Consider the following 45,922-nt stretch of genomic DNA (forward strand, 5'->3'; position numbering starts at 1 on the left):
ATCAGCTCTTGGGCGTCTTTCACGCTCAGAGCGGCTTGGGTGTTGTTGGCGGACTCGTTTAAAGCGGCTTTGGTGGCGCTCAGGTTCAGTTCAACCATTTTTTCAACGCCTTCGAAGGCTTTGGCGGTCAGGCCAAACAGGGTTTCCACGTTGGCTTTGTGCGCGGCAGCGATTTGTTCGGGTGTCATCATGAGGGGCTCCAGATAAAAGTTTGGTTGCAAGAAGACTGCGCCGTAACTGGCCGGGGCCGTACAACTTTGTTGCAGTGCAGCATGGGTTGAAGTATAGGGTTTCCATGGGGTGTTGCAAGGGGATGCGCCCACTCGCGGCTCAGTTTAGAGAGGGTTTTCTAGAATCAGGGCCCCACCAGAGCATCCCATGCACGCTTACTACGCCGACCACTTTGTATTGCCCTTGCCCGAAGGCCACCGCTTTCCGATGCGCAAATACAGCCGTCTGCGCGATCGCCTGACGCAAGAGCTGCCCGCCGTGGTCCTGCGCGAGGCCCCGGCAGCCAGCGACGGCGAGCTGGCGCTGGTGCACACCCCCGCTTATATCCAGGGTGTGGCCACCGGCAGTCTCGATGCTGCGGTGCAGCGCGAGATCGGTTTCCCTTGGAGTTTGGCCATGGCCGAGCGGGCCCGCCGCTCGGTCGGGGCCACGGTGGCCGCCGCCCGGGATGCCTTGGCCCACGGGGTGGCGGGTAATTTGGCGGGCGGCACGCACCACGCTTATGCGCACAAGGGCGGGGGCTTTTGTGTGTTCAACGACATCGCGGTGACGGCCCGTCTGATGCAGGCCGAGGCCTGGCGGCACCAGCGCCAGACCTTGAAGGTGGCGGTGATCGACCTGGATGTGCACCAGGGCAACGGCACGGCGCATGTATTTGCAAACGACCCCAGCGTGTTCACGCTGTCGCTGCACGGCGAAAAGAACTTCCCGTTCCGCAAGGAGCCCAGTGACCTGGACGTGGGCCTGCCCGACGGCTGCACCGACGAGCCCTACTTGGCCGCCTTGCACCAGGCCTTGCAAACCCTGCAAGACCGCTTTGATCCGCAACTGGTGATTTACCTGGCCGGGGCTGACCCGCACGAGGGCGACCGCCTGGGACGCCTCAAATTGACGATGGACGGCATGCAGGCGCGCGACCGGGTGGTGTTGGACTGGGCCTGGCAGCGCCGCCTGCCGGTGGTGCTGTGCATGGGCGGTGGCTATGGTCACGACATCGAGACCACGGTGCAGGTGCAAATGCAGACCTGGGACGTGGCCTTGGGCTATTGGCAACGCTGGCACAATCTCGGGCGATGAACACCCCAGTTTCTTCCACAGCCAAACCCCAGCCGGACGCCCGCAGCAGCTACAAAGCGTTTCGCGCCATCAGCACCCGCTGGATGGACAACGATGTGTATGGCCATGTGAACAACGTGGTGTACTACAGCTGGTTCGACACCGCCGTGAATGCCACGCTGATTGAGCGTGGCGTGCTCGACATCCATGGGGGCAGCACCATTGGCTTGGTGGTGGAAACCCAGTGTTTTTACTTCGCGCCGCTGGCCTTTCCGCAAAGCGTTGACGCAGGCATCCGTGTGGCCAAGCTGGGCACATCCAGCGTGCGCTACGAGGTGGGTCTGTTTGCCCAAGGCGAAGACCTGACCGCAGCCCGAGGCCACTTTGTGCATGTGTACGTGGACCGCGAAACCCGCCGCCCTGTGCCCCTGCCGCCCGCACTCAAAACATTTTTGGAGACATTGACATGATGAACACCGGACCCCAAGTCAGCACCCGGGTGAACGACCCGGCCAGCGTGGAGGCCGCCATCCTGAGCCGCTTCTCGGCCCGCGCTTATTTGCCAAAGCCGGTGGACCGCGCTGTGCTGCAAGAGGTGCTGGACATCGCCGCCCGCGCGCCCAGTGGCACCAACACCCAGCCCTGGAAGGTGTATGTGCTGCAAGGCGCCAAACGCGACGAGTTGGTGGCCAAAACCTGCGCCGCGCACGATGCCATCAGCGCCAACCCGGCGCTGGCCGCGGACTCCGCCGAGTCGTATGACTACTACCCCGAAAAATGGGTCAGCCCCTACATCGACCGACGCCGCGAATGCGGCTTTGGCTTGTACGGCGTACTGGGCATCGGCAAGGGCGACAAGGCCTTGATGCATGCCCAGCACCAGAAAAATTTCCGTTTTTTCGATGCTCCCGTGGGTCTGATGTTCACCATTGACAAAGTGATGGGTCGGGGCAGTTTGCTCGACTACGGCATGTTCTTGCAAAGCCTCATGGTGGCCGCCCGATCGCGTGGACTGCACACCTGCCCGCAAGCGGCCTGGAATGGCTTTTCCAAAATCATCTTGCCGTTCGTGGGCGCAGGTGACAACGAAATGCTCGTTTGCGGCATGTCGCTGGGTTATGCCGATGAGACGGCCCTGGTCAATACTTTCCAGACCACACGGGTGCCTTCGCAAGACTTCACGCATTGGGTCGATTGAGCCGTTTCCATTGATCAAAGCGCAACAGCGGGCGAATGTGGATGTGCCCGCTGGGATGACCGAGTTGCTTGATCTGGAGGCCAACAAAAATGGGTCTGACCCGGCCATCGGTCTCAAAGGGGGGTTGGCCTCAGGCCTGTAAACCAGCGCAGGCGTGACGGCTCAGGCCAATCCGATCGGGGCGGTGAACGCGTAGCCAATTTTGTGCACGGTTTCCAAGGGCAAGTCACTGCCCAGCAACTCTTTGGCTTTGTTGCGCAGTCTGCGGACCAGAATTTCCAGACGTCTGAAGTCATAGGTTTGCGGGTCATGACCCAAGCGGGTCACCAAGGCTTGGCGTGCCACCGCTTGGCCACTTTGTTCGGCCATGACCTGCATGAACATGAATTCAGAGTGGGTGAGTTTGAGGGGCATGCCAGAAGGATGGTGCAGCATCCAGTTCATGCGGTGCAAGACCCAGCTGGGTGAAGCTTGAGCCCGTATCCGCCGCATCAGGTTGTGGACTAAAGAGGCCAGCTCCTCCAACTGAATGGGTTTGACCAAGTACACATCTGCGCCGGCTTTGATGCCCTCAATGCGTTGGCTGCTCTCGCCCCGCGCCGTGGTGATGATCACACCTTTGTTTTGCAGCAGGGGGTTTTCCTTGAACCAGACCATCCCATCGCCATCGGGCAAACCCAGGTCGATCACTGCCACATCGAACTGGTGGGTGCGCATCCATTGGGTGGCCATGTTCAGGCTGCTCACACCATCGGCTGCGAAGCCTTCCATGTTCAGGTAAGTGACCATGGCATCCATCAAATCGACCTCGTCTTCGATCACCAGAATGCGTCCGTGCAAAGGATTGGAATTGCTCATGGGGCCCGATTGTCACTGGTTTTGATGGGGCAACCAAAGGCAAAAACGACTGCCTTGACCCACAGCGCTTTGCAGCTCCAGTTTTCCGTGGTGCATTTGGACAATGCGCCGGACAAAAGCCAGACCCAGTCCCATGCCGGAGATGGTGCTTTCAGAGGCCACGCGAAAGTAGTCTTCAAAAACTGCTTCATGGTGCACGGTGTCAATCCCTTGCCCCTCGTCGCTCACGCAAATGCCAACCCATCCTGGTTTTTGCAGGGTTTCCACCAGCACCTTGGTGCCCGCATTTGAGTATTTGCACGCGTTGTCAATCAGGTTCAAAACGGCCACTTCCAACAAGTTTTCATCTGCCCAGAGATCACCCACAACGCGGTTGATTTTCAACTCCAAGCGGTGGTTGGCGTGGTAACTGGTTTGGTCGTCGATCAACTCGCGAAGCCATGCCGCCAGTGGCAGGTGTTGCGGCTTCATGTCTTGCATGGCTTGTTGCAAACGATCACCACGCAGCCAGGTTTCAAACAGGGAAAGCAACCGTCGGGTGGCGCTGTCGATGGTTTGCAGTCGTTTGTCCAAATTCAATTGCCCCAGTTCATGCTCTTTGCGAATCAGGCTGATTTGGCTGTTGACGATGCCCAAGGGATTGCGAAATTCGTGAGAAATCAAAGCCCCAAAACGCATGTATTGACTGAGCAATTGGGTTTCCGAGCTCAGAGCGAGCTTGAGTTGCTCGGTCCGTTCTTGCACAGCGCCTTCAAGGCGCTCCTCGGCCAGGCGTGCACTCTCTAAAAGACGCTGGTTGGCTTCGATGGCTTGTTGTTGTGCCGCTTCGCGGTTTTTGCGTTCGACGTGCACCATGTCGGCCAAGGCCAAGGCCAAGAGCAGCATCTCAATGGCTGAAGAAATTTGCAGGCTGTAGGATGTGAATGTGTTGGTGGGCAGCAGGTCAAAAGATCGCAAGGCGGCGATGCTGGCCCCCGACCAAAGAACCAGCCAAGCCAGCAAGAAAAAGCGGGCTCCTTTTTCGCCCCGACGCACGATCATGGTCCCCGCGACCGCCACCCAGCCTCCGGTGGGCAGCACGACCATAAACAAGCCCATCAACAACCATTCTTTGAACTGCCCGTGCCACAGTGTGCTGAGCAAGGCCATGGCCATCAGCAAGTAAAAACTGGCAAAGAGCATCAAACCCCGTGAGGCCCAGGGCAGGTGTTGACGCGCTTGCAAAAAACGGTCGGCAAACAGCATGGAAAAACACCCCACCAAACTCAAAAAAACCGATTGCGCAATGCCATCAAACGCGGTTTTACCGGGCCACAGGAACAACTGTCCCAAGCCATTGCCCGCCAGCATGGCCAAACCAAAATGACCCACAAACAGGGAGTAAAGCAAAAACCGCAGGTCCTTGAGCGATAGCCACAAGAAAAGGTTGTAGATGAGCAAAGCGATCAATCCACCGAAATACAGGGCTTGAAGAATGAACTTGTTTTGAATGTGGTGACGAAACGGCTGCTCTTGCCACAGGCTCAAAGGCACCGTCAGGCTGTGATCGCTGGTCACACGCAGATAAAAGGCTTCTGAGTCGGTACTGATCTGCACGGGGAATGCATAAAAACTGTACAAAAAAGGCCTTGTCGAAATGTCCAAGGCGTTGCCAGTGCGCACGGGCGGTTGGTTGGGGGCAAAAAAATCGACGGTTCTCAATTGGAAAAAAGGCAACTCCAAAACCCAGTTGGCGGGTGCATCGCTGGTTCTTTGCAAGGGGATGCGGATCCACACCGCCGATTGGCTAAATCCCAAATTGATCTCCCCGCGTTCGGCTTCCCAAGTTTGAAAACGGCTTGCCAGTGCTGGACTGCGCACATCTTCCAGCGTCAACTGGCCTGTTGTGTCTTCCAACACGGCCGCATTTTGCAAACGTTGTTGATCTGGTGTGTCCCTGTCCAGCACATGGGTTTGGGCCTGCGACAGCAAGCTGAACACCATGGCCAGGACGATAAGCAGTGAACGGGTGAATTTCATACGCTGTAAAAATTGTCTTTTTTTGACTGTATTTGAATCAATTTTTTAAAAAATGTCGGATTGTGATGTTATTTGTCGAATTTGACGACTTCAACGCCATAAAAATCAAAATTAACATCTCCAAACCTAAGCCCCTAGTGGGGTTTTTTGCCATTTCCGAGCCATGTGCAAGGGGGGGAATGTCAGGTGGGTCCCCGAACGAGGAGCCGCAGGTGCATTTTGATGAATTTTTCTTGGAGAAAAAATATGTTTGAACAAGTCGTTCCCGTGAACAAAGACCGTCACGCCAGCAAAAAAGTTCGCACCAGCAACGATTTCCGTTTTGCGTCCAAATTCCATGTGGCCTATGTGACTGTGCACGAATTTGCCCGCGCTGCGGCCATCTACCCCTTGGTTTTCCTTGAAGACAAAGCCAATGACGATTTCCGTCCTGTGGCGCTGATGGGTTTGGATGCCGGTGAAAACCTGTTCGTGGACAGCCAGGGCCAATGGGCTGGATCGTACATCCCCGCCATCATCCGCCGCTACCCTTTTGCCCTGACCAAGGCCCCAGAAGCTGACCGCTTCATTGTCTGTGTGGACGAAGCCAGCGAACTGCTCAGTGACACCGAGGGCGCCCCCATGTTTGATGCCCAAGGCAATCCCACGCAGGTGATTGAAAACGTCAAGCGTTACCTGGGTGAATTGCAGCAAATGGACGGCATGACGCATGAATTCAGCAAATTTCTGGTGCAAAACAACCTGTTGACCCCCTTGAACATGCGTGTCAACGCGGCCAACCAGGTGCGCAACATCACCGGCTGCTACGTCATCAACGAAGAGCGCCTGAACAATTTCAGCGATGCCAAATTCGCTGAAATTCGTCAAAAAGGCTATCTGCCCGCCATTTACGCACACCTGATTTCCTTGTCGCAGATCGAGCGACTGGCCTCCATGAAAAAACCAGCCGCAACGGCCAGCGAAAAGGCTGCCGCTCTGAGTGGTACCGATACCCTGCAATAAGCAGCCACCACCGCCCGGATGGCTGCTTAGCAACAAGCGGTCTCAGGGGCATTTCATGGTGGATCTTGAATGGAATTGAGCGAAGAGGTCAGAGCATGGTCAATTTTTCTGAGGCACGGGGGAGGCGAACACTGCCATGGTGTTTGTTCGCTGTGTTGGCGGCGGCATCCACTGGGGTTCAGGCCCAAGACAAGCCCTCAACGCTGAGTTTGCAAGCACTGGTCTCACAAGTGCGTGAACTGAACAAAGACATTCTCACCAAGCGCGCTGAAAAGGGCATTGCGGCGACGGCGATTGACCGCGCAGCAGCCGCTTTCCAGCCCGTTGCCAGTGTCACTGCCACCGATGGTCGTAACCGCCAACCGAGCACCTACGAAGAAAGGTTGTCCAGACCCGGTGCCGTCGATTCTTTTTACCAGCGCGATGGCCAGGATTTCACGGCTGGCGTGAGTCAGTTGCTGCCGACGGGCGCCAAACTCGAAGCCAAAAGCAGTCTGTCCCGCTTCATCACCAACGTCAATCAAGCCCAACCGGATCGCCCTGCAGGGGCCAAAGACAACCGCACTTTTTGGGGCCTGACGGTGACGCAACCCTTGGCCAAAGACGGGGGTGTCGAGGTCACCCAAGCGCGTGGTTTGGTGGCTCAACTCGATCTGGCTGTGGCCCAGCACACCCAGACCGATACCGAATCCAGTGTGGTGGCCGATGCCACATTGGCCTACTACGAACTGGTCTTGGCCCAGCACCGGGTGAGCGCAGCCCATGAAAAAATCCGCACGGGTCAGGGTTTGCTCAGCCAAGCGCGAGATTTATCACGCCAGGGTCGCTTGCCTGAAACCGAAGTCTGGGAAGTCGAAAACTCTTTGTCGCGTTTTCAGGCCGGACTCAGTGAAGCCATGCAAGCCGAGCGCGAGCGCTTGAATCGACTGAACACCTTGCTCATGCGAGCGGCCGGTGCCGGAGCACCGGTTTGGCGTGCCGCCGACCCTTTGCCAGAGGTGACCATCCGCGATGCAGTGGCTTCTGAGTCACTGAGTCTGGCCATGGAAAATCGGCCAGACTTTTTGATGCAGAAAAAACTGCTCGAACGGGAGGGTGTGCAGTTGGTGTATGCCCATAACCAAGCCTTGCCTCGCCTTGATCTGGTGGCCAGTTATGGTCAAAACGGACTGGCCTACGCCGCCAGAACAGCCCTGAACGCCAGCGCCATGGCTGACAACCCAACCTGGACCGTGGGGTTGCAACTGCAGATGCCTTTGGGCGAAAACCGCCAAGGCCGAGCAGATGTGATGGCTGCGCAGTTGCGCCGTGAAAACGCGATGCTCGCGCTCAAAGCCCTAGAAGTTCAAATTGCCAACGACATCGACACCAGCCTGAGCATGCGCGCCAGTGCCATTGAGCGATGGACGCACTGGCAATCGGTGGCAAAACGTGAACAGCAGCAATTGGAATTGGAGCGCAAACGATTTACCGCAGGACGCAGTGAAATGCGCGAAATCCTGATGCGTGAAGAGCGTGCTGTGAACGCGCGACTGATGCTGCTGGAGCAGCAACTGGCCTTTGCCAAGGCGCAGGTTGTGCTGGAGTCGGCCCAGGGCACATTGCTCCAGCGATGGCCATCATGAGGCGTTTGAACAGCATGGACGCATGCTTGTCCATATTTAGGGTCACGGTGTTGGCCCTTTTGCCCTGGGGGGTGGCGGTCGCACAACCTGCCGCTCCCCTGAACCAGGGCGCCATGAAAACGCAGAGTGCCGCGGTGGGCGTCACACAAGCCTTGCGCGATGTCAAGCTCAGCATGACCGTGGCCGGTCGCATTGATGGGGTTTACGTCCGCGAAGGCTCTCGGGTGCGACAAGGCCAATTGTTGATGCATCTGGACCGAACACTGGAAGAGCTGGAGGTGCAGCGCCGACGTCTTTTGGTGGAAGACAAGGCCCGGCTGCAAGAGCTTCAGCAAAAAGAAAAAATACTGATCGAGCAAGTCAACGCTTTGCAGCCCTTATTGGCCAATGGCGGCGTTTCCCGCAAGCAAGTGGAGGACGAGGTGATGGCGCTGGGCTCTGTGAGTGCAGAGCGCAAAGCCATAGAAGCGACGAAGGACCGTGAGCGTGTTGAATTGGCCTTGGCGCAAGAGGCCTTTGAGCGGCGTCATCTGCGTTCGCCCATCGACGGCGTCATCACCAAGGTGGCCCTGCGTGCAGGTGAAAGTGTGGGGGCGCATGAGCCCGTGATCGCCGTGGTGGACATCAGCCGGGTGCGCTTCATGGGCACCGTCCCCGCGCGTGCAGGTCTCTCATTGAAGCTGGGCAGTACCGTCAAGATTGAATTGGGGCAAGACACGCAATCCCAAACGCGCTCAGCCAAGGTGGTGTTTGTCTCGCCCATCACCGACCCCTCCAGTGGCTTGATTGAAGTGATTGCAGAGTTTGACAACGCCGACGGTTCCATCCGACCCGGCATCAGTGGCCGACTGTTGTTCTGATCGTCTGCCCATGAACGCGTCTTCTCAAAGATTGAACCCAGCAGTCCAAGATGCGGCGTCTGTCAGTTCGGTGTGGGCCGAGCTGGTGGCATTGCAAGGCACAGCGCAGGTGTTTTGGGAGCAGTACCTCCAAGCCGTGGGGCAGCAATTGGGTGCGCGGCGCGTCTTGTTGTTGTCCTCGGGTGTGGGACAGCCTTGGCAAGCCCTGGCCCAATGGCCAGCGCAGGCGCCCGAACTGCCCAGTGATGCCGATGAGGCTTTGCAGCTGTTGCAGCACGCGCAACCGGGTGAACCCGTCTTGAACCACAAGGCGCAAGGCGCATCCGTGTTGGCCATGCCGCTGCCGAACGCACCCGTGGGTGCCAGCCGTGTCGCTGCTTTGGTGGCCTGGTTGACGGTGAGCCAAGAGCAGTCCTCAAACCCATGGCAGGCTTGGGCTCAGTCCGTGGCGCAAGTGCCTGCTGCTTATGCCAGGCAATCGGCCGAGACCTCTGCACTGCAGACCGCCCAAGTGCTGGGCGACGCGAACGACCCGCTTTCGGCCGAACCCCATGCGCAGCGGCTCTACCAAATCTTGCGTCTCTCCATCGACTTGTCCCAGCAGGACCGGTTTCTGCACCGTGCCTACGAGCTGTGCAACGCTCTGGCCGTGCGTTTTGACACCGACCGTGTCTCTTTGGGCTGGATGCACCCGCCTTATGTCCGCCTGACCGCCATCAGTCACATTGAAAAATTCGATCCGCAATCCAACCTGACACGGGCGTTGGAAAGTGCCATGGAAGAGGCGGCAGACCAATCGGGCGATTTGGTCTACCCCGTGCCACAGGCGTCACGCCAAGTGCACCGCGCGCACGAGTCCTACGCCTTGATGCAAGGCGTGGCGGCCTTGGCCAGCGTGCCGCTGCGTGAGGGCACTGAGGTCAAGGGCGTTTTGTGCCTGGAAAGGCGTCAGGGCGTGTGGACCCCCGAGGAGTTGTGGGAGCTGCACCTGATGGGACAGACGGTGGTGCGTCCTTTGGCGCAACTTCAGCAAAGCGACCGATGGTGGGGCGCACGCGCCAAATCCAGGCTGCAAAAATGGCTGTCACAAAGCCTGCAACCCAAGCAAAGCGCCTGGAAATTGGCGGGGCTGCTGTCTTTGGTGACCTTGCTGGTCTTGATCTTCTTGCCCTGGTCATTCCGAGTCGACGCCACTTTGACTTTGCGCAGCAAGGATTTGCTCTTCATGCCCGCGCCTTTTGATGGCTATTTGCAGCACGTGAACGTCGAGGTGGGTGACAAAGTTGAAGCCGGTCAAGTCTTGGTGCAACTGGACACGCGCGACCTGGTGCTTGAAGAATCCATGGCACAAGCCGATGTCATGCGTTACAGCCGAGAAGCCGAAAAAGCCCAAGCCAGCCGACAACTGGCCGAGATGCAGATCAACCTGGCGCGTCAGGACCAATCGGCTTCGCGCTTGGCCCTGGTGCGCCACCAACTGGCGCACGCCAAAGTGACCGCGCCCCGTGCCGGCGTGGTGGTGGAGGGCGAGCTCAAGAAAAACCTGGGTGCACCTTTGCGCAAGGGCGACTTGTTGCTCAAACTGGCCCAAACCGACGACACCTATTTGGAGTTGGAAATTGACCAGGTCGATGTCCACGAGGTCAAGCCCGGCACACGTGGCGAGTTCGCCTTGGTCGGACGGCCCGACCTGCGCTTTGACATCGAGTTGGAACGCATCGATCCGGCCTCCACCTTGCGCGAAGGCCGCAGTGTGTACCTGGCGCGGGCCAAAGTCTTGTCTCCCATTCCGGCCTGGTGGCGTCCTGGCATGGGGGGCAGCGCCAAGTTGTCAGCCGGTGACCGCCCATTGATCTGGGTCTTGACGCACCGCACCGTCAGGTTTTTGCGGGAGTTTTTCTGGCTATGAGCATGGACAGCGCCAGCGGACGAACCTACAGCGACACCTGGCATCGCGTGGCCGGCGTTCGTGCGTGTTTGCGCAGCAGCGTGCGTGCGCACCGCCAAACATTCCGGGGCGAAGACTGGGTCGTGCTGCGCGACAGCTTGGGCAGCGATTTTTTCCGTGTCACGGCCGATGCCTATGCTTTTTTGAGCCGACTGAGCGCCCAGCGCACCATCGATGAAGTCTGGGGCGACTTGATGGAGACACAACCCGATGTGGCGCTGACTCAAGAAGAAGTGGTGCAGCTGCTGGGTCAGTTGCACCTGTCCAATTTGCTCCAGTTCGACCGTGGTGCCGCAGCGGCCAGTTTGTTTGAACGTCACCAACAACGCCGTGGTCGCGAGATCAAGGCCTTGTTGATGGGATTTTTGTCCATCAAGATTCCCTTGATCGATCCCGACCGCTGGCTGGACCGTGCCTTGCCTGGGATCCGATGGCTGCTCGGCCCCATGGGTGTGGGTTTGTACCTGCTGTTGTTGGTGTGGGGCGGCAAAGCACTGTTGGACAACTCGGACCGAGTGTTTGAGCAGTCTGCGGGCTTGCTGGCACCGGCCAATTTGGGCTTGCTTTACATCGGCCTGGTGCTGGCGAAGCTGGTGCATGAATTTGGCCACGCCGCTGTGTGCAAACGCTATGGCGGTGAAGTCCACAAAATGGGCGTGATGCTGCTCATGTTTGCACCGCTGCCTTACATGGATGCCACGGCCAGCTGGGGGTTTCGCAGCCGTTACGAGCGCCTGTTGGTGGGGGCCTCGGGTGTGCTCAGCGAGTTGGCTGTGGCCGCCGTGGCGGCCTTGGTCTGGGCCCATACCGCGCCCGGCGTGGTCAATGCATTGGCTTACAACGTGATCTTTGTGGCCAGCGTGTCCACCATCTTGTTCAACCTCAATCCGTTGATGCGTTTTGACGGTTATCACATGCTGGTGGATTTCTTGGATGTGCCCAATTTGTTCCAACGCTCGCGAGACCAACTCAAGTACTTGGGCGAATACTGGATTTTGGGCCTGAAAACCGCGCAACCGGCTGCCCGCACCGCCAACGAGGCGCTGTTGCTGCCGCTGTATGGCGTCATCAGTCTGGTGTATTGGGTGGTCTTGATGGCCACCATCATTTTTTTCATCGCCGAACAATATCTGGACTTGGGCGTGGCCTTGGCCTGGTTTTTGTTTTTCACCATTGTGGTGTTGCCGCTTTACAAGTTCGTGAAATACCTGGCCTCCAGCCCCAAGCTGCAGCATCAGCGCGCCCGCGCCTTGCTGACGGCCATGGGCCTGACCGGTCTGAGTTTGGGTCTGTTGGCGGCCGTGCCCTTGCCCGACCGAGTGAGGGTCAAGGGGGTGCTGCAAGCCACGCAGTCCAGGGCCCTGTACAGCGACAGTGGTGGCGCCCTGGTGGCTTTGAAAGTGCGCCCGGGCAGTTGGGTGGAGCCGGGTCAAGCGCTGCTCACCCTGAGCAATCCCGAACTGGTTTTTGAAATCGAATCGGCCCGGCAGCAGCGTGAACAACTGATCTCGCAAGAGCTGCAAGCCATCAGCCAGGCGGTGGCCAATTGGGAGCCCCTGCGGCGTCAGCGTCAAGCGGTGGAACAAAAGCTGCTTGAACTGCGCAGGCAACAAGCGGCCCTGACGGTGCTGGCGCCGGTGGCGGGCATTTGGAGCGCCAGCGAGCTCGAATCCAGCCAAGGCCAGTGGTTGGCGCGAGGCGCCAGCCTGGGCACGGTGGTCGATGAGCGTGCTTGGCGGTTTGTGGCCGTGCTGCCCCAAGTGGGCACGCATCTGTTTGAAGCCGGGGTTTTGCAAACCGAAATTCGTTTGGCCGGTCAGCAAGAATTCAATGTGTTGGCCCGTCAAACCGAAGTGATGCCCTTTGAGCAGGGCCAACTGCCCTCGCCAGCCTTGGGCATGGCCGGTGGCGGCGACATTGCTGTGCAAAGTTCTGACCCCAACGGTCTGACAGCGGCGGAACCCTTTTTCAGGGTCCAGGCCGAGATGCCCGACCTGCACGGACAGGAGGCCCAGGCCCTGCGTTTGTTGCACGGACGGGTCGGCACCATGCGCATCAGCTTGCCCCATTCGCCTTTGTTGTTCCAATGGGAGCGTGGCTTGCGGCAGTTCCTGCAAAGGAAGTTCAGGGTATGAGCGCCACCATGAGCCCCGCGCACCACAGCACCCAGCGACCCTTGCACCAGCGCAGTGCGGTGCTGGAGAAACTGCGCCCTCTGGAAAAGCTGCCTGAAGGCCTGGACTCTTGGGTGGACCGCGGCCAAGGCTGGCTCAAGCGCCGCCCCAGCCAGGCCGCAGGGCTGTCCCACGACGCCCAAGCTTGTGCGCGCTTGTGCACCGAGATGCGCCAGCTCGATGAGTCGGCCCTCACTCAAGCCCTGGGTTTGGCCAAAGAAAATTTGCGCCGTGACCCGGTGCACGCCAAAGGCCAACTCGTCGAGGCCCTGGCCCTGGTGGGCCAAATGGCCTTTCGGGTGTTGGGCATGCAGCCCTATCCGGTTCAGTTCATGGGGGCTTTGGCCATGCACCGAGGCTGGTTGGCCGAGATGGCCACCGGCGAGGGCAAAACACTGACGGTGGCGGTGGCGGCCGTCTTGGCTGGCTGGAGCGGCCGTCCCTGCCATGTCATCACCGCCAACGATTACTTGGCTGAGCGCGATGCAGACACCATGCGCCCGCTGTTCGACGCCTGCGGTGTGAGCCTGGCATCCGTCTATGCCGAGGTGCCTGCCGAGCAACGCCCAACGCGTTATGCCGCCGATGTGGTGTATGTCACCCCCAAAGATTTGTTGGCCGACCATTTGCGCGACCAACTGGCCGCAGGTCAGGGACAAGATGCCAATTGGCAGCAGTTTCAGCAATGGATGGGCCAGCCGCCCAGCGCCCAGCCTTCCCAATTGTTGCTGGTGCGGGGTTTGCACACCGCCATCGTGGACGAGGCCGACAGTGTCTTGATCGACGAAGCCGTGACCCCGCTGATTTTGTCGGCACGCCGCCCCAGTCGGGGCTTGAGCGAAGCCGTGGTTTTGTTGGCCCAATTGGCCCCCCAATTGGTCCCGCAACAAGACTATGAACGCCTCTCACGCACGCGCACGGTGGTCCTCAAACAAGGGGCCATCCAAGCGCTGGCGGCGTTGGCCGATCGGTTGCCGCCCGTGTGGCGGCCCGCCCCCAGGCGCGAAGAACTGTTGCGCCAGGCCTTGCAGGTCCATTGCTTCTTTCAGGCTGGACATCAATACCTCGTCGATGACGGTGAAATCGTTTTGCTCGATGAATTCACGGGCCGTATGACCCCTGGCCGCACCCTCACCGCGGGTTTGCATCAAGCTGTAGAGGCCAAGGAGGGGCTGGAGATCACCGACCCCAACGAGGCACTCAGCCAAATGAGTTTTCAGGCTTTTTTCCGCAGCTTCCCCCGCTTGTCTGGCAGTTCCGGCACCGTGTGGGAAGCCGTCCATGAGTTGTGGCAGGTCTACCGCATGCGCGTGGTGCGCGTGCCAACACACCGTCCCCGCCTGACCCGCGTGTTGCCGGCACAGTTGATGGTCAGCACGCAAGACAAGTGGCGGGCGGTGGCGCGTGAAGTGATCGCAGCGCAACAAGCCCGTCGCGCGGTTTTGGTTGGTGTGCGCAGTGTGGAGTCGAGCGAAATTTTGGCCCAGCTGTTGTTCAGCCAGGGCGTTGAAGCGACGGTGCTCAATGCCGTGCACCACGCAGAGGAAGCCGACATCGTGGCCTTAGCCGGTGAACCCGGCCGCATCACCATCGCCACCAACATGGCCGGTCGTGGCACCGACATTCGCTTGCACCCCGACGTTGAAGCCCAGGGTGGCTTGCATGTGGTCATTGCCGAAGTGAATGAATCGGCGCGCATTGACCGTCAACTCGCGGGCCGCTGTGGTCGCCAGGGTGATCCGGGCAGTGTGTCGGTCTACCTGTGCCTGGAAGACAACTTGGCCAGCCGTTACATGCCCGTAGCCGTTCGTTCGGGCCTGCGTTGGCTGCATGGCTGCTCAGTGGAGTGGGCTTCAGGGCTTGGCTTGAGGGCCTTTCAGTGGGCCCAGCGGCGCGCAGAGTCCGATGCCTTTGAGCGGCGCTTTTCGGTGCTGCGCCACGACGACTGGCTGGCCTCGGCCCTGCCATTTGAACAGCGGGGTGCGGCATGAGCACGCTGCCACCTTGGCCGCAGTGGCGCGAAAGCGCCGCCAAAGCGCTTGCGGCCATGCTCGGCGAGCTGGATGGCCTGCCGATCACCGGGGCCGAATTTTCGGTGCGGCTGTCGCCTGCGGGCATTGAATGCGGGCGCTGGCTGGCCGGATTTTCGCCGGTGGGCGTGGCCCCGGCACGCTTGCAGGGCCTGCCCGCGCGGCTGGGCCTGCCGGCGGCCGACGCCCAGTGGTTCACCGACGGTGTGGCGCGCGCTCGCCAGATCGGCCTGGCGCTTGAGCAAACGGCGGCGCAGGCGGTGGCCAAGGTCTACCTGGAGTGGCCTTTGCCCGCGCCCGACATGCGGCCGCTTGCGCCCGAACAGCGCCAGGTGGCGCTGCAAATTGCCTCGTGCAAATGGACCATCGAGGGCGATGCCGCAGCGCAGGGTGCGCCGCGGCAGACCGATTACTGGCGCCTGTCGGGCGTCGATGGGGCGGCCATGGTCGGACTCTTGCGCGAGCCGCAAGAGGTGCTGGACCAGGCGCAGCGCCAGGTCTATGCCGCGCTGGGTCAGGCCCTGGAATCGGCCCTGTATGCCGTGCCCGACTGGCGCGAGCCGCGTTTGCTCTTGGTGCGCGACACCGGCAGCGCCCGCCGTGGCGTGGGCCTGCGTTTTTATGGCAGCGGCCTGACGGTGGCCGCTGCGCTGGCGCCGCTCAAGCCCTTGTGGCGCGCCTGGAGCCTGCGCCTAGAGGCGCAACCCGAATTGCTTTCTTTCTGGGCCGATCAGGAGTTGGGCTGGCTGCATGCCGGGCTCGACGGTCAAGGTCAGCCTTTTGTCATTGTTTACGGGGCGATTGATCGCACCCAAGCCCGCGCCGTGCTCAAGGCCAGCGGGTCGGCTGCTCGGCAGCAAAGCACACTTGTGCAGGAAAACGTTCTATGAAAAAAACCAAACGCTGGATTCCCAACCGCATGCACCTCGCCTTTCGGCGCTCACGCAGCACGGTGGAGCGGCTCGAAGACCGCATCTTGCTTTCGGCCGAGCCTTTGATCCAATTCAACCGGGCCGACGGCGAGCAGCCGTTGGTGGTGGAGAACCTGGCGTACAGCGCCAACAAACGCACGGCCGATCCGCTCGATCTGGAGGCCATCTCCAGCATCGCCACCCTGATTGATTTGACGCGGCCGCAGTCGCAGCAAAGCAGCAAGCTCAACTGGGCGGGCTCGACCTCCTCGCTGCTCAAACTCAACTCCCAGTTGCAGGCCCTGGTACTCGACTTGGGCGACAGCGACAGCCAGATGAGTTTGAGCAACGACGGCAATGGCATGCTGCGCCTGTCGAGCATGGACGGTCCATCGCCCTATGAGTTCGTGTTTGCCAAGCCCAGCAGCATTTTGGGCATCCGCGGCGAAGGCGGCATCGACCGCCTGATCATCGACAACGTCGACCTCGGCACCACCAGCTTGTCGGTCGACGTCGAGTCCATTTCCATTCCCAGCACGAGCACGCTGACCAGCCAAAGCAATGTGCTGCTGATGGCCCGCGACAGCTTCGCGGGCGATCTGGGCCAGCTCACCGTAGGCGCCGACGATCTGGAGCTCAGCGCAAGCATCGATGTGGCCGGCACCGTGCAGGTGGTGGGCAATGTGGTGCTGGCCGCGCAGGTCTCGGTCGAGCTCGAGCAGGAGGTCACGCTGACCGGCTACTACGAGGTCAATGGCAGCACCACGGCGCGGGTGCGCGTGGCCGATGGCGCCAGCGTCACCGCCCAGAGCCTGGCGATGAGCGCGATCACCGAGTCGCGCTGGGCGCTGGCGGCCAACGACGGCTTGATTGGCGGGCGGCTGGCCCTCGATCTGGTGCAGACCACCGAGGCGCTGGTGGAAGGCGGCGTGGACATCAGCGTGGCCCCCATGGCCGACGACGAGGGCAACCCGGGCGTGGGCCTGTTGATCGAGGCGGTTGACTGGACCGATGCCTCGGTCGTGCTCGACATGGCCGATGGCGAGATCACCGGCTTGAGCAAGGACACCCAGGCCGGCCAGGCGCTCGAGGGCTTTGAGCTGGGCTGGACGCAGATCGATGTGGTGCGCAAAACAGTCGCCGGACTCGGTGGCCAGGACAGCGTGGCCAATCCCACGCGCATCGGCAGCGCCGATGGCTTGGTGCACATTGCAGCGGCCAGCCTCGATGGCGCCGGCAACGAAGACGGCGAGAACGCCGGCATTTACGGCTCGGTGATGTCGTCCCTGGTGGGCTTGCACATCAGCAACATCGACCACGATGTGCAGGCCTTTGTGGCCAACTCCGCCCTGGAAGTGGGTGCGCTCAATGTCTATGCGCTCAACGAAACCAGCGCCCTGGCCAATGGCAAGATCGCCCGCAACAAGGTGGAAGGCAGCACCCAGGCCTGGGTCCAAGGCTCCGACCTCATCAGCATCGGCGCCATTGCCTTGATCGCCCAGGACCTGGCGAGTTTTACCGCCACCAGCGAAGGCTTTTCGGCCGACATCCCCAAGCTCGACACGCTCAAGGTGGGCATTGCCTCGACCACCAACACGGTCGATCGCAAGGTCTCGGCCTATCTGCTCAGCAGCACGGTCAGCGCCAGCGAGATGGCGGTTCTGGCCAGAAACGACAGCACCCTGAGCGTCTCGCTGGAGTCTATGGCGGTGTTTGACAGCGAGGCCACAGAAGGTGAAGCCCCGGCTGAAGGCGAAGGCGGCGCCTCTGGCATGCAGATGGCCTTTGGCGGCACCTTTGCGTGGAACCAGTTCAACGGCCAAGTGCTGGCCTATGTGGAAGACAGCACGCTGGAAACCACCGAGGGCGACCTGGCGGTGCAGGCGGTCAACAGCGCGGCGCTCGACGCCCAAAGCAAAGCCGGTACCGCCGTCAGTTCGGGCGCCGCTGCAGGCGCCTCGCTGGCCTTCAACGCGGTCGGCTGGGACATGGGCAATATTGCGGCGGCCGGTCTTAACAGCATTTTGGGCACCGACATCGGCGCCACCGCCTCGCCCCTGCTGACCCACGCTTATGTGCGCGGCAGCGACCTGGCGGTGGCCGGTGAGATGAGCGTGAGCGCCGAAAACACCATGGGCATCGAGGCGCTGATCAGCAATGCCGCCGATGTGCTGGGCGGCGGCACCGGCCTGTCGGTGGGCGCGGCCATGATTTTGGCGAGCAACCGGGTGCGCTCGGACACCCGTGCTTTTGTCGACGGCAATAAGCAGCTGGCCGGTGCCGATCAAGCGGTGCTTGATGTTGGCGGTGGCCTCACGGTGTCGGCCACGGACGATGCCGGCATCAGCGCCGACGTGGCCATGTCGTCCAATGTGGCGGGCGGCTCAGGCACGACGGTGGCCGCCGGCGGCGTGTTCTCACTCAACGATGTGCGCTCGCAGGTGGCGGCCGACGCCTGGAGCCTGACCCTGACCGCCGAGGGTGACACCTCGATCACCGCCTCGGCAACTGCGCAGATCTCGGCCACCTTGAGCGGCGAGGTCGTGGCTTCGGCTGAAGAAGAGGGTGCGGCTGAGGGGGGCGCTGCCGATGAAGCCGCTGCCGAACCCGATGCAGATGCTGGTGCCGATGCAGGATCAGGTGAAGCCGGTGGCGGCGCCATCTCGGTGGCGGCCAACGGCTTGATTGCCACCAACCGCATCCTGATCGATGCCGACGCCTCCCTGCGCGACAGCCTGGTCACTGTCAGTGGCAGCCTGGGCGTGGAGGCGGAAAACACCGCCACGATCGATGCCGAAAACACCGCCAGCACCGAAAGCGCGGGCACCGCCGCTGGCGTGGTGCTGGCCTTCAACACCATCGGCTGGAAGCCGCAAAACATTTTCTCGGCCGCCATCGACACCTTGATTGGCACCGACGCTTTGGCCCAGACCGACAGCGCTCAGTCCAGCGCCGAGATCACCAACACCACGCTGGATGTGGGTGAAGACCTCACGCTCACGGCCGTGACCGTGCCGCAAATCAACGCCTCGATTGAAAATACCGTGCAGTCCAGCGGCGGTGTGGCGGTGGGCCTGACACTGGCCTCCAACCTGGTCAGCGCCGACTCGCATGTGCTGCTCACGCCCAAGAACGAAGCGGGCGAGATGGAGCTGCCCGATGACACGGTGTTTGCCATTGGCGGCAATGTGCTCATCAAGGCCAGCGACACCTCGGGCATCGTCGCGCGCATTGGCGCGGCCACGGGCAGCGAAGGCCAAGCCGCTTTGGGCGCGCAACTGGTGCGCAACGATGTGCGCAATGTGGTCAAGGCCCTGGTCGACAGCGCGGCGATCGAGGCCGAAGGCGATGTGACCTTGGTTGCGCGCGGCTCGGCCAGTATCACGGCCTTGCTGTCGGACCAGGAACTGCCTGAACTCATCGAGGCCGATGCGTCCGAAGAGGAAGCAGCAGCCGAGGAAGAGGCTGCAGCCGAGGAAGAGGCTGCAGCCGAGGAAGAGGCTGCGGCCGAGGCTGCCGCCGAAGAGGCTTCGCTCGAAGAGCAGGCTGCGGCCGAGGAAGCCGCGGCCCAAGAAGAGGCAGCCGCCGAAGAGGACCCTGCAGCGGCCTCCATGGCCTTCAAGGGCCTGATTGCCACCAACTTGGTGCTCTCCGATGTGCGCGCCACGGTGCTGGACAGCGACATCAGCGCCGGCGGCGACTTGATTGCGCGCGCCCGCAACGCGGCGCACATCGAGGCAGAAAACACCGCCAAGGCCGATGCCGACGGCGCGGCCGTGGGCGTGACCCTGGCCTTCAACACCATAGGCTGGAAGGCGCAGAACGTGCTGTTCAACGCGCTCGACGCGCTGCTGGGCAGCCGCATTGGCGACGAGCAGCCGGCGCAGATTTTGGCCACTGTCTCGGGCTCTAATTTGTCGGCCGGAGGCGATCTGTCGGTGCTGGCGCAGGCCGAGGAGTCGATCACCGCCACCATCGTCAACGAGGCCAATGCCTCGGGCGCGAGCGTGGCCGCCGGCATGGTGCTGGCGAGCAACCTGCTGAGTGCGCGGGCCCGTGCCACGGTGGCCCCGGCGTTGCAGGCCGATGAAAAAGTGACCCTCAGCGCGGGCGGCTTCGTCACCGTCAGCGCGGTCGACGAGGCCGGCGTGGCCGCCGATGTGAGCATGGTCGCCAGCAGCGGCGGCTCGGCAGCAGTCGGCGGCTTGGTGGTGCGCAACGATGTGCGCAGCGATGTGTTTGCCGAGGTCGATCGGGTGCAGGGCGAGGCCGGCTGGGACTTCACCGTGCTCGCGCTCGAGTCGGCCAGCATCGAGGCCACACTCAGCGGCGAAACCAAGTCCCTGGCGGCGGCCGAAGATCCGGCGGCTGAGGCGGGCGATGCGGGTGCGGATGCAGGCACAGAGCCGGGTGCCGATGCGGGTGCCGATGCGGGTGCCGATGCGGGCGCTGATCCAGGCGCAGAGGGCGAAGCCGATGCGGCCGCAGGCAGTCCGCTGGCGGTCAACGGCCTGATCGCCACCAACCTGGTGCTCAGTTCGGCCCAGGCCCGGATCACGCACAGCGAGCTCAGCGTCGATGGCAATCTGGCGGTGCAGGCCGACAATATTTCGACCATCACGGCCGACAACTCGGCCAGCCTGGAGTCCGATGGCACGGCCGTCGGGGTCACCCTGGCTTTCAACACCATAGGCTGGAAGCCGCAGAACCTGTTTGCCAACGCGATCGACGCCTTGCTGGGCACCGACGCGCTGGGTCAGGAGCAGCCTGCGGTGGTCAGCGCGTTGGTGCTGGCCACCACCTTCACCGTGGGCGGCGATGTGGCGGTGCAGGCCGGCGGGCTCGACGAAGAAGAAGACGCGCCGGTGGGTTCCACCATCAGCGCGACCATCAGCAACGAAAGCGTCGCCAACGGCGCCAGTGCCTCGGCCAGCTTTGTGCTGGCCAGCAACAAAATCAGCACCACCAGCCAGGCCTGGGTGGGCCCGCTCACCCCCGCGCAAGCGGCCATCGACGGCGCCACGGCAGCCATCGACATGGCGCTGCTGGTGGGCGGCAACATGGACGTCTTGGCCACCGATGCCGGCACCATTGAAGCCGAAGTGACCATGGCCGCCACCAGCGGCGGCGGCACCGCAGTGGGCGGCGTGGTGGTCATGAACGACCTGCGCGGCGTGGTGCTCGCTGCCGTCGACCGGGTGGACTTGACGGCCGCGGGTGACGTGACGATCGCGGCCACCGAAGCCTCCAGCCTGAGCTCGGTGCTCTCGGGCAGCACTGAAAGCCCGCCCGAAGACCCCGACGCAGCCGAAGCCGATGCGGGTGCAGATGCGGGTGGCGCGACCGGTGCAGCGGGTGACGTTGGGGGTGCGGGAGCCGCCAGCCCCATGGCCATCAACGCCCTGATCGCCAACAACGTGGTGCTCGGCTCCAGCCGTGCCTTGTTGACCAAAAGCGCGGTGCAAGCCGATGGCAGTCTGACGGTGCAGGCCGACAACGTGGCCGAGATCACCGCCGAAAACACCGCCACCATGAGCTCGGGCGGCTCCGCAGTCGGTGCCACCCTGGCTTTCAACACCATGGGCTGGGAATCGCAGAACGTGCTGTTCAAGGCGGTCGATGCGCTGGTGGGCTCGGAGATCGGCGACGAAGACCCGCTGGTCGCGCTGGCCAAGCTCGAGACGGTCGAGCTCGACATTGGCGGCGACCTCAGCGTGCTGGCCAGCATGGAGGCCACGCTGAGCGCCACCACCAGCAACGAGGCCAGCAGCGAAGGCGCCGGTGCCGCGGCCAGCATCGTGGTGACCTCCAACATGGTCAGCACCGATGCGCAGGCCTTCATCTTGCAGCCCGAGGACAGCGAGGACTACGCGCTCAACGTCGCCGGCGCGGTGACGGTGCAGGCCGACGACGCGCCGGCCATCGTGGCCGACACCGTGGTCACCGCCACCTCCAGCGGCGAGGCCGGCGACGAGGAGGGCGATGGCGACTACCTGCAGGTCGATTACCGCAGCAGCGACGGCGAGGTCGAGCTGGCCTTTGGCAACCAGGTGATGGTGGAAGACGGCCACGAGGCCGGCGGCAACATCGGGCGCATTTACCGCTACATGGGAGAGGGCGAGGCGATCGACCTGATGGAGGAGAACTACGACCACAGCGGCCTGTGGTACGAGCTGCTGCCGCCCAAAGGCTTTGTGGGCGATGTGCTGGCCTTTCTGGAGTCACCCATGCCCTCGATCGAGCGCGAGATCGTGCTCACCACCATCCCCATGGGCGGGGTGGAAAGCGATGTGGGCTTCAAGCTTGGCGCGGGCTGGGGCGAGCTCAGTGTGGGTGACTTTCTCAGCGGCGTCAACGGCGACAACAAGGGCGGCTTCGCCGGCACCGAGCAGGGCGTGAAGTTCGAGACTGGCTCGCTGCTGGGCCGCGCCGGCCCCGAGCTCAGCCTCGAATTGATCTTCCCCAATCCTGAGCTGCCTTACTACAGCTACGAGGAGGTGCTGGGCACGCTCAACCACGGCGGCGAGGCCCACGACTGGGGCGTGCGCGCATCAGTCGGCTGGCCCGATGCCAAGCTGTTTGACCTGATCAACCTGCCCGCGCTGATCGACGGGCGCTTTGAGCCACTGCTGCCCGAGTTCACCGCTTCGGTCTTCTTTGGCGACCTGGAGATCGACTCGCTGACCTTCCTGCCCGCGCAGTTTGTGGTGCAGCTGCCCACCGTGCGCGTGACGGTGCTGGGCAAGCCGGTGGAGCTGGTCTACAGCAGCGAAATCGTGATCGACACGCCCGACCACTTGCAGGAGTTTGTCGACGAAGAGCTCGAACCGCTCAGGGTCGAGATTCCGATGATGGATCTCGACGCATTGATGGAGGTGCAGGGTCTGGAGGACCGGGCCGAGGACTACTGGGACGACGCGCTGGTCATCGATGTCAGCAACCCCGAACTGCCTTACTTCGAAGAAGAGTTCATCTTCACCACGGTCGAGATGGGCGGGCAGGATTTCGATATCGGTCTGAAGGTCGGAACGGGCTGGCAGGACACCAGCTTGCTCGACATGCTGACCGGCGAGGCCAAGCCCGCGGGCATCAGTGCGCTGGAGACCGGCATCAAGATCCAGGCCGGCGTCACCGAGATCCTGGGCTATGACGTGCAAGGCCCTGAGCTCAACCTTGAGCTGATCTTGCCCAATCCAGAGCTGCCCTATTACGAATTCCGCTACGCCCTCGGTCAGGCGCCGCTGATTCCACCGGTTGCCGAGGAGCCGTCCCCAGCCGAGGAAGCGAGCACCGGCGAAACCACCCCCACCGACGAGGCTGCCGAGCCCGTCATGATCGACTGGGGCCTGGAGCTGGCGGTGGGCTGGCAAGACACCTTGCTGCTCGATCTGATTGACATGGACGCCTGGCTGGAGGGCGAATTCGATCCCAAGCTGCCCGAGCTCGATTTGCGTCTGTACATCGATCTGCCCGAGGACGCCGAGGCCGGCACGATCGCGCCCTTCTTGCCTGAATACTTTGATGTGGCCCTGCCGTCTTTCAAGCTCACTTTGCTGGGCACCGAGATGGCGCTGGGCTTTGGCACGTCCTTGACCTTCAAGACGCCCGATGCCTACGCGGCCTACATTGACGCGAGTCTGCCCAGGGGCCAAGCCAGCCTGCCTGGTTTGGATCTGGATATCGCGCTGGACGCATTGCTCAACGGCACCGAGGTCAGCCTCGATGAAATGAAATTCGTGCCCAGTCCTGAGCAGCTCGCGCAGGTGGTCGATGCCACCGAGCCCGATGAGATCAAGGCCGCCTTGCTCGAAGCCATCCAGATCATTCCGGGCAATTACGCATTCACCCAGCCTAAGATCCAGGGACTGGTCTTTGGCATGCCGGTCGAGTTCGGCGTGCCGATCGACAACTTCTCAGGTGAGTGGCTGGGTTTGACCCTGGCCGAATTCACGCTCGAGGAGGTGCTGCCCGAGAGCGTGTACAGCCTGATCGAGGCCTTTGTCGACACCGAATCGGAGACCGTCGAGTTTGAACTGCCCACGGTTGACCTGGGCGTGGTGGGGCCGGCCATTGGCGAGCTGCCGTATCTTGAAGAGTCGGTTGCCATCGACCTGGGCAGCGAGGACGAGCCACTGGAGTTTGGCATCAAGGTGGGCGCCGGCTGGAAGGACGTCACGCTGGCCGGCATGCTGCTGTCCGACCCCGTGCCTGGCGGCAAGGTGCCGCTGGACATGGGTGTGCGTTTTCAGTCGCCCGGCATCGCCATCACGGTGCCCATGCTCGACGTCGGGTCCTTGACCTTGCAGGGTCCGGCGCTGGACATCGAGCTCATGCTGCCCGAAGTCGATCTGCCTTATCTGGAGTACCAGCAAGCCCTGGGCACGCTCAATGTGCAGGCCCAGCAGACGGGCCAGACCCTGCCGGTTTCGGAGGTCGATTGGGGGATGGAGCTGGCCGTGGGCTGGCTGGACATGCAGCTGAGCGACCTGGTCGACATGCAGGCTTGGCTCGAGGGTGACTTCTCGGTGGCCGTGCCCAAGCTCGACTTTCACCTGTATGTGGACTTGCCCGAAGGCGACGATCTGCCCGAGATCAAGGCCTTTTTGCCCAAGTATTTCGACATCTCGCTGCCTTCCTTCAAAGCGGTCCTTTTGGGCACGGAGTTGAACATTGGCTTTGGCACCACGCTGCGTTACGAAACGCCTGAGGAGTATGCCGACTACATCGACGAGGCCCTCGCGCCAGTCCAGGCCAGGTTGACGGGCATAGACCTTGATGCGGCCATTGATCTGCTGGAGGCCGGCGAGGAGCTCGACGCGCAGGCGATCCGGGATCTGCGTTACACACCGGACGATGAGGCGGTCGAGATCGACCTGACCGATCTGGACTCGGTCAACGACGCCTTTGAGACCTTGATCCAGGTCATCCCTGAGCGCTTTGCGATTGCCGATCCGACCTACAGCGGGGTTGTTTTCGGCGTCGAGATCGAATCAAAGATCAAGCTGATTGATTTGGCGCCCGAGTTGGTCGAGTTCAGCCTGTCAGAGATCCTGCCCGAGAGCGTGTATCGGCTGATAGAGCCCTTCATCCGTCCCATGGGTGCCAACGAAGCTCCGGTGCAGATCACCTTGCCGGAGCTCGAGCTGCCCGACATCGGTCCGAGCGTGCCCTTTGTCGAGCAGTTCGTCGACCTGCTCAAGACCCTTCCCAGTCAGGTGCGGCTGTTCAACCCCACCGTCTCGGCGGCCTTGCTGGGCATTTCGATAGAGCAGACCCTGCCGCTGACCGAGGTCGTGCAACTGGTGGCCGACGAGCTGGGCATCGAGCTCTTTGTCTTCGAGGTCAACGAGGACGACCCCAGCGAGAGCTACATCGAGTTCAGCATCCTCGAGGTGATGGACCAATTGCCCGAGACGCTGCAAGACCTCCTGGGCTATCTGATCGACGACCAAGAGCCTGAAGAGGGCGAGGACCCCCCAGAGCCCAAGAAGCCGATGGAGCTGCGGGCCGTCGAGCTGGACCTGGGCGACTTCACGCCGGCGGGCATGCAGCAGTACGTGCCCTACGTCAAGCTGGGCACGGCCCTGCTCAACAAGCTGGGGCTGAAGCTGCCCTTCCTCAACCTCGATCCGCAAAGCGGCGATCCGGTGGCCGAGGCCGAAACAGGCGAGGCCGCAGGCGACGAGACACCGCCAGAGACCGAGGTCGAGCTGGGTACCGGCCTGACCTGGACCACGGCCGAGGCTGCGCTGGAGGCGGGCGAAGCGGTCAACGAGGTGCAGACCCTGTCACTGGCCATCGATCCGAGCTTGGGTCTGGGCAGCGAACGCACTTTCAAGCTGGCACTGGGCAAGAGCAAGGTCACCGATGCGATTGAGGTGCTGCCCCTGGGCGGCACGGCCATGGCCGAGCAGCAACAGATCACGGTGCTGCAGTCCGATGTGAACAAGCGCTTTGCGCTCAAGATCGGTACCTGGTCCTCCTCAGAGATCATCTACTCGGGCAACCCCGAGTTCGACGCCAAGAAAATCAGCGACGCGCTGGCCACGCACCCCGACATCAAGAGCGCCAAGGTGCGCTTTGGCACCGACGCGCAAAGCCGGCGCACCTTCACCATCGACCATGTCACCGAGGACAAGGCCTCGCCCAATTTGGCGAAGTTGCAGGTGGTTCTGCCCAGCACCGCCGGCAAGCTGGCCTTTGCAACCAGCACGCTGCGTGACGGCAGCGCCGCGAGCAGTCCGTCAAGCCAGGCGGCGCTGATCCAGGCCGCGCTCGACAAAACCTTTGGCCAGGACCTGATCACCGTCAGCGCGGGCGCGCAGGGCCGCTACCTGCTCACCATGGCGGGCCGCTATGCCCACACCAACCTCGATCAGTTGCAAGTGAGCGAGGCAACGGCCGGCGTCAAGGCCAGCACCGCCACCCAGACCGAGGGCAAGGCCGCGACCGGCCCGAGCTACCTTATTGATTTGCAGGCCCAGGCCGATCAGGAATTGTTCGATTTGCGCTTGACCCTCGCGGGCGTCGAGTACACGGTGGACGATGTGGCCGTCGGTGTGACGGCCAGCCAGCTCGCGGCCAAGCTGGCGTCGGCGCTGGATGGTGCGGGCAAAACCCTGCTTGAAAACGGCATCCAAAAACCCACGGTCAAGCTTGGGAGCGAGTCGGGCCAGTGGGTGGTGGCCTTTGCCGCCGGCACATCCGAGGTCGAGATCCAGACCACCTTGAAGCAGGCGTCGCCTGAGGAGGGGGACACGGACACAGGAACCGATACCGGCACAGACACGGGCACAGACACCGGTACAGACACCCCCGCTGAGCTCGAGTGGGTTGATGCGACACAAACGGTCGCCCGCGTGGAGGGCGTTTCCGAGTTGCAGGTGCTCGATCTGAACGTGGCCCCCGAGGCGCTCGGCCCCGACTCTGTCTTCAGCCTGGCGCTGGGCAAGACCAAGATCACCGACCCGATCGCGCTGCTCAGCCTGGGCGAGGCGAGCGATGAGGAGCAGGTGCTCAAGATCATCAACACCCAGGCCAATGCCAACAAGCGTTTTGTGCTCAAGCTGGGCGACAAGACCTCGGCACCGCTGACCTTTGCCAACAGCCCCCTCAAAGACGCCGAAACCCTAAGGGTGGCGGTGGCCGGGCTGCTCGGAGTCGCGGCGCCCAAGACGGGTGGGCCGATCACGGTGACCTGGAGCACGTCCAGCAACGTCAGCACCTTCACCATCAGTTTCAGCGGTAAGCTGGCGGCTCTCGACATAGCCCAGATCACGGCCGAGCGGGTGCCGGTGGCCAGTGCCAGTCTGGCACCCAACACCCTGCTCTTTAACGCCCAGACGCTGGCGCAGGGCAACCCGGGCTATACCCGCGAGGACCAGGCCGCGCTGATCCAGATCGCGCTCGATGCGACTTTTGGCGAGGGCCAGATCACGGTGTCGGTGGCCGAAGACGGCAGCTACCTGCTGTCCATGAACGGGCGCTACGCCAACGCCAACGTCGAGCAGATGCGCGTCATCACCGACGCGGCTGCCGCTGCGTTTGCCCAAGGCACGGTCAGCACGCTGCGCGAGGGCAGCAGCGTGGCCACCAACCAAGGCCACAGCGTCACCTTCAAGAAGCAGTTTGGCGAGCAGCACTTTCACCTTTATGTGAGCGGCAACAAAGACTTGCCGGTCACGCCGGTTCATTTCAACTGGGCCGAGAACCCGGCCAACACCCTTCGCGACCTCAAGGCCGAGTATGTGCGGGTGCTCAACTCGCCGCAGGCGAACATTCAGGCGGTCATCGGTGAGGGCAAATTCGTCACCGCCGACGACATCCAGGTCGCGCGCGACACCAGCTACACGGGCACAGGCAACCGCTACCAGGTCGAGCTGGTGGGCCAGCTGGCGGGCAAGAGTGTGCCCACGCTGCGCCTGAGCTCGGAGAAGCTGTCCTACAGCTTCATCTCCAGTCAGACCGGCTCCAGCCGCACCGACGAGACCCAGCGCATCGACATCGCGCACCGCGGCTCGGGCACTTTCACTGTGAGTTTGAGCCACGAGGACCAGACCTACACCACCGACGCACTGGAGTTGGGCGCAAGCGAGCAGCAGGTGCAAGCCGCTTTGAATCGGGCTCTGGGCGATGTGGGCAGCGTCACCGTCACCGCGCCCGCAGAAGGCAGCTACCTGGTCGTCTTCGGCGGTGCGCTGGCTGGCCAGAATCTGGACGCGCTCACCGTGGTCACCACCACAGACCCGGCCCGCTTCATCCAGACCGAGCAGCAAGGCCAGCGCGGCGTGGGTGCGAGCTATGCGATCGACTTGCAGGCGCCCGAAGGCACGACCGAGTTCCATGCTCAGATCGAGCTCAACGGCGTGATCTACACCGTCGAGTCAGTGGGGGTGGGCTTGACTGCCTCGCAGCTGCGCACGCAGTTGCTGGGCGCGCAGTCCGAAGAGGGCGAGGCGCTCGATGCCTCTGGCTTGACCCTCACCGTCAAGGACGGCGAGGGGGCTGGCCAGTGGACGGTGTCTTTTGGCATGACCAGCGATGGCTTGACCCCTTCAGGCCTGCGCACGGCCCTGGTCGCGCCTGATGAAGACGCGCCGGCCGAGCCCGAAGGAGACGTGCCCGCCGAGCCCGTGAAGGGCGCCATGGCCGTGGGCGGCCTGGTGGTGCGCAACGACGTGCGCGCCGTGGCCCAGGCCTACATCCGCTTTGCCCAGCTCACCGCCGGCTCGGTCAGCGTGGCGGTGTCGGAGGCGGCCAGCATCGAGGCCAGCCTGGAGGCGGTGGCCGAAGCCAGCGGTGGCACCGGCAAAGGCCTGGCCGTGGGCGGCGCGATCGCGACCAACCTCATCCTCAACCAGTCGGCGGCCTTCATCTCGGACAGCAGCATCACCACCGAAGAGGACGGCGTCAGCGTCGAGGGCAGCAACACCGCCAGCATCAGCGCCACCAACAACAGCGCGATCAGCTCCGACGGCACTTCGGTGGGCGTGACGCTGGCCTTCAATACCATCGGCTGGCAGGCGCAAAACGTGCTGTTTGCCGCCATCGATGCCCTGGTGGGCAGCGAGATTGGCGACCAGGAAAAGTCGCTTGTCAAAGCCTATCTGCACAACACCGACGTCGATTCGGCCGGTGCGGTGGTGGTCAACGCCAGCAACGAAGCCGAGATCTTTGCGCAGATCCGCAACGAGGTCGCCTCGGCCCTGCCCGAGCCTGATCCGGCCGCTGGCGCCACCGGCGTGGGCACCGGTGCCGCAGCCGGCCCGCAAAAGAGCGTGTCGGCCGGCTTTGTGCTGGCCAGCAACATGGTCAGCAGCGGCGCGCTGGCGACCATCACGCACGATGCGGCCAAAACCCCATTGACGATGCGCGACCTCACCGTCGGCGCAGGCGGCCTGAGTGTGAACTCGACCGACGATGCGCGCATCGTCTCCCAGGTCGACCTGTCGGTGATCTCGGGCGAGGAGAGCGAGCTCACCATGGCCGTGCGCGCCTTTGTCAACCTGTTTGGCGTGACCTACACCGACATGTCGGGCACCCAGCGCGTGATCCTGGGCGACCGGGTGCGCGTGGGCGGGCCGACCTACACCACCTTCGACCGGCCTGAGACGGTGACTGCCGGTGACCGCATTGAGCTCAAGTCCAGCCTGGGCGGCGGACAGGCGGGTGACCTCTACGAGTACATCGGCGAGGAAGACCTGGAGGCGCCGCGCCTGGACAAGACCGACTACAGCGACACCGAGCTGTGGCGCCAGATCCAGGGTTCGGCCGACACCACCTATGTGTTCAAGGGCTCGGACGCCATCTTTGACTTGGCCAGCGAAGACTTCAACGATTCGAGCCGCTGGCTGGCCATCGACCTCGACGGCCTGGTCGACACGGCTGCCGCCGCCATCGAGGCGGCGGCCACGCTCAAGGGCAGCGCCACCGTCAGCGATTCGGGCGCTTCGGCCTTTGGCGGCCTGGTGGTGCGCAACGATGTGCGCAGCGATGTCGACGCCCTGGTTGACGGCTTTGCGATGGAGGTCACCGGCGATGTGAGCATCACTGCCACCGAGTCGGCCGTCATCTTGGCGCAAGACAACAGCACGGTGGAGGCCAAGACCACCGGCGTCAATGTGGTGGTGGCCACCAACACCATCCTGGGCGGGGCCAATGCGGTACTGCGCAACAGCACCTTGGTGACCTTGGCCGAAGAGGTGGACGAAGAGGTGGCCGAGGAGGCCCCCGCGGATGAAGCGGCAGCCGAAGACGGCGCGGCCCTTGCTGAGGCCTCCGCTGACGACGCCGCTGCGACCGACGAAAGCGCTGCGGCCGGTGAGGGCGAGGAAGCCGCCGCCGAGCCCATGACCGGCAGCGTGACGGTCAAAGCCGAGAGCGTGGCCTTCATCCTGGCCGAGGTCAACAGCTCGGTCAAGGCGTCGACCTCGGTCGGTGTGGTGATGGCCTTCAACACCATCGGCTACACACCGCAAAACGTGCTCTACAACATCGCGGACGGCGTGCTGGGCACCAGCCTGGCCGGCCAGAACAAGTTGAGCACCACGGCGCGCATCGAGTCGACTCCGCTTGATTTGGCCGGCGCCCTGGATGTCGCCGCCGAATCGGACGGCCAGATCCAGGCCATCATCGTCAATTCGGCATTGGCGCTCGATGTCAGCACCAAGGCCGACAGCAAGGCGATTACCGTCGCGCCGGTGATCGCGATGAACAAGATCGCCGCCAACACCGACGCCACCGTCGACAAGACCGCCACGGTGGCGGCCGATGGCGACGTGACCATCCAGGCCAGCGGCAACACCCGCATCGAGTCCGAAGTGGCCGCCAGCGCCATCGGCATCTCGGCCAGCACCAGCGGGGCCAGCAAGTCGGTCTCGGTCGGTGTGAGCCTGAGCCGCAACGACGTTCAAAACGATGTCAATGCTTTTGTGCGTGGCACCTCGTTGACTGCACCCTCGGAGCTGACGTCGGCCAATGGCAATGTGCTCATCAGCACCGAGCGCGGCTCGGCCATCGTGGCCAACGGCCGCGCCACGGCGGTGGCGATTTCGGCCAGCCTGTCCAGCGGCGCCACCGCAGTCTCGGGTGCGGGCACGCTTGCGCTCAACCGCATCACTGGCAGTTCGCAGGCCTATGCGCAGTGGGCCGACATCGTCACGGGCGCGCCCGTGGATCCAGACGCCGAAGCGCCCGCTGAGGAGGGCGCCGATGCTGGTACAGATACAGGCACCGAAGCAGTCAGCCCAGACGAGGAACTGGCCGACGCCCCCAGCACCGGTAACGTCGAGATCAAGGTCACCGACGATGCCCACATCAGCGCCTACCTGCGCTCGGTGGCCGCTTCCGTGTCCTTCGGCATGTCGGGCTCGTCCAAGGCCGCCGCCGTGGGCCTGTCGGTGGCGCGCAACCTGATCGGCATGGCGCCCACCCAGGTCAGTTACGACTACGCGGCCACCGCCTACGACAAGGACAACAAGCTCACCGAGCTGGTCAAGGGCAAGCGCGTGCTGCTCGACTCGGCCTTGATGGGCAACGACATCTACGAATACGTCGGCGACAAGTACACCGACGATGACGGCATCGACCTGGTCAACCAGAACTACTCTGACGAGAGCCTGTGGCGCCTGGTCAGCTACAGCGCCTCTGTGGTCAACACCCGGGCGCAGCTGGTGCACAGTTCCGTGGAGGCCAGTGGCGACCTGAACATCGAGGCCGTCAGCAGCGCCCGCATCGAGGCCACGGTGCTGGCCGCCGCCGCTGCGGTGGGCGCGAGCGCCAGTTCCTCGGCCTACAGCCTGAGCGCCGCCGGCGCCTATGCCGAAAACCGCATCAACGCCAGCTTGCAGGCCGGCGTGCTGGGCAACCCGGCCGATCCTTTGACGCTGGAGGCCGAGTCGATCACGGTGCGCGCGGAAAACCTCGCCACCATCGATGCGATCACCGGCGCGGCGGCCCTGTCGGCCTCGCTTTCGGGTGCAGGCACCGCCGCTTCGGTGGCCATCGGCCTGTCGCTGGCCTTCAACAGCATCGATGCCGACACCCTGGCCGATGTGGTGGGCGCCGATCTGGTGGCCCGCAGCGGCTCGGTCGAGCTGCGCGCGATCTCCGCAGGCGTGGACCGCAAGGAGCTCGACTACGACGCGATGAAGCAAGCCGGCTTGACGGCCGACGCGCTCAACGCCCTGGCCAATGCCGGCAAGAAGACGAGCTACAGCAGCGACGAAGACCAAAGTTGGGATTACCTGGCGCTTGACGGCGTGGTCGAGCTGCGCGAGATTGAAACCGGCAGCGTGCTGGGCATCACCACCAGCCGCATGCCGCGGGTGCGGGTCGAGGTGCTGGACGCCAATCGCCAGCCCACTGGCGACTACATCATCTACGAGCTCGACAACGATGAGCTGCTCTACGAGAACCTGGGCAAGCTGGTCGATCTGCGCACGCTGTACAACTTTACCCAGGAGCAGATTGAAGACAGCGGCAACTGGAGCGTGGTCTCCACCGACGCGCAGACCGTCAAGACCGGCTACACCGTGCGGGTGGCCGAAGGCCACATGGCCGGCGGCGAGGTCGGCCGGGTCTATGTGTTTGGCGGCGTGGAGGAAGACTACACCACCGAAGACGGTGAGCGCATCGAAGGCAAGACCTGGCGCCTGGTCAAGACGGGCGATGTGGTGCTGGTGGCCAGCAACCACATGGAAGAGTCGACGCTGGGCCCGCCCAAGGAAAGCGGCCTGGCCGGCAAGCTGTTCCGCTACCAGGGCGCCTCGCAGCGCATCGACCTGTCAACCGTCGAACTCGAAGACGCCCCCGATTGGGAGGCGCTCTCGGTCGAGGAAGACGTGGAGCTGTGGAAGGAAGACTACAGCAACACCGACCGCTGGCGCCTGGCCAGCGACTTTGCCAACCCCGAGCTGCAGCCCAAGCTGGTTGAGGCACTGCAAGAAGCCGGGGTGGAACTGCCCACGCTCGACGAGGTGCACGCGGCCTATATGTACCGCAGCACCGAGGGCCTGAGCTGGGACTACACACAAGAAGACGGTGTGCAAACCCTGCTCAAGGGCGACCGGGTGGCCATCCTCTTGGGCGAGGACGCCGGCAAGGTCTATGAATACAAGGGCGAATTGCCGCTCGATGACCTCACGCTCGATGAGGAGGCCATCGCAGAAGGCGGCGCCGACGCCGCCGCCGATGAGGCGCTCGACGGGCTTGAATTTGATCTGTCTGAGGAAGACTTCGAAGACACCGACCGTTGGGAAGAGGTCAAGGTCAATGGCTACCGCCTGAGCAAGGGCGACACCGTGCGCGTGGCGCGCGGCCACGAGGGCGGCGGCGAGGAAGACCGCATTTACCGCTACGTGGGCGTCAACAACCTGCTGTTCTTGGCCGACGAGGACTACTCCGACGAATCGCGCTGGCAGATGATGCCGGTGGAGGTCACGGTGTCGGTGGTCGAAGAGGGCAAGCGCTGGAAGCTGGTCGATGCGGCCGGCAAGAGCTACACCCTGACCTTCAACGAGGCCCCTGCCGGCTCCTCGGCGGCCTCGACCGCGGTGGTGGCGCGCAACAGCATCAACGCGGTGTCGGTGGCGGCCTCGGCGGCCATCGGCATCAGCGGCGGCGGCACCGGTCTGGCCTTTAGCGGCGCGGGCGCGGTGGCCCTCAACACCATCAGCGGCTCGACCGACGCCTTGCTGCGCGCCGGCTCGGCCAGCGCCGAAGAGGGCGACGTGGTGCTGCAAGCGAGCAGCGACAAGAGCATCAGCGCGACGATTGCCGCCCTGTCGGTGGCCATTGCCGGCGGCAGCGGCAACGGCCTGGGCGCGTCCATTGGCATTGCAGTGGCCCGCAACCTGATTGGCCAGGAAGGCTTTGGCCGGGTGGGCGAGGATTCGATCGCCACCGTGCGCGCCCTTGTTATCGATTCGGACATCACCACCGGCGGCGTGCTGGATTTGCGCGCCGATGCGCGGCAGGTCATCAACTCTCTGGTGGTCTCAGGCTCGGCGGCCGTGGGCATCGGCGGCGGCAATGGCCTGGCCGCCAGCGGCTCGGGCGTGTGGGCCGAAAACCAGATCGGCACCCGCGTCCATGCCGGGGTGAGCACCGCCACCGAACTGGGCGAGCGGCCCAGCGACATCGAGGCCGGCGAGGTGCTGGTGCAAGCCACCGACCGCTCGTCCATTCGCTCCTTTGCCGGCGCCGCCTCGCTGGCTGCCGCTTTTGGTGGCAGCGTGGGTGCGGCCCTGTCGATCGGGGTTTCGCTGGCGCGCAACATCATCGACGGCTCGGTCATTGCTTCGCTCGACGGTGCCACGCTGAGCTCTGGCGGCACCGTGTTGGTACAGGCCCTGTCCGATGCCGATATCCAGGTCTTCGGCCTGGCCGCCTCGGTGGCCATTGGTATCGGCGGCAGCGCCGGTGTGGGCATCAGCGGCGCCGGTGCCTCGGCGCTCAACGTCATCCTGGGCGATACGCTGGCGCGGGTGCACGACAGTGCGATCACTGCCGCCGACGACGTGACCGTCGATGCCAAAGCCAACAACCGCATCAAGGCCACCATCATCTCAGCCTCCATCGGCGTGGGCGCCGGTGGCGGGGCCGGTTTTGGCGCATCGATCGGCATCTCGCTGGCGCGCAACTACGTGGGCTACGACCCCACCGGCTACACCGGCCCGGTCAGCTATGTCTCGGGCACCGACAAGCCCAACCGCATCAGCAACGGCCAGATCGTGCGCCTGGGCGCCGCTTCCGGTGCGCGCGCCAACGAGGTCTACAAATACATCGGCGACGACGACCTCGAGGGCAAGGACGACGACGACGGCAACCCGATCGACCTGATCCTGAGCCAGGATTTTTCGGACACCGCGAAGTGGGAGCAGCTGACCAATCCGGCGGCCAACCGCATCGAGGCCTTCATCACCGAATCGTCGGTGGGCAAGACGGCCGACGTGTTCGACAGCACGCTCGACCTGAAGGTCTCGGCGCTGTCGCAGCAGACCATCCACTCCACCGTCTTTGCCGGCTCGGTCGCTGCCTCGGGCGGCGGTGCGGCGGCGGTGGCGATCAGTGGCGCCGGCGGCAGTGCGGTCAACCGCATCGGCTCGACCACCCGCGCCTATGTGGCCAACACCACCGACCGCGGCATCAAGGTCGACGGCGACATCGACATCATCGCGCTCGACAGCGCCAGCATCTCGTCGTCGGTGTTTGCGGTGTCGGTCGCGGCATCCTTTGGCGCTTCAGGCGTGTCGGTGGCGGTCAGTGTGTCGCTGTCGGACAACAGCATCCTGAGCACGGTCGAGGCCTTCACCGACCGCGCCTTGCTGTTCTCCACCGAGGGCTCGATCACCCTCGACGCGCGCGAATCGGCCAGCATCGATGCGGCCTCCACCGCGGTGGCGGTGGCCTTGTCGGTCAGCGTGGGCGCGGCAGTGGCCGGCGGCGGTGCCAATGCCTACAACACCATCGACACCACCACCCGGGCCTGGTCGGGCCGCAGCACCGAAGAGAAGGTGGTCAACAGCATCACCGGCCTGAGCGAGCTGTATGCGGCAGGCGACATCACCGTCAATGCGCTCAGTGCCTCGAACGCCAACGCGGTGGTCACGGCCGCAGCGGCCAGCTTTGGCGTGGTGGCCGCTGCCGCCGCCGGCACGCAGACGCGCAACACGCTCTCGCCCGTGGTCGATGCCTTCATCGCCGCCACCGAGGTCAAGTCGCCCGGCACGGTGCTGATTTCCGCGCGTGCCGACCAGGACGCCAATGCCCGGTCGAATGCGCTGGCCATCAGCGGCGGCCTGTCGGTCTCGGTCGGTGTGTCCTCGGTCACCACAGTCGATTCGAGTGCCATCAACGCGGCCGTGGGCGATCTGTCCCAGGTTCAGGCCGGCGTGCTGCGCGTCAGCGCCAAGGCCTATGACCGCATATACCAAAAGTCGTCGGCCTCCAGCGGCGGCCTGATCGCCGGTGCCGGCGCCCTGTCCAACCTGAGCATTGTGGGCAGCACGGTGGCCGGCATCGGCAAGAACGCCAAGGTCGAGGCCGGCCTGGTCGACCTGATCGCCCACCGCGACCAGGACTTTGATTCGCAGGCCTTCAACCTGGCCGTAGGCCTGTTTGCCGGCAGCGGGGCGCTGGTCACCAACCTGGTGGCCGGCACTGCCGATGTGAAGATCGGCCAGGGTGCGACGGTCGATGCCGAGTCCATCTTGATTTACGCCAGCAACCAGGCGGTCAAAAACAAGTACAGCGCGCTCGAAAATTCGCTCGAGTCCTTCTCTGTCAGCGGCGCCTCGATCAGCGCAATCGCCAGCACCACCAACGTGGGCCGCGCCAGCAGCCGCTTTGGCTCGGTGGTCGATATTGCCGACGATGCGGCGCTCACCGTCGACAGTGCCGGTACCGGCGTGTTCCGGGTCGAGACGCTCTCGAGCGTCAAGCTCATCGACAAGGTGCGGGTCGACGGCTTGTCCGGCCTGGGCTTTACCGTGGCCCTGGCCACCCAGACCACCGATTCGGTCTCCAATATCCGGGTGGGCAAGGGCGCGTCGCTGCGCAACCTGAGCGGCGACCTGATGATGGCCACCCGCACCGACGCCGATGTGCTGGCCGCCGCCAACACCTTCTCGCTGGCCGCCTTCGGTGTCTCCAACGCCACCGCGCTGGTCAATTTGAATGCCAACAACGACATCGTGCTGACCGATGCCGAACTGGTGGGCCGCGACGTCAAGGTCATGGCAGGCCAAAGCCGCGACCGGGTGCCCAACATCCTCTTGGGCAAGGCGCGGGCCGACATGGCGATGATTGCGCTGAACGGCATCACCGTTCCGGTGCGCTCGGTCAACCTGTATGAGCAAAACCGTGTGGTGCTGGATGGGGCCAGCGAAGTGCGTGCCATAGGCAGCGTCGACCTGCTCGCCGAAAAAGGCATGGGCCGTGCCAAGCTCGACGGCTCGGTGCTCAACCTCAGCCCGGGCGGTGTGTTCTCCGGCCTTTTCCCGGAAGGCGACGAAAAGCTGACCGGCAGCAACGAGGTCAGGGTGAGCAATGCGGCCCGCATCGAAGCGGGCATGAACTACAAGACGGTGCTGAGCATCCAGCCTTACACCGTCTCAGGCAAGCCCAATCTGGCCGGTCATCTTGACGCCGGCAGCGCGCAATCGGCGCGTCTTTCGGCCATCAAGCAGGCCGGCGCAACCGGCGTGGACTTGAGCAAAGCGGAAAAAGAGGCGCTGGGCCTCGACGAGCTTCAGTCCTACCAGTATGTGGCGCTGGAGATGCAGCAGGTGGCCGTCAGCATCGGGTCTGGCACCATCGTTGAGCTGGTGGGGCAGGACTACGGCAAGGGCGTCTCGGGCGCGGCCTACCAGCTCGCCCCCGGCTCGATGGCCGACCTCAACCTGGTGTTGGACCAGGAGGACTACACCAACGCCAGCCGCTGGACGCGCATTGAAGCGGACCACAGGCTGGCCACTTCGGGCAGCTACTTTGTGGGCAAGGCCCAGCTGGTGCGCACCAGCGACGGCCGCTGGCTGCGCCGCACCGGCGATGCGGTGACGGTCGATGCGGCCACCGAGAGCTTCAACAGCTCGGGCTGGCAAGCCATCCAGGTGCAGACCAGCGATCGCGGCAAGATCCTGGCGCGCGAGCTCAGCGACGACTTTTATGTGGTCAAGCCCAAGGCCATGACCTTGCCCACGCTGGTCTACGCCAACGTGGCCAACCAGCTGTTTGAAGACCGCGCCAAGATCGTGGGCTGGATGTCCAGCCACGCCGGCAATGCCGAGGCGATTGCGCGCTACCAGGCGCTGCTGGAGAAGATCGACGCCCAGCTCGAAAAAATGGGCTTGGCTTCCAAGAACAGCGGGATCGTCGTGCCGCGCAGCCAGTTCGACCAGATCTTCCTGCGCCTGCCCAAGGTCGAGGCCTCGGCCGGCCTGATCAACATCCTGAGCGACAGCACGTCGGAGGCCAGCATCCGACTGGCGCAAAGCAGCGGCCGCCTGCTGGCCCATGCCGACGCCAACATCACGATCAAGAACGAGACGCCTTTTGGTCTGGAGATCAACAACGTCGGCATCCTCAAGGCCAGCCGGGTCGACACGCTCAACGGCGCGCAGGTCACGCTCAGTGCGGGCGCGACCTACCTCAACAAGCTCGCGCTCAATGAGCCCGGCCCGGGCGGCCAGAGCGTGATCAACATCACGCAAGACGCCTTCCCCAAGGAGGCCTATGGCGTCAACGGCAGCCTGGGCGCCTTGAATGCGCCCAGCGGCCCGCAAGACCTCTATGTGCGCGGCAAGATCAGCAATGCCGACGGCACGCTGAACCTGACCAATCGCGAGGGCAGCATCCACGTCACCGGCGAGATCCGCGCCGGTGCGGTCAACATCAATGCGGCCGGCGACTTCAATTTGTCGACCGAGGACTGGTTCCACACCGGTGCTGATCCGCGCCAGTACCTGGACTTCAACAAGGTTTTCGGCCGTGAGGTGTACCGCGAAGACGGCACGGCTGGCACTTCACTGTTTGGCACGGCCGACCCGCGGGTTCAAGCCCTGCTGGCTGCGGCCAGTGGCGGCGCCATACCGCAGACCAAAGAGGAGGAGGGCAACAGCACCCGCGCCAGCGCCGATGTGCTGACCAGCAATGTGGCCATCAGCGCCCAGCTTCAAGACAAGTTTGACCAAGACTTCTTCAAGCTCTCGGCCGCCGGCGCCGGCCGGGTCACGGTGGCACTTGACACGGGCTTGACCGCCTCCAACACGATCAATTTCTACGAGTTGTCGCTGCTCGACAGCACCGGCAAGGTGCTCAATACGGTGCAGACCGGCCGCAACAACAGTTACAGCTTCAATGTGGGGGCGGCCGGTGACTACTATGTGCGCGTCAGCGCGGTGCGCACCTACCCGGCCACCACGCCGTCCAACCCGGCGACCACACCCGGCTACACCTACACCGCCTCGGACGGCAAGAAGACCATCAAGCCCGGCGACACGGTGCTGGTCAAGGACGCAAAGAATGGCGACAAGGTCTATGTCTACGACGACAACGGCAAGGGCAACCCGGTCGGTGGCAAGGAGCGCGAGCTTGATCTGACCAAGACCGATCAGTACGCCGACAAGGATTACTGGTGGCAGGTGCAGTACAACCACCGGCCCAACACCTACAAGATCACGGCGGTGTTCACGCCGCCGCAGGCCGAGCCGATCAAGACCATCTTTGCCATGGGCGCGATCGACATCAATGCGCGCTACCTCAACATCGACGGCACGATCCAAAGCGGGGTGGACAACATCACGCTGAACATCGCGCAGGACTTTGCGCCCAGTCGCTCGACCAATTTCACCGATGCCCTGGGCAAGACCATCAAGGGCCTGGACTACGGCCCGGCCGGCTTTGCCACCGTCGACGGTTTCTTTGATGCCAACAGCGGCACCATCGTGCTCGAGGACATCAAGCCGACGGCCGGCGTCATCAACCTGACCGGCACCATCATCAGCACCGGCAACGGCGCGCTCAAGGTGGCCAGCGGCTACGCCTCGATCAACATCAACAACCAAAGCCGCTATGCGCTGGCTGCGGGCCTGATCGATGCCTCGGAAAATCGCGTCGGCAAGATCACCGTCACCGACAGCAGCACGCTCAAGCGCGAGGTCTACACCTTTGAAAATGGTGGTTATACCCAGCAGCAGTTTCAGGGCACCCTGGTGCCCCCGGGCATCCCGGGCGGGGTCAGCAGCATCCGGTACGACGACCGGGGCCTGACCGGCGGCCAAGTTTCCGACATTCAAGGCAGCCTGGTCTACCAGCCCGAGGCCGGCCGTTACTACGTCTGGACCGAGGGCCAGGCCAAGACCAGCACCACGCTCGATATCTACGAGCAGCGCAGCTTCAACCTCTTGGGCTGGGACTGGGACTTCCTGGTGCCCGACACCGCGGCCAAGCTCAGTGACACCCGTTTTACCGACGGCGCGCCGCTGCTCGAGTCGGAGCTGGTCTACAGCGCCGCCGAGGTGGCCAAGCTGATGGGCCGCCCCGATCTGCCCGCCGTCTTTGTGCAGTACATGCAAAAGCGCAACGCCGCGGTCGACATGGTCAAGGACAAGTCGATGGTGCGCGACGTGCGGACCAACAAGCTCTACACCTACATTGCCGACAACGGCAAGGTGCAGTTCCCGGTGGCCGATTTCAGCGACACCAAGACCTGGAAGCTCACCGAGCAGCTCACCGGCGGCAAGGCCATGCCCGATCCGGCCAAAGTGCTGACCGGCGACATCATCAAGGCCACCGGCGAGTCGCCGATCAAGATGACCGACACCTCGGGCAAAAAGGTCGATTGGACGCCCAAGAAGGCCAACGACACCTTCGAGAGCGACTTTGCCAACCAGGAAATCACCATCGACGGCCCCACCGAAGAAGGCGGCGGCTGGTTGCGCGAAAAAGTCATCACCACCAAGAAGACCACGGTCACCGGTCTGAAGGACTTCTACACCTACGGTCTGCGGGCCGATGCCCCGGTGCGCGTGTCCACCCTGATCGGGGCGAGCAAGCCCACCATCAACGTGCAGACCACCGGCAAGCTGCTGCTGCGTGACAGCATCTCCATCGGTGCGGTCACCGCGCCCGAAGACCCGGATGCCGAGTTCACCCCGCTGGCCCTGTCGGCCAATGCGATGCAGGTGGGCGGCAATGTGGTGCTCAGCGGCGCCTTGCCCGACATCCAGACCCACAGCGACGTGACCATCACGGTGAAAGACCCGGTGGGCAAGCTCAACATCCGCGCCACCGGCAATGTGGTGGTCAACCACCTGCAAGACCGCGACCACGACCCTTTGCTGGGCAACCGGGGCCTGAAGATCGGCCAGGTGATTGCCGCGACCTATGTCGACGGTGTGGTTGCCACGGCCGGCAGCGTGACCATCCGCTCGGTCTATGGCGTGGAAGACGCGTCGGTGCTGACTTCGCGCATCGTCGGCGAGTATGTGGAACTGGACGGCGGCGCGGGCTCGATCCGCGCCACCGTCGACAGCAATGTGCTGGGTGAGGGGGGTCTGGCGGCGCGGGCCAAGGGCAGCATCACCCTAACCGAGGTGCTGGGCGACATGGTGTTGGCCGCACCCGAGGGCTGGGATGGCGCCTCGGTCCTCTCGACCGGCACCGACGGCAGTGGCAACGATGTGCGCTTGACCGTCAAGCGCGGCGCCATCGTCGACGGCGCGCTCGAACGTGCCACCGCCAATGTGGGCGACAGCCTGCAAGCGCTCCAGGCCTCGGGCTTTTCCGAAAAGCAGCTCCAAGCCATCGGCATCGGCAGCAAGGCCAACCTGATGGAGCGGGCCCGCTATGCGATGGCGCCCGACCTCATCAAGGCCCTGCTGCCGCACGAAGAGTTGCTGGGCCAAGGTGAGGGCGGCGGCGCCGAGTCCCTCAACGTGCAGGGCCGAAACATCACCCTGCTGTCAGAAGGCTTGACCGCCGGCGTGAAGTACGGCGTGGGCCGCTCGTCCGACCGAGTGACCATCACCAACCCGAGCGATTTCGGCAGCTTGACCGAAAGCCACAAGGCTTTGCTTGCGCAGGCCAGCGCGGCCGATGTGATTGAGACCCAATACCGCCGCTACGAATGGATCGGCGACGAGGCCACGGTCGACCTGTCGGCGGTGGGCACCTTCAACAACGCGCTGCTGTGGCGCGAGGTGGGCGCCACAGCCAGGGCGCCGGTCAATTTGCCGGTGCTCGCTTCGAGCGACGGCATTGCCGATGTGGTCAACGGTCAGTGGGTGGAAAACCGGCGCGACCTGTTGAGCGTGACGCTGCAGGTCACCGACGACATCAACATCAGCGCCAGCGGCGATGTGGCAGTCAAGACCCCGGGCGATGTGGTCATGCGCGCCAAGGACGATCTGCGCATTGCCGAGGGCAGCCGCAGCGCGCTCGACCTGTGGGGCATCGATGCCGGCGGACGCATGCGCTTGGCCGCGGGTGGCGCCATCACCGCGTTGGACAGCGTGCAGCGCGACTGGCTGCTGCGCTCGGGCGGCGACATGAGCCTCTTGGCTGACGGCTCGTCCGAGGTCAGCACGCTGGCCGGGCGCATCGCCATGGCCAATGGCGCGGCGCTGCGCATCGAGATCGGTGAGCAGGGCGAGCCCAAGCCCACCACCGGCTTCATGCCCGGCGTGCTCAACCTCAGTGCCGCCGGCCTGGTCAACGTGCAGGAACAAACCGGCGACCTGTGGCTGGCCTCGGTGGCTTCGAGCGGTGAAGGCGTCGATGGTGCGCTGACCTTGCAGGCGGCCACTGGTGAAATTCTGGCGTCCGAGCGCATCTATCACGATGGCGTGACCCATGTGAGCGGCACTGATGTGCGCCTGGTCTCGGGCACAGTGGGCACCATCGACGGCGCCCGCAACCTGGGCAGCCTGCTCAGGCCGCTTCGTCTGGAGGCGCAAAGCCTGGCCGCATCGGCCTACACCGGCCAAAGCGCGCTGGTGCACATCGCCAACACCGGCGATCTAGAACTGCGCCAGCTTGATCTGACCAGCGGCCAGGTTTTGCTGAGCACCAGCGGGTCGCTGCGCGTGATGCAGGCGGTTCAGCTGACCTCCGATTCGGGCAACAGGCTGTCGCTGACCGCGATGGACGGCGATATCGATCTGCGCAACGACCTGACCATGGGCCGCGGCCAGATGCTGCTGAGCGCGGCCCAGGGCCAGGTGCTGCAGTCCAGTAATTCTGACGTGCTCAACGCCGGCGGCGCCATCACCCTCAACGCCCTGGGCCTGGTGCAGGCCTGGGGTGCAACGCTGTCCAGTCATGCCTCTTCTCAGGGGGGCAACATCACGGTGCGTGTGAGCGGTGACTTGGTGGCCTCCTCGATCAATGCCAGCACGGGCGTGCTCGATGTGCAAAGCACCCAGGGCCGCATCGTTGAAGCACTCGACGCACAAGGGCAGGGCGATGCCGCAGCCGATCTGGCCGGTGCAACGATGAAGCTTGAGGCCCAGGCCATAGGCGCGCTCGGCCGCGGTGGCGAGGCACTTGAAACCTCGGCCGGCACCTTGACCGTCACCGCCGTCGGCGATGTGGCCCTGTCCAACGACAAGACCCTGAGCCTGTTGGGCCTCTCAGCCGGCTCGGCCGTGATGCGCACCAGCGCAGGCAATCTCAATGTGGACGGCCCAGTGGCCGCCCAGCAAAACCTGCTGCTCGAGGCCGGCACCGGCGGCTCGGTGGCCATCAAGGCCCACACCTTGGTCAGTGTGGCCCAAGGGGCACTGAGTATTCTGGCCGCCCAGGGCATCAACCTGGGCTTGGGCAGCGTGGTCTCGGGTCTGGGCAGCGTGGACCTGCAGGCGGCAGCCGGCGCTCTGGCCATGAACGCCAGCGCGCGCATCGCCAGCGGCGGCGGCAACATCCGCCTGGCCGCTGGCACCGACATCGTGCTGGGCACGGTCGATGCCCGCCTGGCCGATGGCACTGTGAACGCCAACGGCTCGCGCCTGGGCGTGCTGGCCGGCGGCAGCATCGCCAGCGCCTGGCTGTTGCCTGCAGCCACCGATGCCAACCTGCGCGGCGCCGATGCGCTGCTGCAAGCGGGCACGGGCATAGGCAGCGATCTGGGCGCGCTGCGCCTGGACGTGGCGCGCGTGTCGGCGCACACCGCTGCGGGTGACATCCATCTTTATGCCCTGGGCGACCTGGAGATTGGCGCCGTGGCCGATCTGCGCATTGAACGGGTGGTGGAAACCGGCCGCACCGCCGCGCTGTGGACGCTGGAGCAAAGCGGTCTGCGCGCCGCCGGCCGCGTGGTCGTCACTGCGGTCGGCAGCCTGAAGCTTCTCACCGACCCCGCACTGGACGCCGGTGCGGCCATCCGCACGGATGCCCTGGGCCAGGTCAGCCTGACGGCCGCCGGCGCCATCAACGTGCCCAACCCGGGCCCGGCCGATGTGCCGTTGATCGACACCCGCGCGCTCAGCCTGAGTGGCAGCAGCATCGCTGCCATGGTGCTTGCGGTCGATGAGATCAGCGCCACCGCATCGACCGGAAACCTGAGCCTGGCCGATGTGGACCGCGAGGGCGAGTCCAAGCCGGGTCTGACGGTCAAGAATCTGGCTGCTGTCGGCAACGTGACCGTGACGGCGCAAAGCACGCTGTCCGTCGAAAAAATCCGCACCGGCAACAACGCCGACGTCAGCCTTTTCTCGTTGGCCGGCGACCTGCTGATGGCCGTGGCCGATGCGCTGGCCAACAACCTGGACGAGCTCAGCCTGCTGGCCGCCGGCTTCATCGGCAGCCCCCGCCTGTTCACCGGGGCTACCCGCACCGAATACCGCAGCGGCGCTGCTTTGCGCTTGGGCGGCGCCAGCAGCCAGTTGCCCGTGGGCACCGCCGTGCTCGAGCCAACGGATCTGTCGGCCAGCCCTGCCGTGCAAGGCCTCAGCGTGGCTTTGCCCACGCAGGCTTTGCACTTGCAAAGCGAGAGCTTCATCACCATCGCGGGCAGTTATTTGCCACGCGGCACGGTCACCACACTGCAAGCCGGTCAAGGCCTGTTTGTCAGCCAAGCGGTGGCCGACCAGGCCCTCACGGTGGGTCAAGCCCTGCAAGCGCCCAAGATCATCGTCATGAGCGACAGCGCCCTGGTCAGCATCGACGAGTTGAATGTGTTGACCCAATTGAGCAGCGTGAGCGCTGTGGGGCCCGCTCCGGCCTTGGACAGCCCCACCGTGGTCTTGCCAGGGGCTTTGCCGGTGACGCCCGGCGTGGCATCGCTGCTGCGCTTGCCTGCCGGTGCCTTTGGCAGCGGCAGCGAAACGCTCACCATCACCCTGAATGCGGGCAGTGGCCAAATCTCGGCCACCTTGCCTTCGGGCATCAGCGCCACCGGTGTGAACACCGATGCACAGCGCAGCTTCAGTGGCAGCGCCGCCCAGCTCAGCAGCTGGTTTGCCAGCGCCGATGCGCCGAGCTACACCGGTGACGCCGGCCAAACCCTGAGCGTCCAAGTGGTGCGTGGCGCCGTCTCGGTGCACACCCAGCTGGCCCTGTACGGCAGCAGCGCACAAAGCCTCAGCGCTCCGGCGCTGGCCGGTGTGGCCAGCACCAGTTTCATCACCGCAGGCACAGCGTCCCAGCTGGGCTTGGGCTCGGTGCAGATCAGTGGCAGCGGCACGCTGACTCTGAGCTTGAACACCCCAGCAGGTGCCAGCTTGGCTGCTGCTTCTGCGGACGGCATTGCCGTGGGCGGCAGCGCCACAGCACGCACCCTGACCGGCAGTGCCAGCGCGCTGCAAGACTACTTGGCCAATGCCGCAGCCCTGAGCTACATCGGCACGGCCGGCACACTCACGCTGCGCTTGGCCGACGCCACAGGCCAGCATTACAGCCAACTGGCCGTCACTTTGGCCACGCCCGTGGTCAGCAGCGCCACCCAAAGCAGTGGCCGTTTGACCCTGCCCACCAGCATGGTGGCCACACCCGGTGCCGTGCTGCCCCTGAAGTGGGCGGCCAACACCCTAGCCGCCAGTCAGGACAGCGAACTGCTGAGCTTGGAGCTGGCCGCGCCGCAATCCACGCTGAACCTGCCCAGCTTGACGGGCACTGGTGTGAGCCTCAGTGAGGGTGACAGCTTCACTGTGGGCGGCACATCGGTGGTCTCCACCCGCCTGAGCGGCACCGCCGCCGCGCTCAACGCCTTGTTCTCCGCCGGCACCGTCTCGCTGCAAGCCAATGCCCTTGCCACCTTGGCCAACAGCCTGGGTGTGCGACTGATCGGCAGTGAAGGCAGCAGCAGCGCCAGCATCGCCATCAGTCTGGCCAGTGCCAATGGCAGCCAAAGCACCACCGCCTTGAACCTGACCCTGCCCACTGCGGTGGGGGTAGGGGCAGGTACGTCTATTGTTTTGCAAAATGCTTTGACAGGGGGCGCTGGCAACCACAGCCTGACCCTCAGCGCCGGCACCGGCACGCTGACGGCGGCCAACGCCAGCGCCTTGGATCC

The 45,922-nt window shown here is 63.7% G+C and carries 14 protein-coding genes (1 of these 14 only partly in view); 11 read left to right on the forward strand and 3 right to left on the reverse strand.

Annotated features, from left to right (window positions below; translation table 11 throughout):
* Positions 1 to 191: the 5' end (the start) of a phasin family protein gene (locus Q0O99_RS08070; protein WP_293750268.1), read on the reverse strand. The gene continues 343 nt to the left of window position 1, outside the view; 191 of the gene's 534 nt are visible here — the first part of the coding sequence; its start codon is at positions 189 to 191; the stop codon falls past the left edge of the window.
* Positions 192 to 378: 187 nt separating this feature from the next.
* Between Q0O99_RS08070 and Q0O99_RS08075 the strand changes: the two genes are divergently transcribed.
* Genes Q0O99_RS08075 through Q0O99_RS08085 form a run of 3 tightly spaced genes read left to right on the forward strand, consistent with a single transcriptional unit; the run spans position 379 to position 2,485 of the window.
* Positions 379 to 1,308 carry a histone deacetylase gene (locus Q0O99_RS08075; protein WP_293750270.1) on the forward strand — a complete coding sequence of 310 codons (930 nt, stop codon included), beginning with the start codon at positions 379 to 381 and terminating at the stop codon, positions 1,306 to 1,308.
* Complete coding sequence (locus tag Q0O99_RS08080; RefSeq protein ID WP_293750272.1) at positions 1,305 to 1,757, forward strand: thioesterase family protein; 453 nt, start codon at positions 1,305 to 1,307, stop codon at positions 1,755 to 1,757. The genes Q0O99_RS08075 and Q0O99_RS08080 overlap by 4 nt, the downstream gene beginning before the upstream one ends.
* Complete coding sequence (locus Q0O99_RS08085; protein WP_293750274.1) at positions 1,754 to 2,485, forward strand: nitroreductase; 732 nt, start codon at positions 1,754 to 1,756, stop codon at positions 2,483 to 2,485. The genes Q0O99_RS08080 and Q0O99_RS08085 overlap by 4 nt, the downstream gene beginning before the upstream one ends.
* A gap of 162 nt (positions 2,486 to 2,647) precedes the next feature.
* Here Q0O99_RS08085 and Q0O99_RS08090 read toward each other — a convergent pair whose 3' ends face one another.
* Together Q0O99_RS08090 and Q0O99_RS08095 are read right to left on the reverse strand one after the other, a co-directional pair.
* Complete coding sequence (locus Q0O99_RS08090) at positions 2,648 to 3,343, reverse strand: response regulator transcription factor (RefSeq protein WP_293750276.1); 696 nt, start codon at positions 3,341 to 3,343, stop codon at positions 2,648 to 2,650.
* A 12-nt stretch (positions 3,344 to 3,355) separates the two neighbouring features.
* Positions 3,356 to 5,362 (reverse strand): sensor histidine kinase, encoded by a 2,007-nt coding sequence (locus Q0O99_RS08095; RefSeq protein WP_293750278.1) that lies wholly within the window; start codon positions 5,360 to 5,362, stop codon positions 3,356 to 3,358.
* Positions 5,363 to 5,629: 267 nt separating this feature from the next.
* Between Q0O99_RS08095 and Q0O99_RS08100 the strand changes: the two genes are divergently transcribed.
* From Q0O99_RS08100 to Q0O99_RS08135, 8 genes are all read left to right on the forward strand, one after another.
* Positions 5,630 to 6,364 carry a SapC family protein gene (locus Q0O99_RS08100; RefSeq protein WP_293750280.1) on the forward strand — a complete coding sequence of 245 codons (735 nt, stop codon included), beginning with the start codon at positions 5,630 to 5,632 and terminating at the stop codon, positions 6,362 to 6,364.
* A 95-nt stretch (positions 6,365 to 6,459) separates the two neighbouring features.
* The gene (locus Q0O99_RS08105; protein WP_293750282.1) at positions 6,460 to 7,989 is read left to right on the forward strand and encodes a TolC family protein; all 1,530 of its coding nucleotides are present in this window, start codon (positions 6,460 to 6,462) and stop codon (positions 7,987 to 7,989) included.
* Positions 7,990 to 8,102: 113 nt separating this feature from the next.
* Positions 8,103 to 8,849 carry an efflux RND transporter periplasmic adaptor subunit gene (locus Q0O99_RS08110; RefSeq protein WP_293750284.1) on the forward strand — a complete coding sequence of 249 codons (747 nt, stop codon included), beginning with the start codon at positions 8,103 to 8,105 and terminating at the stop codon, positions 8,847 to 8,849.
* 10 nt (positions 8,850 to 8,859) lie between these two features.
* The gene (locus tag Q0O99_RS08115; protein ID WP_293750286.1) at positions 8,860 to 10,758 is read left to right on the forward strand and encodes an HlyD family efflux transporter periplasmic adaptor subunit; all 1,899 of its coding nucleotides are present in this window, start codon (positions 8,860 to 8,862) and stop codon (positions 10,756 to 10,758) included.
* Positions 10,755 to 12,932 (forward strand): hypothetical protein, encoded by a 2,178-nt coding sequence (locus tag Q0O99_RS08120; RefSeq protein WP_293750288.1) that lies wholly within the window; start codon positions 10,755 to 10,757, stop codon positions 12,930 to 12,932. Before Q0O99_RS08115 ends, Q0O99_RS08120 begins: the two co-directional genes overlap by 4 nt.
* Positions 12,929 to 14,962: a DEAD/DEAH box helicase gene (locus tag Q0O99_RS08125; protein ID WP_293750290.1), complete on the forward strand. Its 2,034-nt coding sequence runs from the start codon at positions 12,929 to 12,931 to the stop codon at positions 14,960 to 14,962. Before Q0O99_RS08120 ends, Q0O99_RS08125 begins: the two co-directional genes overlap by 4 nt.
* Complete coding sequence (locus Q0O99_RS08130) at positions 14,959 to 15,891, forward strand: hypothetical protein (RefSeq protein WP_293750292.1); 933 nt, start codon at positions 14,959 to 14,961, stop codon at positions 15,889 to 15,891. The genes Q0O99_RS08125 and Q0O99_RS08130 overlap by 4 nt, the downstream gene beginning before the upstream one ends.
* Positions 15,888 to 45,922: LEPR-XLL domain-containing protein (locus Q0O99_RS08135; RefSeq protein WP_293750294.1), on the forward strand; the 30,035-nt coding region annotated here is incomplete at its 3' end. The genes Q0O99_RS08130 and Q0O99_RS08135, both read left to right, overlap by 4 nt.

Source organism: Limnohabitans sp. Rim8, assembly GCF_945901735.1.
In the GTDB taxonomy this organism is placed as follows: Bacteria; Pseudomonadota; Gammaproteobacteria; order Burkholderiales; family Burkholderiaceae_C; genus Limnohabitans_A.

Excerpts from the sequence above, each read along its gene's own strand:
- Q0O99_RS08075 (WP_293750270.1), top strand. The coding sequence starts at position 379 with ATGCACGCTTACTACGCCGACCACTTTGTATTGCCCTTGCCCGAAGGC.
- Q0O99_RS08080 (WP_293750272.1), top strand. The coding sequence starts at position 1,305 with ATGAACACCCCAGTTTCTTCCACAGCCAAACCCCAGCCGGACGCCCGC.
- Q0O99_RS08085 (WP_293750274.1), top strand. The coding sequence starts at position 1,754 with ATGATGAACACCGGACCCCAAGTCAGCACCCGGGTGAACGACCCGGCC.
- Q0O99_RS08090 (WP_293750276.1), bottom strand. The coding sequence starts at position 3,343 with ATGAGCAATTCCAATCCTTTGCACGGACGCATTCTGGTGATCGAAGAC.
- Q0O99_RS08095 (WP_293750278.1), bottom strand. The coding sequence starts at position 5,362 with ATGAAATTCACCCGTTCACTGCTTATCGTCCTGGCCATGGTGTTCAGC.
- Q0O99_RS08105 (WP_293750282.1), top strand. The coding sequence starts at position 6,460 with ATGGTCAATTTTTCTGAGGCACGGGGGAGGCGAACACTGCCATGGTGT.
- Q0O99_RS08110 (WP_293750284.1), top strand. The coding sequence starts at position 8,103 with ATGAAAACGCAGAGTGCCGCGGTGGGCGTCACACAAGCCTTGCGCGAT.
- Q0O99_RS08115 (WP_293750286.1), top strand. The coding sequence starts at position 8,860 with ATGAACGCGTCTTCTCAAAGATTGAACCCAGCAGTCCAAGATGCGGCG.
- Q0O99_RS08120 (WP_293750288.1), top strand. The coding sequence starts at position 10,755 with ATGAGCATGGACAGCGCCAGCGGACGAACCTACAGCGACACCTGGCAT.
- Q0O99_RS08125 (WP_293750290.1), top strand. The coding sequence starts at position 12,929 with ATGAGCGCCACCATGAGCCCCGCGCACCACAGCACCCAGCGACCCTTG.
- Q0O99_RS08130 (WP_293750292.1), top strand. The coding sequence starts at position 14,959 with ATGAGCACGCTGCCACCTTGGCCGCAGTGGCGCGAAAGCGCCGCCAAA.